The sequence below is a fragment of the Rhizobacter sp. genome (genome assembly GCF_046595475.1).
Classification (GTDB): Bacteria; Pseudomonadota; Gammaproteobacteria; order Burkholderiales; family Burkholderiaceae_C; genus Rhizobacter.
Window position 1 is genome coordinate 1 of record NZ_JBKJOQ010000097.1, and the last position, 55,949, is coordinate 55,949.

Genomic DNA, 55,949 nt, shown 5'->3' on the forward strand with positions numbered 1-55,949 from the left:
CTTGCAGCTGGATGTCGACCGGTGCCACAGACAGGATCAGGCCGGTGAAGCCCCCCATGGTGAACACGAAGATGAAGCCGACGGCAAACAGCATCGGCGTCTCGAATGTCATGGAGCCACGCCACATGGTGGCGATCCAGTTGAACACCTTCACGCCCGTAGGAATAGCGATCAGCATGGTCGCGTACATGAAAAACAGCTGGCCGGTGACGGGCATGCCGGTCGTGAACATGTGGTGCGCCCACACGATGAACGACAGGATGGCGATCGACGAGGTGGCATACACCATGGAGGTGTAGCCGAACAGGCGTTTGCGGGCGAAGGCCGGCACGATGTGGCTCACGATGCCGAAGGCCGGCAAGATCATGATGTACACCTCGGGGTGGCCGAAGAACCAGAAGATGTGCTGGTACATCACCGGGTCACCGCCGCCGGCGGGGTTGAAGAAGCTGGTGCCGAAGTGGCGGTCGGTCAGCGTCATGGTGATGGCACCGGCCAGCACAGGCATCACGGCGATCAGCAGGTAGGCAGTGATCAGCCAGGTCCAGCAGAACATAGGCATCTTCATCAGCGTCATGCCGGGTGCGCGCATGTTCAAGATGGTCACGATGATGTTGATCGAGCCCATGATCGAAGAGGCGCCGAGTATGTGCATCGCAAAGATGCCGGCGTCCATCGACGGGCCCATTTGCAGCGTGAGCGGTGCGTAGAGCGTCCAGCCTGCGGCGGGCGCGCCACCGGGCATGAAGAACGAACCCACGAGCATCAGGCCAGCCGGAATGAGCAGCCAGAAGCTCAGGTTGTTCATGCGGGCGAAGGCCATGTCTGCCGCGCCGATCTGCAGCGGCACCATCCAGTTCGCGAAGCCCACAAAGGCCGGCATGATGGCGCCGAACACCATGATCAGGCCGTGCATGGTGGTGAGCTGGTTGAACAACCCCGGGTTCACGATCTGCAGGCCGGGCTGAAACAGCTCGGCGCGGATCAGCAGTGCCAGCACGCCGCCGAACAGGAACATCGTGAACGAGAACAGCAGGTACAGCGTACCGATGTCCTTGTGGTTGGTGGCGTACACCCAGCGGCGCCATCCGTATGGGTGGTGGTCATCATGGGCATGGTCATCGTGACCATGGGGGGCCGCGTGGCCGTGGGGGTCAAGTACTGCACTCATGGGTCTTCCTTAGGGGCGCTTGTTCTGGACGCGGATTTGATTACTTGCGGGCAGCGGCAACTTCAGTGGGCTGCACCACCTGGCCGGTCTTGTTCGACCAGTTGTTCTTTGTGTACGTGATCACGGCGGCGATCTCGGTGTCAGAGAGCTGCTTCCACGAAGGCATGGCGCCGTTGTTCTGGCCGTTCAACAGCACATGGATCTGCTTGGTCTTGTCGGCGTCGAGCACCGTCGGCGAGCCGTCGAGCGGCTTGATCGGGCCGGCGCCCTTGCCGTTGGGCTGGTGGCAGGCGGCGCAGTTGGCGCTGTAGACCTTCTCGCCACGGGCCGCCAGATCGGCCAGCACCCAAACCTTGTTGGGGTCGTCAGTCTTTGCGGCGGCTTCCTTTTTCTTGCCATCCACCCACTTCGAATAGTCTTCAGCCGACACAACCTTCACATGGATGGGCATGTAGGCATGCTCTTTGCCGCACAGCTCGGCACACTGGCCATAGAAATTGCCGATCTTCTCGGCGCGGAACCAGGTGTCGCGCACGAAGCCGGGGATCGCGTCTTGCTTGATGCCGAACGAAGGCACCATGAATGCGTGAATCACGTCGTTGGCAGTGGTGATGATGCGGATCTTCTTGTTGACCGGCACCACCAGCGGGTTGTCCACCTTGAGCAGGTAGTCGTCGCCAGAAGGCTTGCCCGAGTCGGACATTTCGCGCTGGCTCACGTCGAGCGTGGACACGAAACCTATGCCTTCGCCCTCGCCCTTCAAGTAGTCGTAGCCCCACTTCCACTGGATGCCGGTGGCCTTGATGGTCAGGTCGGCGGCGCTGGTGTCTTTCATCGCGACCACGGCTTTTGTAGCAGGCAGCGCCATGAAGATCACGATGATGAAGGGCACCACCGTCCAGGCGATCTCGACCTTCACGCTTTCATGGAAATTCGAGGCCTTGTGGCCCTTGGATTTGCGGTGCTTGAAGATCGAATAAAACATCACGCCGAACACGGCGAAGAAGATGACCAGGCACAAAATCATCATGAAGTTGTGCAGGTACTGCTGCTCGGCGGCGATCTGCGTCACCGGCGGGTGAAGGTCGAGCTGATTGACTGCCGGGCCGCCCGGCAGGTCGTTGACGGCCATCGCGGCCGAAGTGGCCAGCAGGGCACCCATTGCCAGGCTGAACTGCCCCACTCTCGCGCAGAGAGACTGGCAAAGTGATTTCGTCATCTTCATCATGGTTGTTTCAGTTTTCAAAATTCACGAAGCCGGCGGGCAGCGCTGCTCGGCGACAGAACAAGCGGCACATCAGAGGGCCTGCTTCTGCCCTGAGTACATATGAGTGATTGCGCTGGAACGCTCTATTCACAGTTCGAACGCCAGACCTGCAAAGACAGGTCGGTACGCTAAAACTCCCTGGCGAACCTGCATTTTTCAAGCCCACGAGTTTAACGCAGGCTTTCACTCCCCTCCAACGGGCTCAGGCGGGTGGTGACTTCCTTCGCACCATGGCACGCATGTCGTCCAGGGAAACCGTGGCTTGTGCACTCAGTGGCACACGAGGCGTGGCCTTGAACGCATGGCCATACGCCACCTCGAATTGCAACTGTATGCGCCCATCGGCGGCAGCCATGGCGCGCAGCTCGGCCATCAGGCGCTCCCGCCAGCGCGGCGTGCGCAAGCCGGCAAACCGCTCCGGAGACGCATTGCCGCCCAAGCCGCGCAGCTCGCGCAGCAGGGCTTCAGGGCTGTCCCAGGTGAGGGTCAGCAGCTCCTGGTCCATTACGGGGTCTGCGAAGCCCGCGTGCACCAGCATGTCGCCCAGGTCGTGCATGTCGACGAAATCGGCCATGGCCGGGGGCCAGCCCATGCGCTGGTAGAGCTCGCTCAGGGCGCGCAAGCTGCCAGGGCCCAGGCAAGAAAACATCACGAAACCATCAACGGCCAGGGCGCGCTGCCAGCGTGCGAAGAGCGCTGCAGGGTCAACCGACGCGTGCAGCATCATGTTGGCCCAGACCAGCTGCACGCTGTTGGCCACCACCTCATCGGGCGACAGCACTTGCGGCGCCGAGCCGCGCCAGCGTTGAGCCGACCACCAAGGCGCCTTGGCTGCCTGCGCACTGCGCTCGCGCAGCGATGGTGTGGGCTCGACAATGAGGCGCAAAGCATGCGGGTAGGCCTTGGACAGCAGCGCCGTGCCGGCCCCGGCGAAGGCCCACCAGTCGAGCACGGCTTGCGGTTGGATGCGGATGATCTCCAGCCGCTCTGCCATGCGGCGCGCCACTTCAGCATGCAACCACGGGGCCTGGTCGGCGAAGGCCAAGCGCCTCAAACACGCACGCACGCGCATCACATCGAGATGGCGTGTGGTGGTGGGCGTGGTGGGCGCGGGGGGCTCGCTCATGGGAAGCGGCAGTATATTGACCCGATGCTTTTCACGCGTCTGCTTGCCGCCATTCCCAGCCTCTGCGCAGTGTGTCGCGGCTGGGGCGCGCAGACCATCTGCGGCGCCTGCACCGCGCGCTTCGCGCAACCGGTGCCGCGCTGCACGCATTGCGCGCTGCAAGTGCCGACTGGCGTGCGCGTGTGCGGGGCCTGCGTGGTCGCGCCCCCTTTCTTCGACGGCGCGCTCACCGGGGTGGAATACGCGCACCCCTGGTCGGCGCTGATCACGCAGTTCAAGTTTCACGAGGCAATTGATCTGGCGCCTGCGCTTGCGGCGCTGCTGCAGGTGGCGCAACAGCGGGTGGGCGCGCCTTTGCCCCACCTGTTGCTGCCCGTCCCGCTGAGCCCCCAGCGCCTGCGCGAGCGCGGCTTCAACCAGGCCTGGGAGCTGACGCGTCGGCTCGGCAGCGCCCTGAAAACAAAGGCAGATGCAGGCTTGCTGCTGCGGCTGAAAGACTCACCCCATCAGCTGGCGCTGCCTCCCGAGAAGCGCGCCGCCAATGTGCGTGGCGTGTTCGCGGTGGAGCCGCTGCGGCGCGCCGAGCTGGGCGGCCTCTCGGTGGCGGTGATCGACGACGTGATGACCACCGGTGCCACCTTCAACGAGATCGCCCGCGTGCTCAAGCAAGCCGGTGCCGCGCGCGTCGAGGCCTGGGCGCTGGCCCGTACGCCACGGCACTGAGGCACTCACAATCGCGCCCTCATGTTCAACATCGTCCTGGTTCACCCCGAGATACCGCCCAACACCGGCAACGTGATCCGCCTGGCGGCCAACACTGGCTGCGCGCTGCACCTGATCGAACCGCTGGGGTTTTCAATGGACGACCGGCTGCTGCGCCGCGCCGGGCTCGATTACCACGAGTACGCACCAGTGCAGCGCCACGCCTCGTGGGCAGCCTTCTTGAGCGCGGCCCAGCCCGACCCGGCGCGCCTGTTTGCCTTCACCACCCGTGGCAGCCGGCCGTTTGCTGACGTGGCGTGGCAAGCCGGTGACTGGCTGGTGTTCGGCTCTGAAACGGCCGGCCTGCCAGCCGAGCTGCGCGACAACATCGCCCAGCCGCAACGCGTGCGCCTGCCTATGCGGCCCGATCAACGCAGCCTGAACCTGAGCAATGCGGTGGCCGTGGCGGTCTTCGAAGCCTGGCGTCAAAACGCCTACGGTGGCGGGGGCTGATCAGCTCTCGCGCCGCGCGTCGCGCGACATCAGCGCCTGAATGGCGCACGCGGGGCTGATGCGCCCGTCAAGCACCTGCACCACCGCATCGGTGATCGGCACATCAACGCCGCACTGCTGCGCGCGCTGCAGCACCGTTGCAGCGCAGGCCACACCTTCGGCCACATGGCCGAGCTCTTGCAGGATTTGTGCGAGCGGCAGGCCTTGGGCCAGCAGCAACCCCACCTTGCGGTTGCGCGACAGATCGCCCGTGGCGGTGAGCACCAGATCGCCCAGCCCGCTCAGGCCCATGAAGGTTTCGGCACGAGCCCCGAGGGCGGTACCCAGGCGGGTCATTTCGGCCAAACCGCGGGTGATGAGCGCTGCACGCGCGTTGAGCCCGAGCTGCATGCCGTCAGAGATGCCGGTCGCAATGGCCATCACGTTCTTGACGGCGCCGCCCACCTCCACGCCCACCGGGTCGCTGGAGGCATAGATGCGCAGGCTGTCGCTGTGAAAGGCCTCGACAGCACGCTCGCACAAGGCTTCGTCGGCGCTCGCCACCACCAGCGCCGCGGGCTGGCCGCGCGCCACTTCGAGCGCGAAGCTCGGCCCCGACAGGACGCCCACGTTCGCCGCGTCGGGCCGCACGGCGCGCGCCACTTCGTGCCCCAGCAGGCCTGCGCGTTCTTGAAAGCCCTTGCACAGCCACAGCACGCCAGGCGCTGTGGCGGGCAGGCGCTGCAGCATCTCGTGCAGGCCGGCCATCGGGGTTGCGATCACGATCAGACCGCCGCGCGCATGGGCCACGGCCGCATCGAAATCGCCCGTGATCTGCAGAGCCGGTGGCAGCCCCACGCCAGGCAGGTAGCGCACGTTTTCACGTGCCGCCTGCATCTGATGCGCTTGCCGGGCGTCTCGCACCCACAGCTGCGTGCTGTGGCGCGCCGCCGTGCTCACCGCCAGCGCCGTGCCCCAGGCACCGGCCCCCAGCAGCGTGAGGTTCATCGCCAGATCAGTTGATCGTGGGGGGAGCGCCGTCGCCGGCAGCTTGTTGTTGCTGCTGCGCCTCGAACATGGCCTGGAAGTTGACCTCGGCCAGCACCACCGGCGGGAAGCCGGCGCGCGTGCAGACGTCGGAGACGATGGCGCGCAAGTACGGGTAGATGATCTGTGGGCAGGCAATGCCGATGATGGGCTGCAGCTGGTCTTCCGGAACGTTGCGTATCTCGAAAATGCCGGCCTGCTTGGCTTCCACCAAGAACAGCGTCTTGTCGGCCACCGTGGTGGTGACGGTGGCGGTCACGGTCACCTCATAGATGCCGTCGGCCACAGGGGCGGCAGCCAGGCCCAGGTTGATGTCGACCTGGGGTTGCGCCTGCTCCAACAAGATCTGCGGGGAGTTGGGCTGCTCGAGCGACAAGTCCTTCAGGTACACGCGTTGAATCTGGAACACGGGGGCGGTGTTGGGGGTCTCGTCGGCCATGGTGGTCTCGCTGAATTGCAAAGAGAAGTGAAAACAAAAAGCCCGCACAAGGTGCGGACCGGGGCTGGATTATGTCCGAGGGTATGTGACGGTTCAGCCTGCCTGCAAGAGGGGCATCAGCCCGCCGCGCTGGTCGAGCGCGATCAGGTCGTCGCAGCCGCCGACGTGGGTGCTGCCAATGAAGATCTGCGGCACGGTGCGCCGGCCGGTCTTCTCGATCATGGTGTTGCGTTGCGAGGGGTCGAGGTCGACCCTGATTTCATCGATCTGCACCACGCCCCGCTGCTTGAGCAGCATCTTGGCGCGCTGACAAAACGGGCACACCTGGGTGGTGTACATCTTGACGGTCTGCATCCCGAGTTCTCCGATTCAGGCCGATTTCTCTACCGGCAGATTGGCCTCGCGCCACGCCTTCAGGCCACCGGCCAAAGGGCGTGAGTTTGCAAAACCGAGTTTGGTCAGGATACCCACGGCCTTGGATGCGCGTGCGCCGTTGGCACACACCACCACCAGCGGCAAGGCCTTGTTCTTGGGCAGATGGGTGGTCGACTCGAGCGTGGCAAGAGGCACGTTCTTGGCGCCGCCGGCATGGCCAGCAGCGTACTCGGCGGGCTCGCTCACATCGATGAGAACGGCGCGCTCGCGGTTGATCATCAGCACCGCTTCAGCAGTGCTGACAGCCCCCACCTGCGCCCCGGCACGCAGGCGCGGCCAGACGAGCAAACCACCCGAGATCAGGGCCACAGCGATCAGATACCAGTTGTCGACGAAGAATTTCACAAGGAGGCCCAGGGTGTTGGAGGCAAAGGCGAATTATAGAATTCGGCCCTTCGTCGACTGTCTTCAAGCCCTCGCGCCCCTCTGCCATGTACAAACTTGTGCTCATTCGCCACGGCGAATCGACCTGGAACCTCGAAAACCGATTCACCGGCTGGGTCGATGTAGACCTCACCCCCACCGGCGTGGCACAGGCCCAGCAAGCCGGGCGGCTGCTGAAGGCGGGCGGCTATGACTTCGACGTGGCCTACACCTCTGTGCTCAAGCGCGCCATCTGGACGCTGTGGCACACCCTCGATCAGATGGACCGCACCTGGCTGCCAGTGGTACACCACTGGCGCTTGAACGAGCGCCACTATGGCGGCCTGCAAGGCCTGAACAAGGCCGAGACTGCCAAGCAATATGGCGACGAGCAGGTGCTGGTATGGCGCCGCAGCTACGACACCCCGCCGCCGCCGCTGGCCGCCGATGCACCGCTCAGCCAGCGCGGCGACATCCGCTACGCCAAGCTCAAGCCGGAAGACGTGCCGCTCACCGAATGCCTCAAAGACACCGTGGTTCGCGTGATGCCGGTGTGGAACGAGAGCATCGCCCCGGCCATCAAGGCAGGCAAGCGCATCGTGATTGCGGCGCACGGCAACAGCATTCGCGCGCTGGTGAAGTACCTGGACAACATCGCCGATGACGCCATCGTGGGCGTCAACATCCCCAACGGCATACCGCTCGTCTACGAGCTCGATGCGCAGCTGAAGCCCATCAAGAGCTACTACCTGGGCGATGCCGAAGCCGCCGCCAAGGCTGCCGCCACTGTGGCGAACCAGGGCAAGAACGCCTAGCTCGACAGCCCGTAAAGCCGCTCCGGCGGCACGCGCGTGACCAGCGATTTGTCGGCCACCAGCCCGGCAATGGCGTATTCCGGTCGCGCCGTTTCGCGGCGGGCCACATGCAAGATGGGCACGCCCGACTTGTCGGTGATGCTCATGGCGATGGGGGTATTGGCGCTGGCGGTGCGCCTAACCACCACCGCCAGCTCACCCGACTTGAGCTTCACGAATTCGCCCGGCGGGTAGATGCCGAACTCCTTGATGATGGCCATCGCCATCACTCCCCCGCTGTCGACCTTGAATAGCTGGCGCGCGGCATCTTGCGCCGACAACGGCTTGCGAATGGCACGCGGGCTGATCTTGGCCATGAAGACATCGGCGTACTTGAGCGCCATGGCCATCTCAGACAGCTGCGTGAGCTTGCGCGGGTAACCCGAGCCATCGGTCCATTCGTGGTGCTGCTCAACCGCGGTGAGCCACTCTTCATCGGCCACGCCAATCTCGCGCAGCATCTGCGCACTCTTGAGCGGGTGCTCATGCAAGATGACGCGCTGCTCTTCGAGCATGGGCACCCCCTGCGCCGCCAGGCGCCCTTGCAGCTCAAACGCCGACATGTTCATGGTGAGCGCGGCTTTCACCAGCGTGATGCAGCGCTCGCGCGGCCAGCCCATGCGGTTGGCCATGAGGAAGCAGATCAGCGCCGTGAACACCGCATGGCTCAACCCATAGACGGGAAAGCGATGCTGATCCTGCCGCACCGCGAGAAAGATGCCGATGTCGGCGTCGCGCTCCACCAGTTGCACCAGATGCCCCGCCAACTCTTCCAGGCGCGCCGGAAAACCGGCTTCGAGCTTGGCGTCTTTGGTCAGACGCTCCAGGCGCCACAGCAGCTTGTCCCACAAGCCGAAGAGGCTGACAGGGCGCAGGTCGGCGGCAGGGGGCTCGGCCACGCGCCCGCTGGCCGCGGCCTGCGCTGCCAGTGCCGCCTTCACTTCTTCGGGGTCGACCATGGCGCCGTGCGCCAGCAGCGCCGCGAGCTGCTCGTCGTCTTCGATCACGCCACCGCGGGCCAGCAGCAGGTGACCTTCAGCGTCACGCACCTCCCATAACGAGGGCACGCCAAAATGCACCAAGGTCCGAACCATCTTGACAAGCGCCATGGCAAACCTCCGCTATGGTCGAAATGTAGCGCCCGCGGGCCCTGGCGGCGCACGACTTGCGCCAAATCGTTCACTTGGGAGCGGATCTCAACCGAGCAAACGGTGGCGCGTCCAGTGTGGGCTGCGCAGGCGCTTTCTGAAGAGAATGCCGCGCACCACCCAGTCGCTGAACATGCCCATCCACACGCCGATCACGCCCAGGCCGAGCACGATGCCCATCACGTAGCCGGCCGCGATGCGCAAGCCCCACATCGTGCAAGTGGCCACAACCAGTGCATAGCGGGTGTCGCCCGCACCGCGCAAGCCTGCGGGCAGCACAAACGACGCCCCCCACACCGGCATGACCAAGCAGCTCAGCGCGATCAACCATGCTGCCTGGCGTACCACCTCAGGGTTGTTGCCAAACAGCTGGGCCAGCAGGTAGGAAAAGGGCAATACCACCGCCGCCATTGCGGTGAGCGACCAGTCGGCGCTGCGCACCAGACGGCGCAGCATGCGGCGCGCCGCCTCTACCTCGCCGGCGCCGAGGCGCATGCCCACCAGCGTGGTGGCCGCCACACCGAGCGCGGTGCCCGGCGCATACAGCAAAGCCGCCACCGAGAAGGCGACGAAATTGGCCGCCATGGCCGCGGTGCCTAAGCCCACGACCATGGTTTGCGTGATGAGCTTGCCGATGTGGAAGAACGAGGTTTCCAGCGCCGCCGGCCAGCCTATGCGCAAGATGGCTCGCATGAAGTCACCTCGCAGCGGCCAGCCGGCGGCATGCGCCTCGCCACGCTGCAGCGTGGGCCACAGCGAGAGCAAGGCCAGCGCCACACCGGTACAGCGCGCAATCAACAGCGCGGCACCCGCGCCCGCCACGCTGCCATTCGAGCGGTTCATGAAGAGCGCGGCCAGCACGATCTGCAGCACATTCATCGTCACCTGCACGCGCATGGCGGCATCGGTGCGCGCCATGCCGCGCAGCACGCCGCACGACACGATCACAAGCGAGGTGGGTAAGCCCGCCACGATGAGCCATCGAAAGTAAAGGTCGGCCTGCGTGACCACCGCCAGTTCGGCGCCAGGCAGGAGCGTCGCGATCCAGGCGCCACGGGTGAACCACAGCAGTGTGGCGATGGCCGCACCGGCGCAGACCGCGAGCAACAAGGCGCTGAAGGCCACCGAGCGCACATCTTCTCGCCGACCGGCGCCCAGGCAATGCGCCACCGTCACCGTGGTGCCTATCGCCAGCCCGCCAAACACCGCATTGAGCAGGAAGCCCAGCGCATCCATCATGCCGATGGCTGCGACCGACGACGCGCCCAGGTGGCTGGCCAGCCCCATCACCACCGTGCCGGTCAGCACCAGCGCGAGCTCTTGCACCAGCACCGGGCCCGCCAAGGCCCACACGCCCCGCGGTCGCGTGAAGCGGCGACGGCATTGATAGCGAATCCAACGCCAGCGAGAAGGAGGGGTGGGGCCGGGCATGGCGGGTGGCAAGGGACACCCAACATAACGCAGCGGCTGCGCCTGCGCTGTCACCTGCGGCAACCGGCTCACGATTCATACACCTGCAGTGCCCGGTTTCATGGCGCGGCTGCATGGGGGCCAATGAAGGGAGAACGGCGCACGCGGCTGCAGGCCGCACTGAAACCACACCACCGGCCGGCGCCCGAGTGAGAACTCAGCTGCTGAGGGCGATCTCGCCGTCCAGCGCCTGCGCCAGCTTGGCGAGCTCGTCCTGGTTCAGATCTGACACCACCCAGTAGCGCATGCCACCGTGCACCCAGTGCCTGGCGTTGAAGCCGCGCAGCGTTTGCGCCTGCACCGCCGAGTCGGATTCTTGCGTGGGCCACACGAAGGCGTCGACCACGTGCTCGCGCTGCTTGTAGACCAGAGCCGCGACCGGGTGGCCGCCGAGGTAGTCGACGCGCCCGCCGAGAAACACCACGCCCGGGAGCTTCAGGTCGTGGACCGGCGGCGAGAAATCGAGCCGCGCGGACAGCCACGGTTTCACGGTGTGCCGGTCTGACGAGGCCACGTCGACCAGCCGCTGGCCCAGTGTGGCCCGGACATGGCTGGCCACGGTCTCTTGCATCAGGCGATCGTCTTGCCTGAAGTGCGCGAGCGCCAGCACTGTGGCCCAGGGCAACAAGCCCGCGAGGCCGATGGCCAAAACGGCGGGCCGCCAGGCGAACCAGCGCTGCAGCGCTGATTCGCCAGTGGTTGCGGGGGCGGGGGCGCCCAGTGCGCGAATGCGCGTGGCCAAGGCCGCAGGCATCTCGTGGTAATCAGCCTGCTGCCGTACCGTGCGGCGCAACTGCTGAAGCCTGTCGACCTGCGCACGCAAGACGGCGTCTTGCGCCAGCTTCGTTTCGATGTCGAGCTGCTGCGTGAGGTCGAGCTCGCCGTCGATGAAGGCGTGGAGGTGGGTGGTATCGAAAGCGGTGCTCATGGGGTGTCTGTGCTGCGCGCAGAGCGCGCTACGGTGCGCAGCACCGGCCGCGCACCCGGCTGCAAGGCCTGCTGCATCAGCCCGCGGGCGCGGGCCAGGCGCGACATCACGGTGCCCAGCGGCACGTCGGCAATGCGAGCGATGTCTTTGTACGAGAGGTCTTCAAGTTCACGCAGCACCAGCACCTCGCGGTAGACGATGGGCAGGCCGGCAATCGCATGGTTGATCTGCGCGCGGTCGGCCTTGCGCTGCGCGACGGCGTGCGGCTCGTCGGCCGCGGGCGCAGCGCTTTCACGCCCGGGCTCATCGTTGTCATCGAAGGCCACGACCTCGGCCGGGCGGTTTTCTTTCAGCCACGAATAACAGGTGTGGCGCACGATCTGCAGCAGCCAGGGCCGCACCTGCTCGCCACGAAAGCCACCGAAGTGCCGCATCGCGCGCAGGCAGGCCTCTTGCACCACGTCTTCGGCGTCGTGGTCATTGCGGGTCAACCAGCGCGCGAGGTTGTAGGCCGCGCCCAGGTGCGGCAAGGCGATGGCCACAAAGCGCTGGCGGTTCTCTTCGTCGGCCAAGGAGCTTCCTTTCTCCTGGTGCATACCGATCTCGGCCAGGTTTTATTCCCACTGAGACGCGTACCCGAGTGAATCGTTGGGCCGGGAATTTTGCGCAGCCCGCGCGGGTATGGCATGTACGGCGCACGCAGTGTGCGCCAGGAGACATCCATGACGCAGCACATCGACCGCAGACAGTTCTTGCACCTCGCCGGCCTGGGCGGCGCGGTGTTCGCCTCGGGGCTGGCGGGCTGTGCCTCGCCGGCCGCGGGCGCGCCAGACGATTTCTATTTCGTGCAGCTGTCGGATACACACTGGGGCTTCGAGGGCGCGCCCAACCCCGATGCCAAAGGCACGCTGCCCAAGGCCGTGGCCGCCGTCAATGCGCTCGCGCAGCAGCCCGATTTCGTGGTCTTCACTGGCGACCTCACCCACACCACCGACGACCCGAAAGAGCGCCGCCGCCGCATGGCTGAGTTTCGCGACATCGTGGCCGAGCTCAGGGTCAAGACCGTGCGCTTCATGCCCGGCGAGCACGATGCCTCGCTCGACAACGGCGAGGCGTTCAAGGAATTCTTCGGTGCCACGCACTACGCCTTCGACCACAAGGGCGTGCACTTCATCGCGCTCGACAACGTGAGCGACCCGGGCGCGAAAATAGGCGACGAGCAGCTCGCCTGGCTGGCCGCCGACCTGGCCCGCCAGCCCAAGAGCGCCCACATCGTGGTGCTCACGCACCGGCCCTTGTTCGACCTCTACCCGCAATGGGACTGGGCCACGCGCGACGGCGCCCGCGCGGTCGAGCTGCTGATGCCGCACGACAAGGTCACCGTGTTCTACGGCCACATCCACCAAGAGCACCACTTCATGACCGGGCACATCGCGCACCATTCGGCCAAGTCGTTGATCTTCCCGCTGCCCGCACCCGGCTCGCAGCCGCGCCGCGCGCCGCTGCCCTGGGACCCGGCCCAACCTTATCGCGGCCTGGGCTTTCGCGAGATCGAGACCGAAGCCAAGAGCGGCGGCTACGAGATCAACGAGCTGCCGTTGCGCAAGGCCTGAGCCCATGCCATTCAACACGACACGCCGCACATTCGTCGCTGCGGCCAGCCTGCTGTCCTTTGTGGGCCTGGCCGCATCCCAAACACCCGAGAAAGCCATCCGCATCACGGTGCGCAAGTTCGAGTTCGAGCCCCGCCACATTGCGTTGAAGAAAGGCGAGGCGGTGGTGCTCGAGTTCAGCTCGCAAGACGTCATCATGGGCTTCAACCTCAGCGCCTTCGGCCTGCGCACCGACATCGTTCCGGGCCAGCCCCGCAGCCTGCACTTCACACCCGACAAGACCGGCGAGTTCGTCTTCTATTGCGACGTGTTTTGCGGCAATGGCCATGAAGAGATGGACGGCATGCTGACCGTGACGGCGTAAGCACTGATCCAAAGAGACCGCGCAAGACTGGCCTCGAACCAACCACCGCCCCTGGCGGCCTGCACTTTCTGACACACCTGGGCGATGCTTTGAACGAAGCGCTCGCCTGAATGCCGCAGAATGCACCGATGTCTCGCACACACACCCGCGGTTTCACGCTCACCGAGATGATGGTCGTGGTCGCCATCATCGCCATCCTCGCCATGATGGCGGTGCCCAGCATGCACAACAAGCTCATCCGTGCACAGCTCGTCGAAGCCATGCCGCTGGCTGATGTGGCCAAGCAACCGGTGGCGGCCGCCTGGTTGGCACTCAAGAGTGTGCCCGACGACAACGCTGCGGCCGGGTTGCCGGCGGCCGACAAGATCGTCAACAACTACGTGCAGTCGGTCACCGTGGAGATGGGCGCCGTGCACGTGGTGTTCGGCAACCGCGCCTACGGTGCGCTCAAGGGCAAGACCCTGACGCTGCGCCCCGGTGTGGTGGAAGACGCGCCCGTGGTGCCGGTTGCGTGGGTGTGCGGCCATGCCAAGGCGCCCGACAACATGAAAGCCCTGGGCACCGACAAGACCAACATTCCCAACATCTATCTGCCGGTGAATTGCCTCTGAGCGGGTCAGTGCTGCGGGCTTCCGGCCAGATCGAGTCCGAGTGCGCCGGCAATCTGCCCTCGCACCGCCTCGCACAGTTCCCTGCGATCACACGCCTGTGTCGGCAACGCCGGCAAGTGCGTGACGAAGACCTGTATGCCATCGGCCATGGCGACCTGCCAGAGCGAGGTCACGAGCGTGGTGTCGCCCACCCACACCACCGCGCGGCTGGGCTGGTCGTCGGCTTCGACGTAGCGCAGCGCAATCGGCTGCAGGGGCGTGGCGGTAGAGATGGCCGCCTGCATCAGGTTGGCGTGGAAAGGCAGGAGCGATGAGCCGTCCCCGGTGGTGCCTTCAGGGAACATGGCCACCGTGTCGCCGCGCTTCAGCGCCTCGGCAATCTGGTGCACCACGCGCAGCGCGTCACGCTTGCGCTCGCGCTCGATGAACAAGGTGCCACCGCACGCCACCAACCAGCCCAGCACGGGCCAGGCGCGCACATCGGACTTGGAGACAAAGCGCGCCGGATGCACCGCGTTGATGGCCATGATGTCGAGCCACGAGACGTGATTCGATGCAAGCAAGGTGGCGCCGCCGTTGGGCATGCCGCTGCCGTGGACGCGCAGGCCCAGCACGCGGGCCATCTTGGCGCACCAGCGGCCGGTTTGCACCAGCCGCTGCGGTGGCTCGATGAACGGATAGATGACCGCGCAGCGCGCCAAGCCGGCACCGATGTGCACCACGCATCGGGCCAGACGCCAAACCCCTCTCAGCGTGCGCAACACTCCGCTCACCCGGCTCACCCCGCCTCGTGGGCCACGTGGCCTGCCACGAGGGTGTACTTCACGCGGCCGGGCAACTCATAGCCCACAAACGGCGAGTGCTTGCCCTGGCTCTTGAGCGCAGCGGGCTGCACCGTCCAGCGCTCGGTGGCGTCAAACACGCACACATCGGCCATGCCGCCTTCGACCAGGCGGCCAGCGCTCGATGCGATAGAGCCCAGTGCATCGCCCAGCACACGCACCGGCTCGCAGGTCACGGCGGCCAGCGTCTTGCCCAGACCCACACCCTGCTCGTCACCCCACTTGAGCGCCAGGCTCAGCAGCAGCTCCAGGCCGGTGGCGCCAGGCTCGGCTTCGGCGAAGGGCAGGTTCTTCATGTCTTCATCGACCGGCGTGTGGTCGCTCACCAGCGCGTCGATGGTGCCGTCGGCCAGCGCGGCGCGTATGGCGTCGCGGTCGCGCTGCTGACGCAGCGGCGGCGTCATGCGCATGGCGGCGTTGAAGTAGCCGATGTCCATGTCGGTCAGGTGCAGGTGATTCACGCTCACGTCGCAAGTGACGGGCAGGCCCTCGGCCTTGGCCTGGCGCACGAGTGCAATGCCGGCAGCGCTGCTCAGACGGCACAGGTGCACACGCGCGCCAGTCACGCGCACCAGCTCGAAGATGGTGTGCAGCGCAATCGTCTCGGCAATCACCGGCACGCCGGTCAGGCCCAGTCGCGTGGCAAGCGCGCCGCTGGCCGCCACGCCCTTGCCAAGGTAGGAGTCTTGCGGGCGCAGCCACACCGTGTAGCCAAAGGTCGAGGCGTATTGCAGCGCGCGCTGCATCACCAGCGTGTCGGCCAGGGCCACATCGGCCTGAGAAAAGCCCACACAGCCCGCCTCGGTGAGCTCGGCCATCTCGGTCAACACCTCGCCGGCCAGGTTGCGCGTGAGCGCACCCAACGGGTAGAGGTGCGACTGGTTGAGGTTGCGCGCGCGGAACTTGAGCATCTCGACCAGGCCGGGCTCGTCCAGCGGCGGGTCGGTGTCGGGCGGGCAAACCAGGCTGGTCACGCCACCGGCCACGGCCGCCGCCATTTCAGATTCGAGCATGCCCTCGTGCTCGTGGCCGGGCTCGCGCAGGCGCACCGCCAAGTCGACGAGACCGGGCGCCACGATCAACCCCTTGGCGTCGAGGGTACGGGTGGCGCGGAACTCGGGGTTGACCTTACCCAGCGAGACGATGCGGCCGGCGGCAATCGCCACGTCGCCCAGTTCGTCGCGCCCACTCGCAGGGTCGATCAGGCGGCCGTTCTTGATCAGGAGTTTCATCTGGTTTTGTGTTTCCGATTGCCCTGAGCCTGTCGACGGGTTAGGCGTTGTTGCCGGCGATAGTCGACATCACCGCCATGCGCACCGCAATGCCGAAGGTGACCTGCGGCAAGATCACGCTCTGCTTGCCATCGGCCACCGACGAGTCGATTTCCACGCCACGATTGATGGGCCCCGGGTGCATGACGATGCAATCGGGCTTGGCGTGGGCGAGCTTTTCTTGCGTGAGCCCGTAGTTCTTGAAGAACTCGCCGGCACTGGGCAGCATGGCGCCGCTCATGCGCTCGTTTTGCAGGCGCAGCATGATGATCACGTCGGCACCCTTGATGCCTTCGACCATGTCGTGGCACACCCGCACGCCCATCTCTTTCAGGTCGCTGGGCACCAGGGTCTTGGGACCAACAGCGCGTATCTCAGGCACGCCCAGCGTGGTGAGGGCATTGATGTCGGAGCGCGCCACGCGCGAGTGAACGATGTCACCCACGATGGCCACCGTGAGCTTGGTGAAGTCTTGCTTGAAGTGGCGGATGGTGTACATGTCGAGCAGGCCCTGGGTCGGGTGCGCGTGGCGGCCGTCGCCGGCGTTCACCACATGCACGTGCGGCGCGCAGTGCTGGGCGATCAAGTACGGGGCACCGCTCTCGCTGTGGCGCACCACGAACATGTCGGCATGCATCGCGCTCAGGTTGGCGATGGTGTCGAGCAAGCTCTCGCCCTTGGCGGCGCTCGACTTGGCGATGTCGAGGTTGATCACGTCAGCGCTCAAACGCTTGGCGGCAATCTCGAAGGTGGTGCGGGTGCGGGTGCTGTTCTCGAAGAAGAGGTTGAACACGCTTTTCCCCCGCAGCAGCGGCACCTTCTTCACTTCGCGGTCGTTCACACTCAAAAAGGTGCCAGCGGTGTCGAGAATGCTGTGCAGCACGGCGCGCGGCAGGCCTTCGATGGACAGCAGATGAATCAACTCACCATGCTTGTTGAGTTGCGGGTTCCTGGTCATGCACCTTCCTTGATGTCGAAGCTGAAGCGGCCGGCATCGTCCCGCGCCAATCGCAACTTGTGTTCGTTTGACAATGTGATGCGTGCGGCCGAGTAAGCCGCGTGGATGGGCAACTCGCGCCCGCCGCGGTCGACCAGCACCGCCAGCGTGACGCTCGCAGGGCGGCCGAAATCGAACAGCTCGTTGATCACCGCACGGGTGGTGCGGCCGGTGTAGAGCACGTCGTCGACCAGCATGATCGGTCGGCCTTCGATCTCAAAGGGCAGCTTGGTGGGGTCTGCACTGGAGAGGCCCTTCGACGAGAAGTCGTCGCGGTGCAAGGCGCTGGAGATGACGCCGAAATCACCGCTGAGCTTCAGATCATGCTGCAGGCGCTCGGCCAGCCAGGCGCCACCCGACCAGATACCGACCAGCACGGCGTTGGGTTGCAGCAGGCTGCGCACACCCGACAGCAGGTCGGTGTACAGGGCTTCGGCGTTGAGATGAAGAGTGCTCATTAGAGGTCTCTCAAGAACTGCTCCAGGATGATCGCCGCCGACGCCGCATCGACATCAGCCGCCCCATGCGCATGTGCTTCGGTGGTGGTGTAGCGCTCATCCACCTCATGCACAAGCAGCTTGAAGCGGCCGTGCAGCTGGCGGGCGAAGCGCTGGGCGCGGGCAGTATTGTCGTGCGGCGCGCCGTCAGGGTGGTAGGGCACGCCTACCACCAGCGCTTCGGGCTGCCACTCAGCGATCAAGGCGCCCAGGGCAGCGAAGCGCGCATCGCCCTCGGCCGCCACGGTGCGCAGCGGCGTGGCCGTGCGCGTGAGGGTGTTGCCGCTGGCCACACCCACGCGCTTGGTACCGAAATCGAAAGCGAGAAATGAGCGGGGTGTATGGGGTGGCATGGCCGCGAGGCTCATGCGTGGCCTGCCTCTTGGCTGAGCATGCGCGGGTCTATGCCCAGCAGCGACAGCGCCTTGTCGTAGCGTTGCTCCACCGGCGTGTCGAAGATGATGCCGGGCTCGGCGCTCACGTTGATCCAGCCGTTGCGGCCGATCTCTTCTTCCAGCTGGCCGGCGCTCCAGCCGCTGTAGCCGAGCGTGACCAATATCTTCTTGGGGCCAGCGCCACTCGACAGTGCTTCGAGCACGTCTTTGCTGGTAGTCATCTCCAGCCCACCGGGGATCTGCAGCGAAGAGTTGTAGTGCCCGCCCTCGCCTTCGCTACCACCCAGGCGCTCATGCAGCACGAAGCCGCGCTCGGTCTGCACCGGCCCGCCGAAGTACACCGGCGTCTCGGCCAGGTCTTCGCGGTCAAGGGTGAGCGCAACCTTTTCGAACAGATTCTTCAGCTTGATGTCGATAGGCTTGTTGATCACCAGGCCTAGCGCACCCTTGTCGGTGTGCTCGCACATGTAGATGACCGCGCCCGCAAAGGTGTCATCGGCCATGCCTGGCATGGCGATGAGGAACTGGTTGGTGAGGTCGATGGCGATGCCGGGCATGCGGTGGATTTTATTCCTGCGGCACACTGCCCCGGATGGAAAAGGTTTTGGACTCAGCCCTGGTTTGGTTTCGGCGCGATTTGCGGGCCAGCGACAACGCTGCCCTCTTCCATGCGCTCAAGGCGGCGCGCAAGGTGTACTGCGCCTTCATTTTTGACACCCAGATCCTTGACCCCCTGCCCCGCGCCGACCGGCGGGTAGAGTTCATACGCGACAGCCTGCTCGCACTCAATGACCAACTGCACGCGCTCCAGCCCGAAGGCGGCGGGCTGTTGGTGCGCCATGGTGCTGCGCCAGATGAGCTGCCCCGCCTCGCACAACAGCTGCACGTGCAGGCGGTCTACGCCAGCCACGACGACGAGCCTGCCGCCGTGCATCGCGACAACCAGGTACGCGGTCGCCTGGCCGATGCCGGCATTGCGCTGCACACCGCAAAAGACCATGTGATCTTCGAGCGCGGCGAGGTACTCACCGCCAGCGGCACGCCCTACAGCGTGTTCACACCGTACAAGAACGCATGGCTCAAGAAGCTGGAGCCCTTTTATGTGAGTGCCTACCCCGTGGAGCGGTATGCCGACAGCCTCGCGCCGCTGCCCGAGGGCATGCAAGCCCGCGTGCCGCCGCTGGCCGAGATCGGCTTCGAAACCACCAACCTGCACGAGATGAAGATGGGCATGGGCGCCGGCGGCGCGCAAGAGATGCTGAGCGACTTTCTGCCGCGCATGGACCGTTATGACGAGACGCGCAACTTGCCCGCCGTGAAGGGGCCGAGCTACTTGTCAACGCACCTGCGCTTCGGCACGGTGTCGATACGGCAGCTGGCGCGTGAGGCCACCATTCGCATGCAACAAGGGTCGGTAGGCGCGACCACCTGGCTGTCAGAGCTGATTTGGCGCGACTTCTATCACCAGGTGCTGCACCACCACCCGCATGTGGTGGGCGCCAGCTTCAAGCCCGAGTACGACGCTATCAGGTGGGAGCATGGCAAGCATGCCCACGCCTTGTTTGCGGCGTGGTGCGAGGGGCGCACCGGCTACCCACTGGTCGACGCGGCCATGGCCCAGATCAACCAGACCGGCTACATGCACAACCGCCTGCGCATGGTGGTGGCGAGCTTTCTCGTGAAAGACCTCGGCATCGATTGGCGCTGGGGCGAGCGTTACTTCGCACAGATGCTCAACGACTTCGACCTCGCCGCCAACAACGGCGGCTGGCAATGGGCAGCCTCGACCGGCTGCGATGCGCAGCCGTATTTCCGCATCTTCAACCCAGTGACGCAGAGCGAGAAGTTCGACGCGGCGGGCAAGTTCATCCGGCGCTACGTGCCGCAATTGGCCGGGATGAACGACAAGGCCATCCACGCGCCATGGCTGGCGCGGCCGATAGAGCTGACGGAAGGAAATGTGGTGCTGGGGGAGAACTATCCGCTGCCCATCGTGATGCACAACGAAGCGCGCGCGAAGACGCTGGAGCGGTATGCGGTGGTGAAAGCTGCGAAGTAGCGCCGACTCAGAACAGCTCGACGTCGCCGACCTTGGATTCGTCTTCCAAGTCGCCACGCGCAATGAGCTCGGCATGGCTTTGCACTTGGTTGCGCCCATGTCTCTTGGCAAAGTACACCGCTTTGTCGGCCCGCTCGAAGGCGCCACTGGGCGTGTCGCCCGGCTGGATCTCGGTGAAACCAATGCTGATCGTGATCTGCCCCACCTGCGGAAAGGGGTAGCTGGCGGTGTTGCTGCGCATGCGCTCCAGCGCCAAAGCTGCATCCTGATCATTTGCGCAGCGCATCAGCACCACGAACTCTTCGCCGCCAAAGCGGTAGAGCCGGTCGTGGAAGCGAAAGCTGCTGCGCATCAGGCGCGAGAGCAACAGCAGCACTTCATCGCCGATCAGGTGGCCGTAGGTGTCGTTGACCGACTTGAAGTGATCGATGTCGATCAGCCCCAACCAGTGTCGGTGGTTGCTGGCCACGTGGCGGCGGCCGTCGGCCGCCAGCGGCGCCACGCCGGTGGGCTCGCTCGTGGCCTTGAGAAAGCTTTCGTCGAAGGTCTTGCGGTTGAGCAAACCCGTGAGCGTGTCGCGCTCGCTGTAGTCGAGCAGCGCCTGAAAGTTGCGGTAGATGCGCAGAATACTGCCCACCATGCGGCACGATTCGTCGCTCAGCGGCGCCAGGGTCTCGATCTCCATCACCCCCACGACTTCGCGGTCGGTGCTCACCGGGAACAGGCTCACGCTGTGCTGCCCGGGGATGGTGACCACGCGGGTCTGGCCTTTCATGGCCTCCATGCGCTCGGGGAACAGGTCAAGCGGGGGCAGGCTGTCAACATCGGCCCAAGCGGGGTCGGCCGTGGCCACGGCATCATGCTCGCCCAGGCGTGCGCGGGTGATCCAGTGCTCGTTGCCGGGCTCACCCACCAATCGGTAGATGGTGACGGTGCGCGGGTGCAGCATGTCGCGCAGCGCCCCGACCAATGTCACGTCGAGAATGTCGCGATCCCTAAAGCCGGTCAGCTCGGCAAGATGGTCGACTAGTTCAGACATGGCACAAAGGAGACCCCGGCCGAAAGCCCTAGGCCGTGGCGGCTGCCGCGGTGTAGCGCCCGATCAAGGCGAGCAAGTCTTCTTCGGCGTACGGCTTGCCCAGGTAGTGGTCAACACCCAGCTCCGCCGCGTAGTCGCGGTGCTTTTGCGCAATGCGTGAGGTGATCATGATCACCGGCAAGGAACGCAGGCGCGCATCGCCGCGGATGTTGCGCACCAGGTCGAAGCCGTCCATGCGCGGCATTTCGATGTCGCTGAGCACCACTTGCGGCAGGTCTTCGGCCAGACGCTCAAGCGCGTCGATGCCGTCTTTAGCCAATACGACGCGATAGCCTTCACGCACCAGCAGGCGCTGCGTGACACGGCGCACCGTGAGCGAATCGTCGACCACCAGCACCAGCGGCGCCAGTTGCACCACGGGCTCGTCGACCATCCGCATCATCGGCTGATGCATCGGTGCGCGAAGCGCAGCCACCGTGGCGGCACGGGCGCTTTCGCCATACAGCGTGGCCAGCGCGACCGGGTTGTAGATGAGAGCCACCGAGCCCGAAGCGAGTAGCGTCATGCCAGCCAGGCCGGGCAGGCGCGACAGTTGCGGCCCCAGGTTCTTGACCACCACTTCTTGCGTTCCCAGCACTTCGTCGACGTGCAACGCAATGCGCTGCTGCGCGCTTCTCACCACGATGATGGGGCGCGTGCGTGTCACGCCTTCCTGGCTGCGCGGCCCTTCTTGCAGGAGCGAGCCGAACCAGAAGAACAGCAGCGCGCGTTCGCCCAGTGGGTAGGTTCCGCTGGCGTAAGCCTCGTCCAGCTCTTTCATGCTGGCGCGGCGCACGATCTCGATCAGCGTGGCCGGCAAGGCCACGACCGTGGCGCCGCAACGAACCATCACCACCTGCGTTACCGCGGTGGTCAGTGGCAGCACCAGCTTGAAACTGGTGCCCTGGCCCGCCGCCGTGGCGGTTTCGATGCGACCACCCATGGCGTTCACTTCGGAGCGCACCACGTCCATGCCCACACCGCGGCCGGAGAGTTCGGTCACGGTGTCGGCGGTCGAGAAGCCGGGGGTGAAGATCAGGTTAGCCAGGTCGCCCGCGGCGTGCTCTTCGCCAGCCTTGATGAGGCCCATGGCCACACCCTTGTCGTGGATGCGCTGCAGGTTGAGGCCCGCGCCGTCGTCTCGAAATTCCACGCCAACTTCATTGCCTTCTTGGCGCAAGGCCACCACGATGCTGCCGGTGGCGTCTTTGCCGGCCGCGGTCCGCGTCTCTGGCGACTCGATGCCGTGCGTGACGCAATTGCGCAGCAAGTGCTCAAAGGCGGGAGTCATGCGGTCGAGCACGCCACGGTCGATTTCAATCGAGCCGCCGACGATGTCGAGTCGCACCTGTTTGCCAGTTTCCTTGGCGGCTTGGCGCACCACGCGATAAAGGCGATCGGCCTGGCCTTCAAATTCGACCATGCGGGTACGCAGCAGATCGTCCTGCAGGTCGCGAGTCAGGCGCGCCTGGGCGGCGAGCTCGTCTTCCGTCGTTTCCAGCGTACGGGTGAGCGTGCGCTGCACGGTGGCCACGTCGTTCACCGACTCGGCCATCATGCGCGTGAGTTCCTGGAAGCGCGTGAAGCGGTCGGACTCGAGTGGGTCGAACGCTTCGTGCGCCTGCTTGGCGGCCTCCTGGCGCGAGATCATCTGCGTCTCAGCCTGGAACTCGATGTCGCGCAGCTGACCACGCAGCCGCTCCAAGTTGTCCGTCAGGTCACCCAATGAACCACGGATGTTGCCCACTTCGGCTTCGATCCGCGAACGCGTGATGCTCACCTCGCCGGCCTGGTTGACCAGGCGCTCCAGCAAGGGGCCACGCACGCGCACGGCGGCATTGGCAGCGCCAACGCCGCTGCCCATCGCCGCCTGCAGCGGCGCATCGCCCTCGGTGGCGGCAAAGCGGGACCAGTCAACGTCACGCGTCTGGGGCGTTTGGGTTGCAGCCGGGGCTTGGGGCGCGGCTACAGCCGCAATCGGTGCCACGGGTGTTGCCACGGGAGCTGCAGCCACAGGCACGACCGGAAATTCGACCGGCACCAATACCGGCGCCAGCACGGCGACCGGCGGCAGCACCGGTGCCGCAACAGGGGCGGCAGGCGGCGCAGCTGCAACTGGCTCGTCGAGCGTGGCGTGCAGGGAATCTTCTGCTTCGGCATAAGCTTGCGCATCGCGCGAGCGCAAGGCATCGAAGGTGGCCGACAGAGCGTCCGAACGAGCTTGCAAGGCCTCGACATCGGCGACGCTCGCGGCGGGCTGTGCCAGCAAGTGCTCGATCAGCGTTTCCAGGCGGTGGGCCATTTCGCCCAATCGCATGGCACCTGCCAGACGGGCGCCGCCCTTGAGGGTGTGCAGCGTGCGCATGCAGGATGCAGCCGGACCGTTGTCGGTCGGGCGGCGGGCCCACTCACGCAGCTTGGCATCCAGCTGGGGCAACAGCTCTTCGGCTTCTTCTTCGAAGATGGGGAACAGCTCGGCGTCAACCGCGTCCACCGAGTCGATGTCGTCTTCGCCATCGAGCGCGTCAGCGCGCACCGGCGCGGCGCGCGCGGTTTCGACGGGCAAGGGCGCGAAAGCCTTGAATTCGGCGTGGCCGAGCGAGCCCACATTGGTGTCTAGCCCGCCGAACGAGCTGTCCACGTGAGCCGCAAGTGCATCGGAGTTGACCACCAGCGGCGCTGGCCGCGACGCGCGGGCCAAGGGCTCGACGGGCTCCATGAACTCGGGCTCTTCGAGCAGCACCGGCAGCGGTTCTTCAACTTCCGGGGCTTCAGCGGCGTTGGCGGCTTCGAGCCGGCGTGCTGAGCTCAACTCATGGTCGGCGAGGCGTTGCAGCAGCTCAGGCGCCACGGGCTTTAGGAAGCCGGCGGCGAATTGGTGCAACAAACGGCGGATCTCTTCGGCAGCGTCAACGAAGAGGCGCGCCTCTTCGGTGGTGCCGTGGCCGATGGTGTGAGAGCGCGTCAGCGCGTGTTCGACCAGGCGCGACAAGTGAGACAGGTCGGTAAAGCCCACCGTCGCCGAGCTGCCAGCCAAGGAATGGGCGAGCGCAATCGGCACTTCACCGATGGCGCGATGCAGCTCCATGCCCCATTCGGCCACGTCGGTGGTCAGGCGGCGCGACAGCTCGTCGGCTTCATTCAGGTAGATGTTGAAGAGCGGAATGCTGATGCGCAGGTCGCCCACGATCTTGACCTGATCGTCATCGGAAGGCGTGGTAGCCGATTCATCGGCTACAGGCGATGCTGGTTGCACCACTTCGGGCTGGGCCTGTGCATCGGTGGCAAAGAGCTGGTCGTCTAGGTCGAGCTCGATCATCTCCACCGACTCGGCGATGGGCAACAGATCGGGCGCCTCTTCGCGAGAATCGATCACCGCGGGTTCGTTGAAGTCGTGCCGCCGCCCGGCGGCGTGCAAATCAAGGGTGGGGGCCGCGGCCGGAATGGCCGCCACGGGTTTTGGGTCGTCGAACGAGCCCAGGTCGAGGTCGAAGGACAACTCGGGCAGCGGCTCAGGCGCCGCCGGTGCAGCCGCGGGGGGCAAGACCAGATCTTGCGCGCTAGGCATGTCGACCGGAAACGACAGCGACATCATGGGCAGGTCGGCCGCGGGCGACGGCACCACGGCGGTCACAGCCTCGCCCCGCGCCAGCGCGTCGGCGGCGGCTTTCACTGGGGCCGCGTTGAAGGCACCTGACCGCTGAGCGGCAATGGCTTCGACCCAATCGGCGAAGTAGCTGAGGGCGTTGTTCGAAAAGCCGAGCAGCGTCGGGTCAGCGGCTTTTTGCTCGGCCAACCAGCTGTTGTAGACCTGCTCACAGACCCAACCCGCGTCGCCGAATTCCTTCAGCCCGACCATGCGCGAGCTGCCCTTCAGGGTGTGGAAGGCACGGCGAACGGTGGTGAGCTGCTCGAGATTGGCGGGTGACCCGACCAGATGCTCCAGCGCGCCCTTGGCAGTTTCAATGACTTCGCGCGCTTCCTCGAGGAAGATTTCGCGCATCTCCGGGTCGTCACCGAGGTCGGTGGCCTGACTCGTGGGCGTGGGAGACAAAGGGGGGGGAGGCGGTGGCGCCTTGGCGGGCTCCGGCTCCAGCCCGACGGGCTCACTCGCGGTATGAACGAAATCGGCCAGCGCCTCGGAAAGCTGCTCGCGCGCCGCCGTGACCTGGCCAGGCCCGGCCGCGTGCTCGATGGCGCTTTGTGCCTGCGTGACAGCAGCCAGCAGCTCAGGCTGGGAGGCAATCTGCGCCTCGTGCGACAGGTGCTCCAGGTCGCGCGACACTTCGTCTAGTGGCACGCGGTCGCTTACCGCGGCAAAGGACAGCGACTGGGCTTGCTCGATCAGTCGCGCCTCGATAGCCGGCGCGACAGGGACGATGAGGTTGGTGGCGCTGCGTGCGGCAGCGCTGCGGCCCATCAGGGGGCTGAGCGTGCCAGCTTGCGCGTCGTACACAAACAGCGACTTGGCCACCTGAGGCTGCACGCTGAGCATGTCGATCAGGAAGCCGAGTGCGCCCAGGTTGCTGGCCAGGCGGTCGAAGGTGCCCGACTGGACGACCAGCTGAGGGTCGACCTCGGTGGCCAAAAGACCGTCAACGTCGTCGCGCATGCGCAGCACGGCATGCGCAGCCTGGTCCATGCCCAGCACCGACAACACGCCACGCATCGAGGCCAGCAAGCCAGGCACTGGCGACAGCGCCTCGCGCTGCGCGGGGTTGCGGAAGAATTGGTCGATGTGTTTTTCAGCCTCGGAAAGCGAAGCGCGCAACTCCTGCACCACGCTGCCCATGGTCTGGCGGTCGGAGACGCGGCGGTACAGCTCCTCCATCCACGCTTCGAGCGGGTCGGGGGTATTGCCCTCGCGCACCGAGGCGATGCGGTTGGCGAGGCGCCGTACGCGCTGGCCTTCTTCAGGGTTGTCGAAGTCACCGTCTTCCAGCGAGGCTTCGAGATACAAAACACTGGTGGCCACTTCCATGGCCAGCGGCGGCAGAGGCGCCGCGCCAGCGTGCTGTGTCTGGGCCACGGCCTGGGCCAACTCGTCGGCCAGCACGTCGCCGTTCGGGTACAAGCGCTTGAGCGAATCACCCACCAGTGAGAACTGCTCGGACAGGCCCGTCATGCGGTGCATTTCGCCACCGGCAATGGCCGACCAGGCATCCTTCGCGCTCGACACGCGCTTGCGGGCCTGGGCGATCGTCGCGGGGTCGAAACGGCCGAGGCGGTTGACCTCATAGTCGGCCGGCGCGTGTTGCGCAAGACCGTATGCCTGGCGCACAGCGGCCAGGCGCGGCGCCTTGCGGCCATCGCCAGGTGAAGCGCTTTGTGCGCAGAAGAACAGCAGGTCTTGCGCCAAGCGCTCGGACACATCCGATTCGCCGCGCTCAAACACGCGGAACTGGGCCAACAGGCGTGAGGCCACGCGCTTGCTGAAAAGGTCGGCCTTCAGAAAGCCATGGGCCTGGCTTTCGAAGAAGGCAGCGGCCAGCTTCCACAAGGTGCTGGCGGGCATGCTGGAGGCGCCAGCGCCCAGGCTGGCACAGATGTCGCTCATTGAGAGCGCAGCCTGCGAGTTTTGGCCACGCATCAGCAGCAGCAGCTGCTTCTCGAGTGCTGCGTGCGCGGCATCGTCGATGGCGTGCGGGCTGACGCCTTTTTCATTCGCCAGCTCAAGCCAGCGCCAATCCATCGCCCACAGGTCAGCCGGGTGGATGCGCTCGGCACCCGCCAGCGCCTGCACGGCCTTGTAGCGCGGGAACAGCGCCAGTGGCGACACCGGCTTGCCCGACAGCATGCGCTGCAGGAAGTCGAGCAGCGCAAACGACGCCATCTCGATGGTGTCGACATCGGCCGCGGTGAGCTTGTCGGGCTTGGCCACGAAGCGCTGAATCGCCGCTTCGCTGGCACGCAAAACCACTGCCACCGAGGGCAGGCCCACCAGCTCAAGAGCACCCACACCCTGGTGAATTTGCTGGCGCGCCCCGCGCAGCACGGCCGGGTCGACGGCATCGACGTCGGAGCCGCTGACCGATTCGGACTCCTTCACAAAGCGGCGCAAGGCCTTGTGGGCGTTGTCGAGAGAGCGGCGCAGCTCTTCGTGCACCCACGCCAACGCACTGAGGTCGTCGCTCATCTCGCTCATGGTGTCGCTCGTCGTCGCGTGGCTGTCCATTCGATACCTTGTGTCGAGTCAAGGGCTACGGCCTGAGCCGCAGGCACTGTGATCAGCCGATCTTGAACCGGGCCACCGACTGCTTCAGTTCTTCAGCAGTACGGGACAGTTCGCGCACCATCTGTGCAGTGGAGCGCGTACCTTCACCAGTTTGCTCCGTCACCGCAAAAATGTGCTGGATGTTGGCAGCCACCACGTTGGCCGACTCGGCTTCTCGAGACGCCTGGTTGGAAATCTGCGAAATGAGGTCGGCCAGTTGGCGTGAAACCCGGTCAATGTCGCCCAGTGCGTTACCGGCCGCGTCAGACAGCCGGGTACCCTCCACCACACCCTGCGTTGAGCGCTCCATGGCGCCCACCGCATCTTGCGTGTCGGTCTGAATGGTCTTCACCAGAGCCGCAATCTGGCGGGTTGCGTCGCCCGAGCGCTCTGCAAGCCGCTGCACTTCTTCCGCAACCACTGAGAAGCCCCGTCCGGCTTCACCGGCCGATGCGGCTTGAATGGCAGCGTTCAGCGCCAGCACGTTCGTCTGTTCCGTAATGTCCGAAATCAGCTCGGTGATTTCGCCAATCTCTTGCGAGGACTCGCCGAGTCGCTTGATCCGCTTGGAGGTTTCTTGAATCTGGTCACGAATCGAGTTCATACCGCCGATCGTGTTCTGCACGGCCGTGAGACCGGACTCTGCAGCCTTCAGCGATTGACGCGCCACCTGGGCGGTTTGCTGGGCTTGTGCCGACACTTCGTTGATTCGGCCTGCCATCTGCAGCACTGACTCGCCGGTTTCGCGAATCTCGCGCAGTTGTTCGTCGGAGGCTGCGAGCAGCTCAGTCGACGTGGCTTCCACCTGCTGCGTCGTTTCGGTCACTCGACCTACCGTGCCCTGCACCTGAGACACCAGGGTGCGCAACTCTTCCACCGTGTAGTTCACCGAGTCGGCAATGGCACCCGTGATGTCTTCGGTCACCGTGGCCTGTTGCGTCAAATCGCCTTCAGCCACCGTTTGCAGTTCGTTCATCAATCGCAAAATGGCGGCCTGGTTGGCGTCATTCACGCGCTTGGCTTCTTGCTCCTGGCGTTCGGCTTCCAGCTGCTGCGTTTTAGCCAGCGTGGCGCGCTGAGCCTGGTCATTCACGTACAACTTCAGCAGACCGGCGCCACCGGCAGCCAGCAGCACTGCAAACATCAGCAAGATCGCAAGCGCTACGCGGCTGAAGCCGGTTTCAGAACCAAGGCGCTCCTGCACGGTTTCAAGGCCCTTACGCAGCGGCTCGCTGTCAGCAATGATCGAGGCCTGCGCTTCACGCGCTGAGACCAGGCCTTGTAGGTTGCCCAGAATCGAGCCGGCTTCGGTGCGAGTCTCTTCGTATTGCTTGAGCAGGGCTTGCAAGCGTTCCTTGGTCTGTGCGTCTTTCGTGCCGGGCAAGCGCAGCTCCTGATTGCCGTTGAGCAAGCCGTCGGCAATTTCGCGGAATGAGTTCAAGTCTTTGCCAAGCAAGAACACGGCTTCAGGCGACACGCCTTCCATGGTCAGGAACTCGTTGGCCGACTTGCCGATGCGCTGAGTCAACATCACCAGCTGGCCCACCGCCGACAGCTCGGCCGGCGAGGCCTCTTGCTGCAGCTTGAGCGACGACACGGTTTCAGCGATTTCCAGCAGGTCAGATGACTGGCGATTGATGGTGCGAAGCGCCTTACCCACTTGGGTCAGAATCGCCTGTTGGCCCATCACGGTTTTGGCGTTCTTCTCGGCACGGTCCACCAGCGGAACCATCGGCGCGAGCGATTCCTGCACCGAGGCCGGCGCCGCATCGATGTTGCCTTCGCCCTTGGCCAGGCCACGCACGCTGCGGGCCAGCACTTCGGTACTTTCCTTCACTTCTGGGAACGCCTGGGCGCTACCGATCAGTGCCTGCGACACCGACTTTGCGAGCCGCTGCGACTGCATCAACGCCTGGCCGGAAGCCGCCACCTGGGCCGAGCCCTTGGCTGCTGAGTTCAACGAATAGATCGTCATGCCGATCAAACCAAACAGGCCCAGGCCGACCAGCGTCAGCAAGATGCGCTGCTGCGTGGCGACCGGTTGGTTGCCGATGAGCGGCAGCCCGGTGGCGCCCGGCGCGTCTTCGGCGCCCGCGGGCAGACGGGTCTCGGAGAAGTCGGCAATCTCTGAGGGCGCAGCCTCGGTGATGATCGACGAGTCCATGTGCACCGTGCGGGCCGTGCCGTCCATCGAAGGCGAGTGCGCGCCACGGTCGAGACCGGCGCGGTCGAGGGCGATGACGTCATCCAGTGGGATGACCGGGTTGTCCGGGTCCAGCACATTGGAATGGTCGCGACCCTTGCCCTTGCCTTTGATTTTGTCCAGGAAGCTCATATGTTCCTCGTTCCGTCGTATCTCAATGTGACTGTCAGAAAGCCTTGGCGCCTAACGCGCATCAGCCCGCGATCTTTAGAAATGCAGACTCGTTGGCGAGCGCAGCCAGATTCAGCTCGCGCCACAAGCGGTTGTTCTCGTCTCGATAGTGCGTGCCGACAAAAGGCGGCCTTGTCTCGCCGTCGTCGGCCTGCGCCTTCAACTGCTCAAGGCTGCGCAAGCCCGAGAGCCGGTCCACCATCACGGCGCAATTGATGTTCAGCGTGGTGTTGAAGGCAACGAACCAAGACTGGTCGCGCCCCTGCTCCTGCCCGCGAATACCAAGAAAGCCGGCCAGATCGACCACCCCGTGCAAGCGGCCGCGCAAGTTGGCCACTCCCATGAACCAGCGGCTGGTGTAGGGCACCGGCATGGCAGGCGCAAAGGGAAAGATTTCGCCCGCTTCCTGCAGGGGAAACAGGAACCCGTGGCCCCCACATTCCACTGCCAGCCAGGACTTGCCGCGTTCTTGCGTACGAGCCGCCTTGAGCTTTTCAGCCAAGCGGGTTTGCAATTCGCGCAATGCTTCCTTATTGGCCATTCACACCTGCCTGCGGGACGTGGAGGGTTTGCATTCGCTGTGCGGTCTTCGAGTGCGGCGGCTTAGTCGAAGGCCTTGATCTTGGCCACCAGCTCGTCGGCATCGACGGGCTTGACGATGTAGTCGCGTGCGCCTTGGCGCATGCCCCAGACCTTGTCGGTTTCCTGGTTCTTGCTGGTGCACATGATCACAGGCACATCAACGAAACGCGGGTCGCGGGTGATGGCGCGTGTGAGCTGGAAGCCATTCTGGCCCGGCATCACCACGTCCATCAGAATCAGGTCGGGCTTGTCTTCACCCAGGCGACGCATGGCGTCTTCGCCGTCTTCAGCGGTACGCACCGAGTAGCCACGCTTGGTCAGCAGCTCGGACAGGAAGTGCAATTCGGTTTTCGAATCGTCAACCAACAGGATTTTCTTGATAGCCATCGCTCGTTACTCCAACTCGACCGGCGCAAACTTGCACCCGGTCTTACATAGTCATGCAGATCGCCGGTGCTGCTCAACAACTTGCAGCAATTGGTCTTTGGTAAAAGGTTTGGTCAGGTAGGCCTCAGAGCCCACCATGCGCCCGCGAGCCTTGTCGAACAAGCCGTCTTTCGACGACAGCATGATCACCGGCACGCTCGAAAACTTGGGATTGCGCTTGATGATGGCGCAGGTCTGGTAGCCGTCAAGGCGCGGCATCAGGATGTCGCAAAAAATCAGGTCGGGCGCGTGGTCGTTGACCTTGGACAAAGCGTCGAAACCATCCTCAGCCAGCAAGACCTGATAACCGCCTTGCTTCAGAAAAATCTCTGCGCTGCGGCGAATCGTGTTGCTGTCGTCGATGACGAGCACCTTGATGGCTGCAGGGACTTCGTTGCTCACCGGGTTGTCTCCTCAACGACTGCGGATTGGTTCAGATCGATCATCCCAACGGGGTATGAAATCAGATCTGCACCATCTCAAAATCTTCCTTGCGGGCGCCGCACTCTGGACAAGTCCAGTTCATGGGCACCGATTCCCAAGGGGTTCCTGGCGCTATTCCGTGGTCAGTGTCACCGGCGGCTTCGTCATAGATCCAACCGCAAATCAGGCACATCCAAGTACGTACCGCGCTGGCGTCTTTGCTCACGTTTATTCTTTATCGCTTCACTACAATGAGAAAAGATTGTAGCCACGCAAAATACCAAAAAGGCGTTAGTTTGTGGGCACATACGCCACATTCCTCACATTTTTCTAGAAGTGCTGACAAACCCGGCACCTTCTGACGGACCCGCCCATGACCACCGACGTGCTCCCCACGCAAACCGCCGCTGACGCGCCCCAAGACGCCCCGGCCCCCGCCTGCGTGATGACTTTCAATGCCAGCGACCCCAGCGGGGCCGGTGGCCTAGCCGGTGACGTGGTGACCATTGCCGCCATGGGCGCCCATGCCCTGCCGGTGGTCACCGCCGTGGTGCTGCGCGACACCGCCGAGGTCTTCGACCACAGCGCCATCGACGCCGACGTGGTGGTCGAGCAGGCCCGCAGCATCCTCGAAGACGTGACCATCGCCGCCTGGAAGGTGGGCTTCCTGGGCTCAGCCGAGGGGGTAGTCGCCGTGGCCGAGGTGCTGTCCGACTACCCCGACGTGCCGCTGGTCGCCTACATGCCCAACTTGTCGTGGGTGGAAGAAGACGACCAACAGGCCTACCTCGACTCGTTCCGTGAGCTGGTATTGCCCCAAACCGAGGTGCTGGTGGGCAATCACCAGACGCTCACCAACTTCTTGCTGCCGGACTGGAGCAGCGACCGACCGGCCTCGCCGCGCGAGCTGGCGGTGGCCGCTTCGCAGCACGGTACGCGCTTCGTGCTGGTGACCAGCGTGCCGCTGCCCGACCAGTTCTTAGACAACGTACTGGCCTCGCCCCAGGGCGCCATCACTGGTGAGAAGTTCGAGCGTTTCGAGGTGAGCTTCGTCGGCGCCGGCGACACGCTCTCGGCCGCGCTCGCCGCCTTGCTCGCCGCCGGCAGCGAGCTGCACACGGCGGTCGGTGAGTCACTCGCCTTCCTCGACCAGGCGCTCGACGCGGGCTTTCGCCCAGGCATGGGCAACGTGATCCCAGACCGCTTCTTCTGGGCCCTGCCGCCCGGAGAGGAAGGCGAAGAAGGATCGGAAGCCGAGGGCGACGAAGCCCCGAAAGACCCGCGCCATGTCCACTGAGCGCGCAACCAACGCCCAGCTGTTCGAACGTGCCCAGCGCGTCATCCCTGGCGGGGTGAACTCGCCGGTGCGCGCCTTCAAGGCCGTAGGCGGCACGCCGCGCTTCATCTCTCGCGCTGAAGGGGCCTACATCTTCGACGCTGAAGGCAAGCGCTACATCGACTACATCGGCTCCTGGGGCCCGATGATCCTCGGCCATGGCCACCCCGCCGTGCTGGAAGCCGTGCAAAAGGCAGCCATGGACGGCTTCTCGTTTGGCGCCCCCACAGAGCGCGAGATCGAGCTGGCCGAAGAGATCCTGAAGCTTGTTCCCAGCATGGAGCAGGTGCGCCTGGTCAGCTCGGGTACTGAAGCGGCCATGAGCGCCATCCGTCTGGCACGCGGGGCCACCGGGCGCAACAAGCTCATCAAATTCGAAGGCTGTTACCACGGCCATGCAGACGCCCTGCTGGTGAAGGCCGGCTCCGGCCTGGCCACCTTCGGCCACCCCACCAGCGCCGGCGTGCCGGCCGAAGTGGTGCAGCACACCGTGGTGCTGGAATACAACCACGTCGCCCAGCTCGAAGAGGCTTTTAAGCTGCACGGCGCCGACCTGGCCTGCGTGATCATCGAGCCCATCGCCGGCAACATGAATTTCGTGCGCGCCAGCCTGCCTTTCATGAAGCGGCTGCGCGAGCTGTGCAGCCAGCACGGCGCGCTGCTGGTGTTCGACGAAGTCATGACGGGCTTTCGCGTCGCGCTAGCCAGCGCCCAGGGCGTCTACGCCCGCGCCCTGCCCGGCTTCGCGCCCGACATGAGCGTCTTCGGCAAGGTCATCGGCGGCGGCATGCCGCTGGCGGCCTTTGGCGGCAAGCGCGAAGTCATGCAGAAGCTGGCGCCCCAGGGTCCCGTCTACCAGGCCGGCACCCTGTCGGGCAACCCGGTGGCCACGGCTTGCGGGCTGGCCACACTGAAACAGATCCAGAAGCCCGGCTTCTTCGAGGCCTTGTCGGCCAGCACACAGAAGCTCCTGCAAGGGCTCACCGCCGCAGCAAAAGAGGCCAGCGTGCCTTTCGTGGGCGACAGCGAAGGCGGCATGTTCGGCTTCTTCTTCCCCCACGGCGCGGGCGAAGGCCTGCCGCAGAACTACGCCACCGTCATGGCCACCGACAAAGAGCGCTTCAACCGCTTCTTCCACGCGATGCTCGACGGCGGCGTGTACCTGGCGCCCGCCCTCTATGAAGCCGGCTTCGTGAGCAGCGCGCACAGCGCACAAGACATTGCCGACACGGTGGCGGTGGCACGAAAAGCGCTTCGCTGAGTCTCACTGACCCGGGCACTTGCCCAAGCGCCCTCGCACCCTTCTTCTCCATGCACATTCACATCCTCGGCATCTGCGGCACTTTCATGGGAGGCCTGGCCGCCCTCGCACGCGAGGCCGGCCACAAGGTCACCGGCTGTGACGCCGGCGTGTACCCGCCCATGAGCGACCAGCTGCGCGCGCTCGACATCGAACTCATCGAGGGCTGGGGCGCCGACCAGCTGGCGCTGAAACCCGACCTCTTCGTGATCGGCAATGTGGTCTCGCGCGGCAACCCGCTGGTCGAGGCCATCCTCGACGCCGGCGTGCCCTACACCAGTGGTCCGCTATGGCTGGCTGAAAACGTGCTGCAAGACCGGCATGTGCTGGCCGTGGCTGGCACGCACGGCAAAACCACCACCACCTCCATGCTCGCGTGGATGCTCGACAAGGCCGGCCTGGAGCCGGGCTTTCTGGTGGGCGGGGTGCCGCAAAACTTTGGCGTCTCCGCGCGTCTCGGCAAGGGCAAGACCTTCGTCATCGAAGCCGACGAGTACGACACCGCCTTCTTCGACAAGCGCAGCAAGTTTGTGCACTACCGGCCGCGCACCGCCGTGCTCAACAACCTCGAGTACGACCACGCTGACATCTTTCCCGACCTGGCCGCCATCGAGACGCAGTTTCACCACCTCGTGCGCACCGTGCCAGCTGCCGGCCGCTTGGTGGTCAATGCCCGCGAAGAGTCACTGCAACGCGTGCTGGAGCGTGGTTGCTGGAGCGAAGTAGTGCGCTTCGGCACCCGCAAGGAAACCCCCGGGGCCCTGCGCGCCCGCGGCGAGCCGCATGCCTTTGACGTGCTGCGCGGCAGCCTGAAGATCGCCCGGGTCGACTGGCCGCTGCTGGGTGAGCACAACCAGCTCAACGCGCTGGCCGCCATCGCCGCGGCCGAGCACGTGGGTGTGGCCGCCGAAGCCGCAGGCCAGGCACTGTCGAGCTTCGAGAACGTGCGCCGCCGCCTGGAGCTGCGCGGCGAAGTGAGCGGTGTGAAGGTCTACGACGACTTCGCCCACCACCCTACGGCCATCCACACCACAGTGAACGGTTTGCGCCGAAGGGTCGGCATGGAGCGCATTCTGGCGGTGTTCGAGCCGCGCTCGAACACCATGAAGCTCGGCGCCATGAAGGCGCAGCTGCCGTGGGCGCTTGAAGAAGCCGATCTGTCGTTCTGTCACCAGGGCAACCTGGGCTGGGACGCCAAGGAAGCGCTCGCCCCCATGGGCGACAAGGCCATCGTCACCGACAGCATTGAGGCCCTCGTGGCTGCCGTCCGGCGCGCCGCGAAGCCCGGGGACCATGTGCTGTGCATGAGCAACGGCGGCTTCGGAGGCGTGCACGACAAGCTGCTCTCCGCATTGGCAGCTTAGGGCAAGGCCTTAGCTCCTCAGCATAGAGGCCCGCAGCGCTTCGGTCAGCTGCGCCAAGCTGTCTTGCAGGTGCGCGCGGCTTTCCACCGAAAGCTTGCTGTTCGATGATGCGCGCTTGAGTTTCGCCTGCAGCTCCACCGCGTTCATGCGCATCAGGCTCAGTGCGTCGGGCGGCAGAGCCGAACCGCGCGTCAGCATCACCTGCATACGCTTGAGGTGCTCGCGCTGCAGGTTTCGACGCAGACGGTCGACTTCCTTGCCACTCTTGAGTTCGCTCCAGATCGCGCTTTGCAGGGTTTCATAGACCTCGGCCAACGAGATGATGTTGTGGCCCTTGGCCTCGCTTACGTAGGAAGGCAGGTCAATCAGGCGCGAAGCAGTGCCCGGGCTCAGCAAGCGGTCCATGGCCACAGTTTGCAGCTGCAGCACAGCTGCCGGAATGCTCACGGGCCCGCCACGATCCCACTCGTTGTAGTCGGGCGAGAGGCTGGCGATGAACTCGGGCTTGAAGCGAAAACTGTCGGCGTTGAACACGCCCTGGGCCAGGAACTGCAGCGCCTCGCGCTGCTTGGCCGGCGCCACCGGCATGTAAGCCGCGCGTTGGGTGCTGCCGGGCAGGTCACGCACCGTGTTCATGCCGCCCACGTACTTGCCCACCAGCTCAGTGGCACGGCCCAGTTGCCTGAAACCGCTGAGCAGCACCCGGCGCTGGCGGGTAGCCTCGTCACTCGGCTGCGGCGGGCGCTCTTGCACACGCTGCCACAGCTCGCGCGAAAGCTGCAGTCGCTTCACGTAATAGGCCAGCGGGTCGTCGCCCAGATCGAATCGATTGACCAGCGGATCGATACCGTCGTTGCCCACGCCACCCGCTTCGGCATCGTCGGCATAGGCCAGCAAGGGATCGGTGCTGCGGGATGCAATGCGCGCCAGCTCGGCGGTTTCGTCTTCGGCCGAGATGGGCTTGTAGGCGTACTCGATGGCCCAGTAGTCGTAGGGGCCGAGCGTGGTGTTGTTCAGGGTGCCTTGCTTCTCGCCATGCACGGCAAGGTTGTAGGCGTTGTAGTCCATCACAGAGCCCGAAATGCCGTTCTTCTCGGTGAAATCTTTGTCCTGCAGCTTGGCACGGGCGACGACGGTCGAGCCTTTGAAGTTGTGCTTGAGCCCCAGGGTGTGGCCCACCTCATGGGTGACGGTGTCCTTGATCACGGCTTGCACGAAAGCCTCGGCCTCGGCGCTGTCGGGCGCCAGGTCGCCTCGCGCTTCGAGCAGGTCGAGGGCAAACCCCATTTCGGCCGCGGCCTCCTGGGCATAGCTGCAATAGGCCGCATGGTCGGCACCACCGGCCCGTGGCGAGGCCGCCGCCAGGCTCGGCCGCGTGCCGCTGCCCACGTCTTCCGCAATGAAGCGCCGTGAGGTGCGGCCAAACACGTCGCTGATGCCGATGTCGGCATCGATGATCTCGCCGGTGCGCGGGTCGGAGTGGTTGGGCCCGATGGCAAAGCCCACGTCGGCGCCCACGAACCAGCGGATAGAGGCGTGGCGGCCGTCCATGTTGTCCCAGTCGGCATCGTCGGGCTGCTGACGGGCGACCACGGCGTTCTTGAAGCCTATTTTCTCGAAGGCCTTGTTCCATTCGAGGACGCCGGCCTCGACCGATTTGCGGTACTGCGGCGGAATGTTCTTGTCTAGCCAGTAGACGATGGGCACTTTGGGTTCGGAAAGTGCGGCTTGCGGGTCCTTCTTCTCCAGCCGCCAGCGATTCACATAGTGCAACCGCGGGTTGGCCTTGAGGTCAGTGCCCAGGTCGGTGACTACATCGAAGAAATGCCCTAGCCGCGGGTCGGTCTTGCGCGGCGCCATGGCTGCTTCTGGCAAGCGGGTGAAGCTGTAGACGAAGCCGACGAACATGCTGCGCGCGTCAGGCGTGGTCGACGGCGGTGGTGGCACGGCGACCGGGCTCGGCACCAGGGGTGGCGCGGGCAGGCGCGAGGTGGCGAAGTGCACCCGCGCACTGACCGTGGTGATCTCGTCGCTCACGCGCGTCTTCTCGAAGAACGAGTTACCGCGGTCCAGCCCGTAAGGCATGCGGAAGGCCTGCTCGATGCGGGTCGAGTAGCCCGGGATGTCGGTCAGCAAAAAGCCGGCGTCGATCAACACCGATTTGCGCTGCGGGTGGGGCTCGCTCGCAATGGCGGCCGAGCCGAGCAGGCTGTGCGAGAAGCCTTGCTCCACCGCAGCCTTCATGCCGGCGGTGCCGCTCACATAGTTGGTGTTGAGCGCAATCAGCTGCATCTGGTTGGTGCCGATCTTGCGGAAGCTCGCCAGCCACGACGGCCCCATCTGGCTGGCATACAGGCCTCGCTCACCAATCGAGCTGGATACGTTCACCGACAGCATGAAAGGCTGGTCGAGGCGCTCAGCGGGTATCTCAAGCCAGATCTTGTCGTCCTTGCGCCAGATCGGCACGAAGCCAGCTTGCTGGGTGGCGCCCATGACCACTTCATCGAAAGGTTTGGGGGCGCCTGGATTGGGCCTGGCCGCAGCGGCCACACCCGATGCCGCGGACGCAGCCGCCGCGGGCGCAGCCGCCCCGGCCACCGGTGCGGGCACGCTCACGGTGTTGGCGGCGGCAGACGAGGTGAGCTTGGCCTTGGCAGAGTCTGGGGCGAGCGGAGTGGCGCAGGCCTGCAGCAGCAGCACAGCGGCAATGCCCAGGCCGAGCGGGCGGGTGGCGAATGAATCTTTCACGAGAGAGTCCTTGTAGGCTGCGGGTGCGATGAACTCCGTTTGGGTTTATCGCATGCCTGGCGGCCTCGGGGTGTATCGGGGAGTGCGGCAAACTTCACGCCCCGCTTCGAGCCGACTTGCATCGATCCAGTTCCCATGACACCCACGCACTTGTTGTATCTGCACGGTTTTCGCTCGTCGCCGCAGTCCGCCAAATCGCGGCACATGGCTGCATGGGTGAAGGCCCATGCCCCGCGCGTGAACTGGTGGTGCCCGCAGCTCCCACCCTCGCCGGCTGCGGCAATCAGCTTGCTCAGCAAAGGCACGGCGGACTGGCCAGTCGAGCGCACGGCCATCATCGGCAGCTCGCTTGGCGGCTTCTATGCCACTGTGCTGGCTGAGCGCCTGGGCTGCGAGGCGGCCCTGCTCAACCCCGCTGTAGCTCCCGCCCGCGACCTGGCCCGCCACATCGGCGAAACCACCGCCTGGCACAGCGAGGAACGGTTTTTCTTCTTGCCCGAGTACGTGGGCGAGCTGCACGACATGACGCCAGGCGAGCTCGCACACCCCTCGCGCTACTTTGCGGTCATTGCCACCGGCGACGAAGTGCTCGACTGGCGCGAGATGAGCGCGCGCTATCGTGGCGCCCACCTGCGCATCGTCGAAGGCAGCGACCATGCGCTGACGGATTTCGACACGCATTTGCCGCATCTGTTGCACTTCCTCGGCCTCGCGCCCTTGCCCTGAACCTTCGTTGCTTCAAGCGACAATCGCCCCCATGTACGCATTGTTTGATGACACCGGAAAATTCCTGGCCGGCCGTGTGATGTCCGAAGCCGACAGCTCGATGCAGATCGAGCTCGATTCGGGCAAGCGGGTAAAGGTGAAGGCAGCCAACGTGCTGCTCAAATTCGACAAACCCATGCCCGCCGAGCTGCTGGCCGAAGGGTTGCGCCTGGCGCAAGACATCGATCTCGATTTGGCCTGGGAATTTGCGCCCGACAACGACTTCGGCTTTGCCGACCTGGCGCGCGATTACTTCAGCGCCACGGCTGGCCCCACCGAGCAAGCAGCCGCGCTGTTTCGCTTGTTCGAAGCGCCGCACTACTTTCGCCGCCTGGGCAAAGGTGTGTTCAAGAAGGCGCCTGAAGAAATCGTCAAGGCGGCCCTGCTGGGCATAGAGCGCAAGAAGCTGGTCGCCGCGCAGATCGACACCTGGGCCGGCGAGCTCGCTGCGGGCCGCTGCCCAGCACCGGTGCGCGAGCAGCTCTACAAGCTGCTCTTCAAGCCCGACAAGAACGCCCCCGAATACAAGGCTGTGGTCGAAGCGTCAAAGCTCGCGCAAAAGGCGCCGCTCGACCTGCTGAAGGCTGCGGGCGCCATCGACTCGCCCTACCAGTTCCACTGGCGGCGTTTCCTGTTCGAGAATTTCCCCAAGGGCACAGCCTTCCCGGCACTGCAAGCGCCTGCGATCAAAGATGCGCTGCCGCTGGCCGCGGTGCAGGCCTTCTCCATCGACGACTCGGCCACCACCGAGATCGACGATGCCTTGTCGGTGCAAGGCCTGGGCAGCGGCACCGTGGTGTTCGGTGTGCACATCGCCGCGCCAGGCTTGGCGATCACGCCCGATGGCCCGATCGACAAGGTGGCGCGTGACCGCTTGTCTACGGTCTACATGCCGGGCTACAAGCTGACCATGCTGCCCGACGAGGTGGTGCAGGCCTACACCTTGCTCGCCGGGCGTGACTGCCCGGCGGTGTCGCTCTATGTCAGCTTCGATGAAGCCACGTTGGCGGTGAAGGCGAGCGAGACGCGCCTCGAGCGCGTGCCGATTGCCGCCAACCTGCGCCACGATCAGCTCGACAGCGTGATCACCGAAGCCTCGCTCACCGGTGCCGCACCGGCCGACTACGGCTTTGCGCCCGAGCTGGCCTTTGCCTTTCGCCTGGCCCGCCACCTGAAGGCCGGGCGCGAAGTGGTGCGCGGCAAGCCCGAGCTCTTCAACCGGCCCGAGTACAACTTCCGCCTTGAAGGCAATGCGGGCGCCGAGCCGCAAGGCGACGAGCAGGTGCTGATCGGCACCCGCACCCGCGGCGCGCCGCTAGACCTGATCGTGGCCGAAGCCATGATCCTCGCCAACAGCACCTGGGGCGGTTGGATCAACGAGCTGGGCGTGCCCGGCATCTACCGCAGCCAGGCCAGCATGGCGCCGGGCGTGAAGGTGCGCATGGGCACCAAGGCCGCGCCACACGCCGGCATGGGCGTGGCGCAGTACACCTGGGCCACCTCGCCGCTGCGCCGCTATGTGGATCTGGTGAACCAGTGGCAGATCATTGCCTGTGCCAAGCATGGCCGCACGGCCGCGCTGGCCGCGCCGTTCAAGCCGAAAGACGCGGCGCTCTTCTCCGTCATCTCCAGCTTCGACGCGGCCTACGCCGCCTACAACGACTTCCAATCGGGCATAGAGCGCTACTGGACGCTGCAGTACCTGGCGCAGCACGAGATGCACGAGCTCGACGCCGCGGTCATGAAAGAAGGCTTGGTCAGGGCCGACGAGTTGCCGCTGGTCTTCCGTGCCGTGGGGGCCGAGCGCCTGCCGCGTGGCGCGCGCGTGCGGGTGCGCATCACCGGCACCGACCTGCTCACGCTGGACATCCATGCGAGCGTATTGCAACGCCTGGATGACCCGGGCACCCCAGCCGACGACGCCGTGGTGGACGAGACCGAAGCCGAAGAGGTGTCAACTGGTGCACTCACACTGGCCATCGACGTGACCGATGCCCCTGCAGAAGAGCCCGCGGTAGCATCGGCGCCCGCCGCCTGAACCCCTGCTTCGCCCATGCTGAAGAAGTTCTCCGCCCTGCAAATTGCGCTGACCACATCCGTCGTCGCCCACGCGGTACTGCTGTTCGCCTGGCAGGCGGTCGACGCGGAAAGCTTCAACCGCGCCTTTGAAGACACGCCGCTCGAAGTCATCCTCGTCAACTCGCGCTCCAACGAGAAGCCGACCAAGGCCCAGGCCATCGCTCAGCGCAACCTGGCCGGCGGTGGCGATGTAGACCGAGGGCGCGCCACCTCGCCCTTGCCCAGCGCCGCCCTCACCGAGCTGGGCGAATCGGCCGAAGACGCGCGCAAGCAGATCGATCAGCTTCAAGAAACGCAACAACAGCTGCTGGCCCAGGTGCGCCGCGAGCTGGCCACCCTGCCGCAGCCCGACCCCAAGCGTGACCGCGGCAACCCGCAAGACCGTTCGCAGGAAGAGCGCCGCCGCCAACTGCTGCAGCTGCTGGCGGAGATCGAGAAACGCATCAACGAAGAAAACTCACGGCCGAAGAAGCGCTACATCAGCCCGGCCACGCGCGAAGAGGTCTACGCCATCTATTACGACCAGCTGCGCCGCAAGATCGAAGAGCGCGGCACACGCAACTTCCCCGAGTACCAGGGCAAGAAGCTGTACGGCGAGCTGGTGATGATCATCACCGTCGATACGGCCGGCCGCATCGTCGAGACCGAGGTGGTGCAGGCTTCGCAGTCAAAGTTGCTCGACAAGCGCGCTGTCTCCATCGTGCAGGCGGCAGCGCCCTTTGGCCCTTTCTCGGCGGCGATGAAGAAGCAGGCCGACCAGTTGGTGATCCCCACGCGCTTTCGTTTCTCGCGCGAAGAAGGGTTTGCAACGTCGGTGGCTGCGCCCGTGAAGAACTGAGCATGGACCGCTACGTCGTCGCCGGCCATCCCGTCGAGCACAGCCAGTCGCCTTTCATCCACGCGCAGTTTGCCCAAGCCACCGGGCATGCCATCGAGTACGGCCGCTTGCTGTGCCCTACGGACGGCTTTGCCGCCGCCATGAAGGAATTTGCCGCTGGCGGCGGGTGCGGCTGCAACATCACGGTGCCCTTCAAGTTCGAGGCTCTCGCACTGGCCACCCGCTTGAGCCCGCGGGCTACCCTGGCCCAGGCAGCCAACGTGCTGAGCTTCAACGCCGACGGCTGGGCCGCTGACAACACCGATGGCATCGGCTTGGTGCGCGACATCGAAGGCAACGCAGGTGTGGCGCTGCGCGGCCGGCGCGTGCTGCTCGTCGGCGCCGGTGGTGCGGCGGCCGGCGCACTTGGCCCGCTGATCGACGCCCACCCCGCCGAAGTGGTGGTGGCGAACCGCAGCCTCGACAAAGCCGACGTGCTGGTGCTGCGCCATGCTGCGCTGGCCGAAGAGCGCGGTGTCGCCCTGTGGGCGAGACCGCTGGCCCGGTGCGGCCTCGGGTTCGACGTGGTGGTCAATGCCACGGCTACCAGTTTGCAAGGTGCCGCCATCCCGGTGGCCGCCACGGCGCTTCGCCCGGGGGGCCTGGCACTTGACATGATGTACGGCCCGGCTGCGAGCGGCTTCATGTCGTGGGCCGAACAGCATGGCGCTCGGTCGCGCGATGGCCTGGGCATGCTGGTGGAGCAGGCAGCCGAGGCATTCTTCATTTGGCGCGGCGTCAGGCCGCAAACCGCACCGGTGCTGTCTGCCTTGCGCGCGAAGCTGGCCGCCAAATGAAAGGCCTGTGGCGGCACGGCGTGCGCGTGCTGGTGCTGATCGTGCTCAGCACACTCGCGCTGCAGCTGTACTTCCTGGGTCGGGTGGCGCTCATGGCGGTGGTCGACCCACAGTCCACCACGTTCCAGCGTTCCGAGATCCGCCGCCTCGTGGGCGGCACCGAGCCCTTGCTCTGGAGCCAGCAGTGGGTGGACCAGGACCGCATCTCCGACAACCTGAAGCGCGCCGTGATCGCCTCAGAAGACGCCAGCTTCTTCGAGCACAGCGGCGTGGAGTGGGACGCGCTGGAGAAAGCCTGGGAGAAGAACCAACGCGCCGAAGCCCAGACCGAGAAGAACAATGAGCGGCAGGCGCGGCAGGCCGAGCGCAGCAAGCGAGCACCGGCGGTCAAGCCGCCCGCGACACCCAAGATCGTCGGTGGCTCGACCATCACCCAGCAGCTCGCGAAGAATCTCTTCCTGGCGGGCGAGCGCAGCCTGCCGCGCAAGGCGCAAGAGTTCGTCATCACCTTCATGCTCGAAGCCTTGCTGAGCAAGCAGCGCATCCTGGAGATCTATTTGAACAACGTGGAATGGGGCGAAGGGCTGTTTGGCGCTGAGGCAGCCGCGCGCCACTACTTTCATGTGAGCGCACAACAGCTCAACAGCTTTTCCGCAGCCCGCCTGGCGGTGATGCTGCCCGCGCCCAAACGTTTCGAGAAGCGGCCAGCATCTGCTTATGTGATGGGCAGAGCGGCGACTGTCGCTGCCCGCATGGGCGCGGTGGAATTGCCCTGAGCGGCATTTCGCCGCTCCCTAGAATCGATGTCATGAATTCCCACCTGAGCGCAGAGCTCGCCAGCGCCGCCGCGCGCCTGATCGTCGAAGAAGGCATGGAGTACGGCCCGGCCAAGCGCCGCGCCGCCAAGCTCTTGGGCAAGCACAGCGTGCGGGCGGTCGACCTGCCGGGCAACGATGAGGTGGAAGACGAAGTGCGCAGCTACCTGGAGCTTTTCTGCGCCGACACTCAACCCGGCGAGCTGCTCGCCATGCGCCAAGTCGCTCTGCTCTGGATGGAGCGCTTGCAGGCGTTTCGCCCCTACCTCACTGGCGCCGTGTGGCGCGGTACGGCCACACGGCTGAACAGCGTGCATCTGCAGCTCTTTTGCGACGACTCCAAGGAAGCCGAGCTGGCCCTGATCGACAAAGGCGTCGACTACGACGTCGGCAGCCTGCACGGGCCGAGTGGCGAACCCATCGACGTGCTCACGGTGAGCAGCATGAGCGCAGAGCTGGGCGAAAGCGTGACGGTGCACCTGACCATCCTCGATCACGACGACCTGCGCGGCGCCCTCAAGCCTGATGCCCGCGGCAAGTCCGAACGCGGCGACCTGGCCGGCCTGCGCCGACTGATGGCGTCCGAATGAACCGCCGCCATCTGCTGGCCACGGGCGGCGTGGCTGTTGCAGCTGCGGCCGGCGGCGCCGGCTGGGCGTGGTGGCGAAACCGGACCGAAAGCGGCCCCGAGCAGGCCCTTTGGCAGCAGCGCTTCGACCAACCCGGCGGTGGCGAGCTGCTCATGGCACCCTTGCGTGGTCAGCCCTTGGTGCTCAACTTTTGGGCAACTTGGTGCGCACCCTGCGTCAAGGAAATGCCGCTGTTGGACGCATTTCACCGCCAGCATCAACCTCAAGGCTGGCAGGTGGTCGGGTTGGCGATTGATGGGCCTACCCCGGTACGCGAGTTTCTGGCCAAGGTGCATGTCGGTTTCCCCATCGGCCTTGCCGGCTTCAACGGGGTAGATTTGGCGAAGGCCCTAGGCAACGAGCGCGGTGGCCTCCCCTTCAGCGTGATCTTCGATCGGCGTGGCGAGGCGGTATTTCGCAAGCTCGGCACCCTTGAAGAGGAAGATCTGGCGCTATGGGCGGCCAAATTGACCTGACCCTCAATAATTTGGCTTTTTGCTCTGAACGGTGCTCAAAACGCGTAAAGTTCAGCCTTCGCTTTTGAAACCGCTACCGTTTCATGCAGATTCTTGTCCTTCACGGCCCCAACCTCAACCTGCTCGGCACCCGCGAGCCCGAGGTCTATGGTTCGGTTACTTTGGATCAGATCAACGCTGAACTGACAAAGATCGCCGCCGATGCAGGCTCAAGCGTAGCCACGTTCCAGAGCAATCACGAAGGCGATTTGATCGACCGCGTCCAGGCCGGCAGGCTCGATGGCACGGCCTTCATCATCATCAACCCGGCAGCACTCACTCACACCAGCGTGGGCCTGCGCGATGCGCTGGCCGGCGTGGCCATACCCTTCATTGAAGTACACCTCTCGAACGTTCACCGCCGAGAAGCGTTTCGCCACCATTCCTACTTTTCCGATCTCGCCGAAGGCGTGATCGTCGGTTTGGGCACCGATGGCTACCGCCTCGCCCTGGGTCATGCGCTAAAGCGTAGCCCGCAAAGCCAGCCCCCAAGGCCGGCGTGAGTCAAGCCGGCAGCCCTCGCTGGCGGCCGCGCTGCACATTACAACGACAGGAGTTGGAGAACACATGGACCTGCGCAAACTCAAGACACTGATTGACCTGGTGTCTGAATCAAACATTTCCGAGCTTGAGATCACCGAAGCCGATGGCAAGGTGCGCATCGTCAAGGCCGATCCCCATGCCGTGACCGCAGCGCCGATGGCTTACCAAGCCATGCCGATGTCGGCACCTGCCGTTGCCGCTGCAGCGCCTGCCGAAGCAGCACCGGCCGTTGCCGTGGGCCACACCGTCAAGTCACCCATGGTCGGCACCTTCTATGGTGCGGCGAGCCCGGGGGCCAAGGCCTTCGTGACAGTCGGCTCCACCGTCAAGGAAGGCGAGCCGATCTGCATCATCGAGGCGATGAAGATCATGAACGAGATCGAGGCCGACAAATCGGGCACCGTCACCAAGGTCTTCTGCGAAAACGGCCAGGCCGTCGAGTTCGGGCAGCCCTTGTTCATCATCGAATAAGGCGGGGCATGTTCAAGAAAATTCTTATCGCCAATCGAGGCGAGATCGCCTTGCGTATCCAACGCGCCTGTCGAGAGATGGGCGTGAAATCAGTCGTTGTCTATTCTGAAGCTGACCGCGACGCCAAGTATGTGAAGCTCGCCGACGAAGCCGTGTGCATAGGCCCTGCGGCCTCGGCTCAGAGCTACCTCAACATGCCGGCCATTATTTCAACGGCCGAGGTCACTGATGCCGAAGCCATACACCCCGGCTACGGCTTCCTGTCTGAGAACGCCGACTTCGCCGAGCGCGTGGAGCAGAGCGGCTTCACCTTCATCGGGCCAACGCCGGAGTCGATCCGCATCATGGGCGACAAGGTCTCTGCCAAGCAGACCATGATCAAGTCGGGCGTGCCCTGCGTGCCAGGCTCTGAAGGCGCGCTGCCTGACGACCCAAAGGAGATCATCAAGCAAGGCCGAGCCGTGGGTTACCCGGTGATCATCAAGGCGTCTGGCGGCGGCGGTGGGCGCGGCATGCGTGTGGTGCACACCGAAGCCGCGCTGATCCATGCCGTGCAGACCACGCGTGCTGAGGCCGGCGCCGCCTTCGGTAACTCGGCCGTTTACATGGAAAAGTTCTTGGAGAACCCGCGCCACATCGAGATCCAGGTGCTGGCCGACGAGCACAAGAACGCTGTCTGGCTGGGCGAGCGCGACTGCTCTATGCAGCGCCGCCATCAGAAGATCATTGAAGAAGCGCCAGCGCCGGGCATCCCGCGCCGCGTGATCGAGCGCATCGGCGATCGCTGCGCGGCGGCCTGCCGCAAGATCGGTTACCGCGGTGCCGGCACCTTCGAGTTTCTCTATGACAACGGCGAGTTCTATTTCATCGAGATGAACACCCGCGTTCAGGTAGAGCACCCGGTGACGGAGCTGGTGACCGGCATCGACATCGTGCAGATGCAGATTCGCGTGGCCGCCGGCGAAAAGCTGCCGTTCACGCAACGGCAAATTCAGATGCGCGGTCACGCCGTCGAGTGCCGGATCAACGCCGAAGACCCATACAAGTTCACGCCGTCTCCCGGCCGCATCACCACCTGGCATGCGCCCGGCGGCCCGGGTGTGCGTGTGGATTCGCATGCGTACACCAACTACTTCGTGCCGCCGAACTACGACTCGATGATCGGCAAGATCATCACCCACGGCGACACGCGCGACCAGGCTTTGGCCCGCATGCGCATCGCTCTGTCGGAAACGGTGGTCGAAGGCATCTTGACCAACATACCGCTGCACCGCGAGCTGATGGCTGATGCCAAATTCATCGAAGGTGGTACCAGCATTCACTATCTGGAAGGCTGGATGAGCGAGCACAAGAGGTGAGCCCCCAGTCACTTCGCTCCTGCCCTCAAGGGGCGCCGCCTGGCGGACCGGCAAAACAGGTTCCGCGAGCGTTGCTTGATGAGTGCGTCGCTACGCTTGCACTGGATGTTTTTTGATGGTCGAGCTTTTGTTGCTGGTGCCGGAAGACCTGGTCGAACCGGTCTCCGACGCTCTGATGGACGAGTTGGACGCGCTGTCGGTGTCGGTCGAAGACGCCGATGCGGACACCGCGTGCGAGCGCGCACTGTTCGGTGAACCGGGCATGCCCGCCCCTCGCGGTGGGTGGCAGCGCTCCATCCTCAAGGCTCTTTTCAGCAACGAGAAAGTGGCCACCGAAGCCGCCACCTTGTTGATGGCGCAAGACTGGGCCGAAGGCGTGCACCTGCAATCGCTGCAGGCTGTGCCCGACGAAGACTGGGTGCGTGTCACGCAATCGCAGTTCGCACCGGTCGCCATCACACCGAGCTTCTGGATTGTGCCGAGCTGGCACCAGCCACCCGCCGAAGCTCAGCAGGTGATACGCCTCGACCCGGGCCTGGCGTTTGGCACCGGCACGCACCCGACCACGCGCATGTGTCTGCGCTGGACAGCGCTGCACGCCAAACCCCGGCTGCGCGTACTCGACTACGGTTGCGGCTCCGGCATCCTCGCCATCGGCGCCGCGCTTCACGGCGCGCGGCACATCGACGCGGTCGACATCGACCCCGCGGCCGTCGAGTCGACGTTGGCCAACGCGCAAGCCAATGGCGTGCAACTGAAGGCCGGTCTTCCCGACGCGGCCCAGGGCCAGTACGAGCTGGTGCTCGCCAACATCTTGGCCACACCGCTCAAGCTGCTGGCACCACTGCTGTGCGGTCACGTGCAAGCCGGCGGCGAGCTGGTGTTGGCCGGCATTCTTGAGCGGCAGGCTGACGAGCTGAAGCAGGCTTATGCACCCTGGTGCGCATTGACGGTAAGCGACAGCGAAGATGGATGGATTCTGATGACCGCGCACCTTCCCGCATGAAACGGCATGGCATGATTTCCCCATGAGCCTGGCCACTCGTTGCACTTCTTGCGGAACTGTCTTTCGCGTCGTTCAAGACCAGCTCAAGGTATCTGAAGGCTGGGTGCGCTGCGGCCGCTGCAACGAGGTCTTCAACGCCATCGAAGGCCTGTTCGACCTGGAGCGCGACGCACCTCCCAACTGGAAGCCCCCGGTGGCACCCACAGCGCCGCTCGCCGCCACCGTCACAGCAGCGTTCGAAGCCCAGCCCGAGCCGCCGGACGATGACGACGATGTGTTCCAGCTCAGCGATGGCGATCGCATCCATTCCCGATTTTTTCAGCCTGAGCAAGCCGACGTAGAGCAGACGCCGGCGCAAGCCGTCAAGCAACGCGACCGGGTCGATTTTGCCGACGCCCAGTTCAACACCGCCTTGCTTGCCGATGGCGCACCGCGCAAGCACGCCAGCAAAGGCACAGGCACAGGCAAAGGCCCGAGCAAAGGCACCGGCATTGCGCGCTCCTCGGTCAAAGAAGCGCGCGCCAAACAAGAAGCAGTACGGCGCGGGCCGGGTTTCGTGCAGCAGGCCAAGCAACGCGAGCGCTGGCGCAGCCCGACCATGAGGGTGATGCTGTCACTTCTGTCGCTGCTGTTGATAGCCGGGCTGGTCGGCCAAGCCGGCTTTCACTTCCGTGACCTGTGGGCGGCGCAGTGGCCGGTGACTCGGCCCTGGCTCGCCCAAGGCTGCGAGTGGCTGCATTGCCAGATCAACGCGCCGCGCCGCATCGACGACGTGGTGGTCGACAGCAGCACGCTGTCACCAGCACCCGGCGGCACTGGCTACCGGCTGGCGGTGGTGCTGCGCAACCGCAGCAGCTTGTCGTTGGCCATGCCCTGGGTCGACGTGAGCTTGACCGACCCGAGCGGCCAGCTGGTGGCGCGCCGCGCACTGGCGCCCGCAGACTTTCGCGTCAACCCCGCCGTACTGGCGCCTGGCAGTGAATCGAATCTGCAGGCGGTACTCGCCTCAACGGAAGGCCGGCGCATCAGCGGCTACACCGTCGAGATTTTCTATCCTTGATTTCAGCCGGCTGCTTGCAAATACAGGCCGCCCGCCATTGCTTTTCATACTGGAGATTTCATGTCGGCCTTGATCTGCGGCTCGCTCGCGTTTGACACCATCACCAACTTCCCAGGGCGCTTTGCCGAGCAGATCCTGCCGGAGCAAGTGCACATCCTCAACGTGTCGTTTCTGGTGCCCACCTTGCGGCGCGAGTTCGGCGGTTGCGCCGGCAACATCGCGTATACCTTGCGTCAACTGGGCGGCGAGCCGCTGGTCATGGCTGCGGTCGGCTCAGACGGGCAAGACTATCTGGCGCGGCTGAAGTCGTGGGGCGCGAGCACAGAGTTCGTGCGTGTCGAATCCGACACCTACACCGCGCAAGCCATCATCATCACCGACACCGACAACAACCAGATCACCGCCTTCCACCCCGGGGCGATGCAGTCGGCTCATTTCACGGCAGTGCCAGCTGGGCGTGGCGACATTCGCGTGGGCATCGTCGCTCCGGACGGCCGCGACGCGATGCTGCAGCACGCCGAACAATTCGCTGCAGCTCGCATCCCCTTCGTCTTCGACCCTGGTCAGGGCCTGCCCATGTTCAACGGGGACGAGCTCAACAAGTTCGTGAGCCAAGCCACCTGGGTGGCCGTGAACGACTACGAGGGCCGCATGCTGTGCGACCGAACTGGCAAGACGCTGGAGGCTCTTTCAAGGTCGCACTTGCGCGGCATCATCGTCACGCTGGGCGCTGAAGGCTGTGACCTCTGGCAGCAAGGCCAGCGCACCCACGTGCCGGGTGTCGCTGCGGCGCAAGTGCTGGACCCCACCGGTTGCGGTGATGCCTTCCGAGGTGCACTGCTGTTCGGGCTGGAGCGCGACTGGCCGCTGGAGCGATGCGTGGATCTGGGAAACCGCATCGGTGCATTGAAAATCGCATGCCGTGGCGGGCAAAACCACACCATCGACCGCGCGGCTCTGGGCGTCTGAGCCAGCTCTTAATCCACACAAGAAGAGTTCAAAAAAAACCCGGCCGAAGCCGGGTTTAGCTCTCAGAGCCTTGTCACTCAGGGCTTGGCGCCCGTCGGGAAAGGCCACGCTGCAGCAGGGCTCAGCGCAGTTTTTGCAGCCGGAGCTGCCGCGGGCTTCGCAGCAGGTGCAGCAGGTGCAGCAGGTGCCTTCTTGGCAGCAGGCTTCTTCGCGGCTTTCTTGGCAGCGGGCTTCTTGGCCGCCGCCTTTTTCGCCGCAGGCTTCTTCTTCGCAGCAGCCTTCTTCGCCGGCGCCTTCTTGGCAGCGGCCTTCTTCGCCGGCGCCTTCTTGGCAGCAGCCTTCTTTGCCGGAGCCTTCTTGGCCGCAGCCTTCTTGGCTGCCGGCTTCTTCTTCGCAGCAGCCTTCTTCGCCGGCGCCTTCTTCGCTGCGGCCTTCTTGGCCGGAGCCTTCTTGGCCGCAGCCTTCTTAGCTGCCGGCCTCTTCTTCGCCGCGACCTTCTTGGCCGGAGCCTTCTTTGCCGCAGCCTTCTTGGCCGGAGCCTTCTTTGCCGCGGATTTCTTTGCAGTTGCCATTACATTTCTCCTTGATCAAGTTAAAAAAGCACTGCGTTGCAACGACGACTTGTCGCTACTTCGCAGCAATTCACCACCCGAAAGTCTGCCCAGGAGGGGCGCCCCGGTGCGGTGAATGGGGTTGCAAGACGCTCGTCACCGCTTCTGTGTCGGTGAGTGCGAACGGCTCGCGAATCTTGATCTGCCACATACGACCTGTTTTGCTGTACTGCAAAAGCGTCAATCCCAAGAGAGCGCGCCACCGGATTGGTACTCGATGACACGCGTCTCAAAGAAGTTGCGCTCCTTTTTCAGGTCAATCATTTCGCTCATCCACGGGAACGGGTTTTCTTCGTTCGGGAAGAGCTCTTCCAAACCAATTTGCGTTGCACGCCGGTTGGCGATGTAGCGCAAATAGCCTTTGAACATCGACGCGTTGAGGCCCAACACGCCGCGAGGCATGGTGTCTTCAGCGTAGCGATATTCCAGTTCGACTGCTTTCATGAAAAGCACCCTGATTTCAGCCTTGAACTCAGCTGTCCACAGGTGCGGGTTCTCAAGCTTGATCTGGTTGATGAGGTCGATGCCGAAATTGCAGTGCATCGACTCGTCGCGAAGAATGTATTGGTACTGCTCAGCCGCGCCCGTCATCTTGTTCTGGCGACCCAGCGCCAGAATTTGCGTGAAGCCGACGTAGAAGAACAGGCCTTCCATCAGGCAGGCAAACACGATCAGCGACTTGAGCAACGTTTGGTCGTTCTCGGGCGTGCCGGTGTGGAAGTGCGGGTCCATGATCGCGTTGATGAACGGGATCAGGAATTCGTCTTTGTCGCGGATCGACTTGACTTCGTTGTAGGCGTTGAAGATCTCGCTCTCGTCCAGACCCAGCGACTCCACGATGTACTGATACGCGTGCGTGTGGATCGCTTCTTCAAACGCCTGGCGCAGCAAGAACTGGCGGCACTCGGGCGCCGTGATGTGGCGGTAGGTACCGAGCACGATGTTGTTGGCGGCCAGCGAGTCAGCGGTGACGAAGAAGCCGAGGTTGCGCTTGATGACGCGTCGTTCGTCTTCGGTCAGGCCGTTGGGGTCTTTCCACAGCGCAATGTCGCGCGACATGTTGACCTCTTGCGGCATCCAATGGTTGGCGCAGGTCGCGAGGTACTTTTCCCAAGCCCACTTGTACTTGAACGGCACCAACTGATTGACGTCGGTCCTGCCGTTGATGATGCGCTTGTCGGAGGCCTTGACGCGGTGTGTGCCGACGGCTGCTGCAACGGATTGCTCCACGTGTGCAACAGCGGTTTCGAAGACAGGAGTCGGAGCGACTGCGCGCGCTTGAGAGGGCAGGCTCTGCGCGGGGTTCGCTTGATGAGACGTCGAGGGTTTCAGGTCTTCTTCCCAAACCAACATAGTGGATTTCCTGTGCGTTTGAATTATGAGAGTGTTGCGTCTAAACGCCAAGCACTTATTGACTTTGCGGCCGCTTCGCTGTTGCTGTGTCGCATCGAATTTCAATGCTGCACAGCACCTTGAATCACATCGAATGCGGGATGCGAATCACTGACAAGCCTCGCACGTTGGGTCATCGATTGCGCAGAACTTGATGTCGGTGGCGGGCTCTGCGCTGACTGACAAAACGCTCGCTGCAGCGACCGGTGCTGCGGCCTTCGCAGAGGCCGTGCCGCCGCTCGACACCGAGTTCATCTGACCTGCTTTCACCGTCGACTTCTCGGTCTGCGAAGCGCTGATCGTGCGCAGGTAGTACGTGGTCTTGAGACCGCGCAGCCACGCGAGCTTGTAGGTCTCGTCGAGCTTCTTGCCTGAGGCGCCGGCCATGTAGATGTTGAGCGATTGCGCCTGGTCGATCCACTTTTGGCGGCGCGCTGCGGCTTCCACCAACCACTGGGTTTCGACTTCGAAAGCGGTGGCGTACAAGTCCTTCAGGTCTTCAGGCACGCGGTCGATGCGGCGCAGCGAGCCGTCGAAGTGCTTGAGGTCCATGACCATCACGTCGTCCCACAGGCCGAGCTTCTTCAGATCGCGCACCAGGTACTCGTTGACGATGGTGAACTCGCCCGACAAGTTGGACTTGACCGACAGGTTGCCGAAAGAAGGCTCGATGGATGCGCTCACGCCGATGATGTTGGAGATGGTCGCCGTGGGGGCGATGGCCACGCAGTTGGAGTTGCGCATGCCGTGCTCGCTGATGCGGCCGCGCAGCAGGCTCCAGTCAAGCGTGGTGCTGCGGTCGACTTCCACATAGCCACCACGTTGTTCAGCCAGCAACTCGAGAGAATCGATAGGCAAGATGCCGCGGTCCCACAGCGAGCCACGGTAGCTGGAGTAGCGGCCTCGCTCTTGCGCCAGCTCGGTCGATGCCCAGTAGGCGTAGTAGCAGACGGCTTCCATCGACTGGTCGGCAAACTCGACCGCCGGTTGCGACGCGTAAGGCGTGCGCAACTCGTACAGCGCGTCTTGAAACCCCATGATGCCCAGGCCAACCGGACGGTGGCGCAGGTTGGAGTCACGCGCCTTCTTGACAGCGTAGTAGTTGATGTCGATCACGTTGTCGAGCATGCGCATCGCCGTGGCAATGGTCTTCTTGAGCTTGGCGTGGTCGATCACCTTGGCGCCGTCGGCGGTCTCCGTCAGGTGGTGCACCAGATTGACCGAGCCCAGGTTGCAGACCGCGATCTCGCTTTCGTTGGTGTTGAGCGTGATCTCGGTGCACAGGTTGCTCGAATGCACCACGCCCACGTGCTGCTGCGGCGAGCGCACGTTGCAGGCGTCCTTGAAAGTGATCCAGGGGTGGCCGGTTTCGAACAGCATCGAGAGCATCTTGCGCCACAGGTCAGCGGCGCGCATGGTCTTGAAGAGCTTGATCTCGCCGCTGGCGGCGCGGGCCTCGTAGCCGTTGTAGGCCACTTCGAAGGCCTTGCCGAACTTGTCGTGCAGGTCGGGGCAGGTGGACGGCGAGAACAAAGTCCAGTCGCCGCCTTCCATCACGCGGCGCATGAAGAGGTCAGGGATCCAGTTGGCCGTGTTCATGTCGTGGGTACGGCGGCGGTCATCGCCGGTGTTCTTGCGCAGCTCCAGGAATTCTTCGATGTCGAGGTGCCAGCTTTCCAGGTAGGCGCAGACAGCGCCCTTGCGCTTGCCGCCTTGGTTGACGGCCACTGCCGTGTCGTTCACCACCTTGAGGAAGGGCACGACACCTTGGCTCTTGCCGTTGGTGCCCTTGATGTGCGAGCCGAGCGCGCGCACATTGGTCCAGTCGTTGCCCAGGCCGCCGGCGAACTTGGACAGCAGCGCGTTTTCTTTCAGCGCCTCGTAGATGCCATCGAGATCGTCGGCCACGGTGGTCAGGTAGCAGCTCGACAGCTGCGAGCGCCGTGTGCCGGCGTTGAACAGCGTGGGCGTGGAGCTCATGAAGTCGAAGGTCGACAGCACTTCATAGAACTCGATGGCGCGGGCTTCGCGGTTGATCTCGTTCAGCGCGAGGCCCATGGCCACGCGCATATAGAAGGCCTGCGGCAGCTCGATGCGCACTTCATCGATGTGCAGGAAGTAGCGGTCGTACAGGGTTTGCAGACCCAGGTAGTCGAACTGCAGGTCGCGGTCGGCCTTGAGCGCAGCGCCCAGCTTGACCATGTCGTACTGCATCAGTTTCTCGTCGAGCAACTCGGCCTGCACGCCTTTCTTGATGTAGCCCGGGAAATACTCGGCGTAGCGGGTGGCCATGTCGGCGTGCAGCAGCTCCTCGCCGAGGATCTCTTTGCGGATGGTGTGCAGCAACAGGCGGGCAGTGGCGCGGGTGTATCCAGGGTCTTTCTCGATCAGGGTGCGGGCGGCCAGGATCGCGGCCTTGTGCACTTCGTCGATGGGCACGCCGTCGTACAGATTGCGCTTGGTCTCAGCCAGGATGGGGTCGGGCTTCACATCGGCGCCCAGATCGGCGCAAGCCGATTCGATGAGCGTCTGCAGGCGCTGCATGTCGAGCGGCACGCGCTGGCCACGATCGGTCACCATCAGCGAAGGCTCGACCGACACCGCCGGCACGCCTTGCTTGGCGCGCTCTTGAGAGCGGCGCTCGCGGTAGAGCACATAAGCCCGCGCCACTTCATGGTGTCCACCGCGCATCAGGCCCAGCTCGACATGGTCTTGCACGTCTTCGATGTGGAAAGTGCCACCGCCCGGCCGCGAGCGCAGCAGGGCCCGCACCACCGACTCGGTCAGCCCGTCAACCGTTTCGCGCACGCTGGCCGACGCCGCACCCTGGGTGCCGTGCACCGCGAGGAAGGCCTTCATCAAGGCCACGGCAATCTTGTTGGGCTCAAAGGACACCACAGCGCCATTGCGGCGAATGATCTGGTAGCCCTGGTAGGCCGACACAGCAGCCCCGGCAGGGGCCTGGCCCGAACGGGGAGCGTTCAACGGAGTGGAAGTGGGAGAGGAGGCGGTTTGCTGCATGGTGTTCCCTGTCGTCATGTCGGGTCTGTGGGGGTCAAGCTCACGGGTTCGTCGAGGGCTTTGTGGGGGCCTATGTGCGCAGGCTTTTGGGCCTCAGCAGCAAAAGCTGCAGCCAACCTTGGCGAACCAAGGCGGGAAGAACGTGAAGTGAGTACGGTGTTGCGCCGGTGCGGGCGCCTTGTATCTCTTGCCCGCACGCTGATCCGAACCATGAGCACCGCCGCTTTGTGCGGCAGGCCCAGATAACGGGGCGCTGATTTTGGGCATGGAGGGTGTGTTTCTGGAACAGAAGGATAACACGAAGGGACACTATATCTGGGGTGTCGGGGGGTATCAAGCACTACGTATAGCGTCTTACCCTAGTGTGTGGACAAACCTGTTGATGGCTTGTGCACGAGCGGTGGACGCTTCAGCGCGCGCCCTCGCAGCCTTCGAAGCGATGATTCGGCACGGGTTGCGACATAGCAGCGGATTTGCGCCGCAGGCGCCCGCGAATGCTGGCGTTGCGCCAAGCGGCGCTGCCCCTCGCCTCAGCAAGCGCCTGCCGCGCCCTCGGGAAAATACCGACCAGGCCAGCCCGTCAGCGCGGCGAGATGCGGCCAGTCGAAGCCTGGCCCCGGGTCGAGCTTGCGCCCGGGCGCGATGTGCTCATGGCCAACCACCGCTTGCAGTGGATAACGCTGCGACAGGTGGCGCAGCACCGCTGCCAGCGCGTCGTATTGCGCCGCCTCGAAGCGCTCGCCCTCCAGCCCTTCTAGCTCGATGCCGATGGAGTAGTCGTTGCAGTTTGCACGCCCCCGCCACGACGACTGACCGGCGTGCCACGCACGCTGGTCGCACGAGACGAACTGCAGCAACTCGCCGTTTCGCCGGATGACGAAATGGGAGGACACCTGCAAGCCGCGTATCTCGCCGAAATACGGGTGGGCCTCCCAGTCGAGCCTATTGGTGAAGAGACGCTCGATCTCGTCGCCACCGTAAACGCCAGGCGGCAGGCTGATGGAATGGACGACAGCAAGGTTGATTTCGACACCGTCAGAGCGCGGGCCGAAATTGGGCGACAGGCAATGCCGTGCCTCGGGCAACCAGCCGGCGTCAGCGCCGT

Annotated in this window: 52 protein-coding genes (1 of these 52 running past the window's edge); 23 read left to right on the forward strand and 29 right to left on the reverse strand. The window is 64.5% G+C overall.

Translation table 11 applies throughout. The features are described 5' to 3' along the window. From AC30QB_RS17825 to AC30QB_RS17835, 3 genes are all read right to left on the reverse strand, one after another. A partial coding sequence (locus AC30QB_RS17825) for a cbb3-type cytochrome c oxidase subunit I (protein WP_489547601.1) occupies positions 1–1,171 on the reverse strand: 1,171 nt, incomplete at its 3' end. A 40-nt stretch (positions 1,172–1,211) separates the two neighbouring features. Continuing rightward, on the reverse strand, positions 1,212–2,333 hold the full coding sequence (gene coxB, locus AC30QB_RS17830) for a cytochrome c oxidase subunit II (protein ID WP_489547602.1): 1,122 nt from the start codon (positions 2,331–2,333) through the stop codon (positions 1,212–1,214). Positions 2,334–2,640: 307 nt separating this feature from the next. After that, positions 2,641–3,564 (reverse strand): class I SAM-dependent methyltransferase, encoded by a 924-nt coding sequence (locus AC30QB_RS17835; protein ID WP_489547603.1) that lies wholly within the window; start codon positions 3,562–3,564, stop codon positions 2,641–2,643. Between the two features lie 24 nt (positions 3,565–3,588). On the opposite strand from AC30QB_RS17835, the gene AC30QB_RS17840 reads away from it, so the two are divergent. Beyond that, positions 3,589–4,287 carry a ComF family protein gene (locus AC30QB_RS17840; RefSeq protein WP_489547604.1) on the forward strand — a complete coding sequence of 233 codons (699 nt, stop codon included), beginning with the start codon at positions 3,589–3,591 and terminating at the stop codon, positions 4,285–4,287. A 21-nt stretch (positions 4,288–4,308) separates the two neighbouring features. Then, the gene (gene trmL, locus AC30QB_RS17845; protein ID WP_489547605.1) at positions 4,309–4,779 is read left to right on the forward strand and encodes a tRNA (uridine(34)/cytosine(34)/5-carboxymethylaminomethyluridine(34)-2'-O)-methyltransferase TrmL; all 471 of its coding nucleotides are present in this window, start codon (positions 4,309–4,311) and stop codon (positions 4,777–4,779) included. Here trmL and AC30QB_RS17850 read toward each other — a convergent pair whose 3' ends face one another. The 4 genes from AC30QB_RS17850 to AC30QB_RS17865 form a co-directional block, all read right to left on the reverse strand. Next, on the reverse strand, positions 4,780–5,766 hold the full coding sequence (locus AC30QB_RS17850; protein ID WP_489547606.1) for an NAD(P)H-dependent glycerol-3-phosphate dehydrogenase: 987 nt from the start codon (positions 5,764–5,766) through the stop codon (positions 4,780–4,782). 7 nt (positions 5,767–5,773) lie between these two features. Then, entirely contained in the window at positions 5,774–6,244 is a 471-nt protein-coding gene (gene secB, locus AC30QB_RS17855) for a protein-export chaperone SecB (protein ID WP_489547607.1), read from the reverse strand. A gap of 93 nt (positions 6,245–6,337) precedes the next feature. Beyond that, positions 6,338–6,598 (reverse strand): glutaredoxin 3, encoded by a 261-nt coding sequence (gene grxC, locus AC30QB_RS17860; RefSeq protein ID WP_489547608.1) that lies wholly within the window; start codon positions 6,596–6,598, stop codon positions 6,338–6,340. Between the two features lie 15 nt (positions 6,599–6,613). After that, entirely contained in the window at positions 6,614–7,024 is a 411-nt protein-coding gene (locus tag AC30QB_RS17865) for a rhodanese-like domain-containing protein (RefSeq protein ID WP_489547609.1), read from the reverse strand. Positions 7,025–7,110: 86 nt separating this feature from the next. Here AC30QB_RS17865 and gpmA point away from each other — a divergent pair, with 86 nt between their 5' ends. Beyond that, positions 7,111–7,857, forward strand: coding sequence for a 2,3-diphosphoglycerate-dependent phosphoglycerate mutase (gene gpmA, locus AC30QB_RS17870; RefSeq protein ID WP_489547610.1), 747 nt, complete (start codon positions 7,111–7,113; stop codon positions 7,855–7,857). Here gpmA and AC30QB_RS17875 read toward each other — a convergent pair. From AC30QB_RS17875 to AC30QB_RS17890, 4 genes are all read right to left on the reverse strand, one after another. Then, on the reverse strand, positions 7,854–9,005 hold the full coding sequence (locus AC30QB_RS17875; RefSeq protein ID WP_489547611.1) for an HD-GYP domain-containing protein: 1,152 nt from the start codon (positions 9,003–9,005) through the stop codon (positions 7,854–7,856). The genes gpmA and AC30QB_RS17875 overlap by 4 nt on opposite strands. A gap of 87 nt (positions 9,006–9,092) precedes the next feature. Further along, a complete protein-coding gene (locus AC30QB_RS17880; protein WP_489547612.1) occupies positions 9,093–10,397 on the reverse strand; it encodes an MATE family efflux transporter in 1,305 nt (434 codons plus the stop codon). 274 nt (positions 10,398–10,671) lie between these two features. Further along, a complete protein-coding gene (locus AC30QB_RS17885) occupies positions 10,672–11,442 on the reverse strand; it encodes an anti-sigma factor family protein (protein WP_489547613.1) in 771 nt (256 codons plus the stop codon). Further along, positions 11,439–12,038 carry a sigma-70 family RNA polymerase sigma factor gene (locus tag AC30QB_RS17890; RefSeq protein ID WP_489547614.1) on the reverse strand — a complete coding sequence of 200 codons (600 nt, stop codon included), beginning with the start codon at positions 12,036–12,038 and terminating at the stop codon, positions 11,439–11,441. Before AC30QB_RS17890 ends, AC30QB_RS17885 begins: the two co-directional genes overlap by 4 nt. Before the next feature lie 126 nt (positions 12,039–12,164). Between AC30QB_RS17890 and AC30QB_RS17895 the strand changes: the two genes are divergently transcribed. The 3 genes from AC30QB_RS17895 (at position 12,165) to AC30QB_RS17905 (ending at position 14,030) form a co-directional block, all read left to right on the forward strand. Beyond that, positions 12,165–13,055, forward strand: coding sequence for a metallophosphoesterase family protein (locus AC30QB_RS17895; RefSeq protein WP_489547615.1), 891 nt, complete (start codon positions 12,165–12,167; stop codon positions 13,053–13,055). A 4-nt stretch (positions 13,056–13,059) separates the two neighbouring features. After that, positions 13,060–13,419 carry a cupredoxin domain-containing protein gene (locus AC30QB_RS17900; protein WP_489547616.1) on the forward strand — a complete coding sequence of 120 codons (360 nt, stop codon included), beginning with the start codon at positions 13,060–13,062 and terminating at the stop codon, positions 13,417–13,419. A 128-nt stretch (positions 13,420–13,547) separates the two neighbouring features. Further along, entirely contained in the window at positions 13,548–14,030 is a 483-nt protein-coding gene (locus AC30QB_RS17905; RefSeq protein WP_489547617.1) for a pilin, read from the forward strand. A 5-nt stretch (positions 14,031–14,035) separates the two neighbouring features. On the opposite strand, the gene AC30QB_RS17910 is transcribed toward AC30QB_RS17905, so the two are convergent. Genes AC30QB_RS17910 through AC30QB_RS17935 form a run of 6 tightly spaced genes read right to left on the reverse strand, consistent with a single transcriptional unit; the run spans position 14,036 to position 18,589 of the window. Continuing rightward, positions 14,036–14,749: a lysophospholipid acyltransferase family protein gene (locus AC30QB_RS17910; protein ID WP_489547618.1), complete on the reverse strand. Its 714-nt coding sequence runs from the start codon at positions 14,747–14,749 to the stop codon at positions 14,036–14,038. A gap of 59 nt (positions 14,750–14,808) precedes the next feature. Next, entirely contained in the window at positions 14,809–16,104 is a 1,296-nt protein-coding gene (locus AC30QB_RS17915) for a dihydroorotase (RefSeq protein ID WP_489547619.1), read from the reverse strand. 40 nt (positions 16,105–16,144) lie between these two features. Next, positions 16,145–17,101 carry an aspartate carbamoyltransferase catalytic subunit gene (locus AC30QB_RS17920; protein WP_489547620.1) on the reverse strand — a complete coding sequence of 319 codons (957 nt, stop codon included), beginning with the start codon at positions 17,099–17,101 and terminating at the stop codon, positions 16,145–16,147. Further along, positions 17,098–17,598, reverse strand: a complete 501-nt coding sequence (pyrR, locus tag AC30QB_RS17925; RefSeq protein ID WP_489547621.1) for a bifunctional pyr operon transcriptional regulator/uracil phosphoribosyltransferase PyrR — start codon at positions 17,596–17,598, stop codon at positions 17,098–17,100. The genes AC30QB_RS17920 and pyrR overlap by 4 nt, the downstream gene beginning before the upstream one ends. Then, entirely contained in the window at positions 17,598–18,005 is a 408-nt protein-coding gene (gene ruvX, locus AC30QB_RS17930; protein WP_489547622.1) for a Holliday junction resolvase RuvX, read from the reverse strand. The genes pyrR and ruvX overlap by 1 nt, the downstream gene beginning before the upstream one ends. Further along, positions 18,002–18,589: a YqgE/AlgH family protein gene (locus AC30QB_RS17935; protein WP_489547623.1), complete on the reverse strand. Its 588-nt coding sequence runs from the start codon at positions 18,587–18,589 to the stop codon at positions 18,002–18,004. The genes ruvX and AC30QB_RS17935 overlap by 4 nt, the downstream gene beginning before the upstream one ends. 35 nt (positions 18,590–18,624) lie before the next feature. Between AC30QB_RS17935 and AC30QB_RS17940 the strand changes: the two genes are divergently transcribed. Further along, positions 18,625–20,091, forward strand: coding sequence for a cryptochrome/photolyase family protein (locus AC30QB_RS17940; RefSeq protein ID WP_489547624.1), 1,467 nt, complete (start codon positions 18,625–18,627; stop codon positions 20,089–20,091). Between the two features lie 7 nt (positions 20,092–20,098). Here the strand turns inward: AC30QB_RS17940 and AC30QB_RS17945 are convergent, their stop codons facing one another. The 7 genes from AC30QB_RS17945 to AC30QB_RS17975 all read right to left on the reverse strand — a co-directional run bounded on the left by AC30QB_RS17945 (position 20,099) and on the right by AC30QB_RS17975 (position 31,381). Beyond that, complete coding sequence (locus AC30QB_RS17945) at positions 20,099–21,130, reverse strand: GGDEF domain-containing protein (RefSeq protein WP_489547625.1); 1,032 nt, start codon at positions 21,128–21,130, stop codon at positions 20,099–20,101. 28 nt (positions 21,131–21,158) lie between these two features. Next, positions 21,159–27,344, reverse strand: a complete 6,186-nt coding sequence (locus tag AC30QB_RS17950) for a hybrid sensor histidine kinase/response regulator (RefSeq protein WP_489547626.1) — start codon at positions 27,342–27,344, stop codon at positions 21,159–21,161. A gap of 52 nt (positions 27,345–27,396) precedes the next feature. Then, positions 27,397–29,718 carry a methyl-accepting chemotaxis protein gene (locus AC30QB_RS17955; protein ID WP_489547627.1) on the reverse strand — a complete coding sequence of 774 codons (2,322 nt, stop codon included), beginning with the start codon at positions 29,716–29,718 and terminating at the stop codon, positions 27,397–27,399. Positions 29,719–29,779: 61 nt separating this feature from the next. Further along, entirely contained in the window at positions 29,780–30,298 is a 519-nt protein-coding gene (locus AC30QB_RS17960) for a chemotaxis protein CheW (RefSeq protein ID WP_489547628.1), read from the reverse strand. A 62-nt stretch (positions 30,299–30,360) separates the two neighbouring features. Continuing rightward, a complete protein-coding gene (locus AC30QB_RS17965) occupies positions 30,361–30,726 on the reverse strand; it encodes a response regulator transcription factor (protein WP_047493606.1) in 366 nt (121 codons plus the stop codon). Positions 30,727–30,777: 51 nt separating this feature from the next. Beyond that, on the reverse strand, positions 30,778–31,167 hold the full coding sequence (locus AC30QB_RS17970; RefSeq protein WP_489547629.1) for a response regulator: 390 nt from the start codon (positions 31,165–31,167) through the stop codon (positions 30,778–30,780). Positions 31,168–31,228: 61 nt separating this feature from the next. Beyond that, positions 31,229–31,381, reverse strand: coding sequence for a rubredoxin (locus AC30QB_RS17975; RefSeq protein WP_489547656.1), 153 nt, complete (start codon positions 31,379–31,381; stop codon positions 31,229–31,231). 180 nt (positions 31,382–31,561) lie between these two features. Between AC30QB_RS17975 and thiD the strand changes: the two genes are divergently transcribed. From thiD to mpl, 3 genes are read left to right on the forward strand one after another with little or no spacing between them, the layout of a single operon-like run. Beyond that, positions 31,562–32,485, forward strand: coding sequence for a bifunctional hydroxymethylpyrimidine kinase/phosphomethylpyrimidine kinase (gene thiD / locus AC30QB_RS17980; RefSeq protein WP_489547630.1), 924 nt, complete (start codon positions 31,562–31,564; stop codon positions 32,483–32,485). After that, on the forward strand, positions 32,475–33,785 hold the full coding sequence (hemL, locus tag AC30QB_RS17985) for a glutamate-1-semialdehyde 2,1-aminomutase (protein WP_489547631.1): 1,311 nt from the start codon (positions 32,475–32,477) through the stop codon (positions 33,783–33,785). Before thiD ends, hemL begins: the two co-directional genes overlap by 11 nt. Before the next feature lie 50 nt (positions 33,786–33,835). After that, on the forward strand, positions 33,836–35,188 hold the full coding sequence (mpl, locus tag AC30QB_RS17990; RefSeq protein ID WP_489547632.1) for a UDP-N-acetylmuramate:L-alanyl-gamma-D-glutamyl-meso-diaminopimelate ligase: 1,353 nt from the start codon (positions 33,836–33,838) through the stop codon (positions 35,186–35,188). Between the two features lie 9 nt (positions 35,189–35,197). Here the strand turns inward: mpl and AC30QB_RS17995 are convergent, their stop codons facing one another. Next, positions 35,198–37,936: a zinc-dependent metalloprotease gene (locus AC30QB_RS17995; RefSeq protein WP_489547633.1), complete on the reverse strand. Its 2,739-nt coding sequence runs from the start codon at positions 37,934–37,936 to the stop codon at positions 35,198–35,200. A gap of 135 nt (positions 37,937–38,071) precedes the next feature. Here AC30QB_RS17995 and AC30QB_RS18000 point away from each other — a divergent pair, with 135 nt between their 5' ends. The 13 genes from AC30QB_RS18000 (at position 38,072) to AC30QB_RS18060 (ending at position 49,820) form a co-directional block, all read left to right on the forward strand. Beyond that, the gene (locus tag AC30QB_RS18000; RefSeq protein WP_489547634.1) at positions 38,072–38,662 is read left to right on the forward strand and encodes a YqiA/YcfP family alpha/beta fold hydrolase; all 591 of its coding nucleotides are present in this window, start codon (positions 38,072–38,074) and stop codon (positions 38,660–38,662) included. A 31-nt stretch (positions 38,663–38,693) separates the two neighbouring features. Next, positions 38,694–40,739: a ribonuclease catalytic domain-containing protein gene (locus tag AC30QB_RS18005; protein ID WP_489547635.1), complete on the forward strand. Its 2,046-nt coding sequence runs from the start codon at positions 38,694–38,696 to the stop codon at positions 40,737–40,739. A 15-nt stretch (positions 40,740–40,754) separates the two neighbouring features. Beyond that, a complete protein-coding gene (locus tag AC30QB_RS18010) occupies positions 40,755–41,618 on the forward strand; it encodes an energy transducer TonB (protein WP_489547636.1) in 864 nt (287 codons plus the stop codon). Positions 41,619–41,620: 2 nt separating this feature from the next. Further along, complete coding sequence (aroE, locus tag AC30QB_RS18015; protein ID WP_489547637.1) at positions 41,621–42,454, forward strand: shikimate dehydrogenase; 834 nt, start codon at positions 41,621–41,623, stop codon at positions 42,452–42,454. After that, positions 42,451–43,230 carry a transglycosylase domain-containing protein gene (locus AC30QB_RS18020; RefSeq protein ID WP_489547638.1) on the forward strand — a complete coding sequence of 260 codons (780 nt, stop codon included), beginning with the start codon at positions 42,451–42,453 and terminating at the stop codon, positions 43,228–43,230. The genes aroE and AC30QB_RS18020 overlap by 4 nt, the downstream gene beginning before the upstream one ends. A gap of 32 nt (positions 43,231–43,262) precedes the next feature. Further along, complete coding sequence (locus AC30QB_RS18025; protein ID WP_489547639.1) at positions 43,263–43,859, forward strand: hypothetical protein; 597 nt, start codon at positions 43,263–43,265, stop codon at positions 43,857–43,859. 152 nt (positions 43,860–44,011) lie between these two features. Then, complete coding sequence (locus tag AC30QB_RS18030; RefSeq protein ID WP_489547640.1) at positions 44,012–44,374, forward strand: TlpA disulfide reductase family protein; 363 nt, start codon at positions 44,012–44,014, stop codon at positions 44,372–44,374. Between the two features lie 83 nt (positions 44,375–44,457). Further along, entirely contained in the window at positions 44,458–44,916 is a 459-nt protein-coding gene (aroQ, locus tag AC30QB_RS18035) for a type II 3-dehydroquinate dehydratase (protein ID WP_489547641.1), read from the forward strand. A gap of 64 nt (positions 44,917–44,980) precedes the next feature. Further along, positions 44,981–45,427 (forward strand): acetyl-CoA carboxylase biotin carboxyl carrier protein, encoded by a 447-nt coding sequence (gene accB / locus AC30QB_RS18040; protein ID WP_489547642.1) that lies wholly within the window; start codon positions 44,981–44,983, stop codon positions 45,425–45,427. A gap of 8 nt (positions 45,428–45,435) precedes the next feature. Next, the gene (gene accC / locus AC30QB_RS18045) at positions 45,436–46,785 is read left to right on the forward strand and encodes an acetyl-CoA carboxylase biotin carboxylase subunit (protein ID WP_489547643.1); all 1,350 of its coding nucleotides are present in this window, start codon (positions 45,436–45,438) and stop codon (positions 46,783–46,785) included. A gap of 115 nt (positions 46,786–46,900) precedes the next feature. Then, a complete protein-coding gene (gene prmA / locus AC30QB_RS18050; RefSeq protein WP_489547644.1) occupies positions 46,901–47,791 on the forward strand; it encodes a 50S ribosomal protein L11 methyltransferase in 891 nt (296 codons plus the stop codon). 22 nt (positions 47,792–47,813) lie between these two features. Further along, complete coding sequence (locus AC30QB_RS18055; protein ID WP_489547645.1) at positions 47,814–48,851, forward strand: zinc-ribbon and DUF3426 domain-containing protein; 1,038 nt, start codon at positions 47,814–47,816, stop codon at positions 48,849–48,851. Positions 48,852–48,911: 60 nt separating this feature from the next. Further along, entirely contained in the window at positions 48,912–49,820 is a 909-nt protein-coding gene (locus tag AC30QB_RS18060; RefSeq protein ID WP_489547646.1) for a carbohydrate kinase family protein, read from the forward strand. Between the two features lie 77 nt (positions 49,821–49,897). Here the strand turns inward: AC30QB_RS18060 and AC30QB_RS18065 are convergent, their stop codons facing one another. From AC30QB_RS18065 to ampD, 4 genes are all read right to left on the reverse strand, one after another. Continuing rightward, on the reverse strand, positions 49,898–50,392 hold the full coding sequence (locus AC30QB_RS18065) for a histone H1-like DNA-binding protein (RefSeq protein WP_489547647.1): 495 nt from the start codon (positions 50,390–50,392) through the stop codon (positions 49,898–49,900). Positions 50,393–50,611: 219 nt separating this feature from the next. Continuing rightward, on the reverse strand, positions 50,612–51,784 hold the full coding sequence (locus AC30QB_RS18070) for a ribonucleotide-diphosphate reductase subunit beta (protein ID WP_489547648.1): 1,173 nt from the start codon (positions 51,782–51,784) through the stop codon (positions 50,612–50,614). Positions 51,785–51,931: 147 nt separating this feature from the next. Continuing rightward, positions 51,932–54,844 (reverse strand): ribonucleoside-diphosphate reductase subunit alpha, encoded by a 2,913-nt coding sequence (locus AC30QB_RS18075; protein ID WP_489547649.1) that lies wholly within the window; start codon positions 54,842–54,844, stop codon positions 51,932–51,934. Between the two features lie 530 nt (positions 54,845–55,374). Next, positions 55,375–55,949, reverse strand: the 3' portion of a protein-coding gene (ampD, locus tag AC30QB_RS18080) for a 1,6-anhydro-N-acetylmuramyl-L-alanine amidase AmpD (protein ID WP_489547650.1). It continues 10 nt past the right edge of the window; only the last 575 of its 585 coding nucleotides appear in the window; the start codon falls outside the window, past its right edge; the stop codon is at positions 55,375–55,377.

What these genes read in the sequence shown, in the direction of transcription:
- coxB (WP_489547602.1), bottom strand. Translation starts at nt 2,333, where the DNA reads ATGGGTGCCCTGCTGGCCACTTCGGCCGCGATGGCCGTCAACGACCTG.
- AC30QB_RS17835 (WP_489547603.1), bottom strand. Translation starts at nt 3,564, where the DNA reads ATGAGCGAGCCCCCCGCGCCCACCACGCCCACCACCACACGCCATCTC.
- AC30QB_RS17840 (WP_489547604.1), top strand. Translation starts at nt 3,589, where the DNA reads ATGCTTTTCACGCGTCTGCTTGCCGCCATTCCCAGCCTCTGCGCAGTG.
- trmL (WP_489547605.1), top strand. Translation starts at nt 4,309, where the DNA reads ATGTTCAACATCGTCCTGGTTCACCCCGAGATACCGCCCAACACCGGC.
- AC30QB_RS17850 (WP_489547606.1), bottom strand. Translation starts at nt 5,766, where the DNA reads ATGAACCTCACGCTGCTGGGGGCCGGTGCCTGGGGCACGGCGCTGGCG.
- secB (WP_489547607.1), bottom strand. Translation starts at nt 6,244, where the DNA reads ATGGCCGACGAGACCCCCAACACCGCCCCCGTGTTCCAGATTCAACGC.
- grxC (WP_489547608.1), bottom strand. Translation starts at nt 6,598, where the DNA reads ATGCAGACCGTCAAGATGTACACCACCCAGGTGTGCCCGTTTTGTCAG.
- gpmA (WP_489547610.1), top strand. Translation starts at nt 7,111, where the DNA reads ATGTACAAACTTGTGCTCATTCGCCACGGCGAATCGACCTGGAACCTC.
- AC30QB_RS17875 (WP_489547611.1), bottom strand. Translation starts at nt 9,005, where the DNA reads ATGGCGCTTGTCAAGATGGTTCGGACCTTGGTGCATTTTGGCGTGCCC.
- AC30QB_RS17885 (WP_489547613.1), bottom strand. Translation starts at nt 11,442, where the DNA reads ATGAGCACCGCTTTCGATACCACCCACCTCCACGCCTTCATCGACGGC.
- AC30QB_RS17890 (WP_489547614.1), bottom strand. Translation starts at nt 12,038, where the DNA reads ATGCACCAGGAGAAAGGAAGCTCCTTGGCCGACGAAGAGAACCGCCAG.
- AC30QB_RS17895 (WP_489547615.1), top strand. Translation starts at nt 12,165, where the DNA reads ATGACGCAGCACATCGACCGCAGACAGTTCTTGCACCTCGCCGGCCTG.
- AC30QB_RS17900 (WP_489547616.1), top strand. Translation starts at nt 13,060, where the DNA reads ATGCCATTCAACACGACACGCCGCACATTCGTCGCTGCGGCCAGCCTG.
- AC30QB_RS17905 (WP_489547617.1), top strand. Translation starts at nt 13,548, where the DNA reads ATGTCTCGCACACACACCCGCGGTTTCACGCTCACCGAGATGATGGTC.
- AC30QB_RS17915 (WP_489547619.1), bottom strand. Translation starts at nt 16,104, where the DNA reads ATGAAACTCCTGATCAAGAACGGCCGCCTGATCGACCCTGCGAGTGGG.
- AC30QB_RS17920 (WP_489547620.1), bottom strand. Translation starts at nt 17,101, where the DNA reads ATGACCAGGAACCCGCAACTCAACAAGCATGGTGAGTTGATTCATCTG.
- pyrR (WP_489547621.1), bottom strand. Translation starts at nt 17,598, where the DNA reads ATGAGCACTCTTCATCTCAACGCCGAAGCCCTGTACACCGACCTGCTG.
- ruvX (WP_489547622.1), bottom strand. Translation starts at nt 18,005, where the DNA reads ATGAGCCTCGCGGCCATGCCACCCCATACACCCCGCTCATTTCTCGCT.
- AC30QB_RS17935 (WP_489547623.1), bottom strand. Translation starts at nt 18,589, where the DNA reads ATGCCCGGCATCGCCATCGACCTCACCAACCAGTTCCTCATCGCCATG.
- AC30QB_RS17940 (WP_489547624.1), top strand. Translation starts at nt 18,625, where the DNA reads ATGGAAAAGGTTTTGGACTCAGCCCTGGTTTGGTTTCGGCGCGATTTG.
- AC30QB_RS17945 (WP_489547625.1), bottom strand. Translation starts at nt 21,130, where the DNA reads ATGTCTGAACTAGTCGACCATCTTGCCGAGCTGACCGGCTTTAGGGAT.
- AC30QB_RS17950 (WP_489547626.1), bottom strand. Translation starts at nt 27,344, where the DNA reads ATGGACAGCCACGCGACGACGAGCGACACCATGAGCGAGATGAGCGAC.
- AC30QB_RS17955 (WP_489547627.1), bottom strand. Translation starts at nt 29,718, where the DNA reads ATGAGCTTCCTGGACAAAATCAAAGGCAAGGGCAAGGGTCGCGACCAT.
- AC30QB_RS17960 (WP_489547628.1), bottom strand. Translation starts at nt 30,298, where the DNA reads ATGGCCAATAAGGAAGCATTGCGCGAATTGCAAACCCGCTTGGCTGAA.
- AC30QB_RS17965 (WP_047493606.1), bottom strand. Translation starts at nt 30,726, where the DNA reads ATGGCTATCAAGAAAATCCTGTTGGTTGACGATTCGAAAACCGAATTG.
- AC30QB_RS17975 (WP_489547656.1), bottom strand. Translation starts at nt 31,381, where the DNA reads ATGTGCCTGATTTGCGGTTGGATCTATGACGAAGCCGCCGGTGACACT.
- thiD (WP_489547630.1), top strand. Translation starts at nt 31,562, where the DNA reads ATGACCACCGACGTGCTCCCCACGCAAACCGCCGCTGACGCGCCCCAA.
- hemL (WP_489547631.1), top strand. Translation starts at nt 32,475, where the DNA reads ATGTCCACTGAGCGCGCAACCAACGCCCAGCTGTTCGAACGTGCCCAG.
- mpl (WP_489547632.1), top strand. Translation starts at nt 33,836, where the DNA reads ATGCACATTCACATCCTCGGCATCTGCGGCACTTTCATGGGAGGCCTG.
- AC30QB_RS18000 (WP_489547634.1), top strand. Translation starts at nt 38,072, where the DNA reads ATGACACCCACGCACTTGTTGTATCTGCACGGTTTTCGCTCGTCGCCG.
- AC30QB_RS18005 (WP_489547635.1), top strand. Translation starts at nt 38,694, where the DNA reads ATGTACGCATTGTTTGATGACACCGGAAAATTCCTGGCCGGCCGTGTG.
- AC30QB_RS18010 (WP_489547636.1), top strand. Translation starts at nt 40,755, where the DNA reads ATGCTGAAGAAGTTCTCCGCCCTGCAAATTGCGCTGACCACATCCGTC.
- aroE (WP_489547637.1), top strand. Translation starts at nt 41,621, where the DNA reads ATGGACCGCTACGTCGTCGCCGGCCATCCCGTCGAGCACAGCCAGTCG.
- AC30QB_RS18020 (WP_489547638.1), top strand. Translation starts at nt 42,451, where the DNA reads ATGAAAGGCCTGTGGCGGCACGGCGTGCGCGTGCTGGTGCTGATCGTG.
- AC30QB_RS18025 (WP_489547639.1), top strand. Translation starts at nt 43,263, where the DNA reads ATGAATTCCCACCTGAGCGCAGAGCTCGCCAGCGCCGCCGCGCGCCTG.
- AC30QB_RS18030 (WP_489547640.1), top strand. Translation starts at nt 44,012, where the DNA reads ATGGCACCCTTGCGTGGTCAGCCCTTGGTGCTCAACTTTTGGGCAACT.
- aroQ (WP_489547641.1), top strand. Translation starts at nt 44,458, where the DNA reads ATGCAGATTCTTGTCCTTCACGGCCCCAACCTCAACCTGCTCGGCACC.
- accB (WP_489547642.1), top strand. Translation starts at nt 44,981, where the DNA reads ATGGACCTGCGCAAACTCAAGACACTGATTGACCTGGTGTCTGAATCA.
- accC (WP_489547643.1), top strand. Translation starts at nt 45,436, where the DNA reads ATGTTCAAGAAAATTCTTATCGCCAATCGAGGCGAGATCGCCTTGCGT.
- prmA (WP_489547644.1), top strand. Translation starts at nt 46,901, where the DNA reads ATGGTCGAGCTTTTGTTGCTGGTGCCGGAAGACCTGGTCGAACCGGTC.
- AC30QB_RS18055 (WP_489547645.1), top strand. Translation starts at nt 47,814, where the DNA reads ATGAGCCTGGCCACTCGTTGCACTTCTTGCGGAACTGTCTTTCGCGTC.
- AC30QB_RS18060 (WP_489547646.1), top strand. Translation starts at nt 48,912, where the DNA reads ATGTCGGCCTTGATCTGCGGCTCGCTCGCGTTTGACACCATCACCAAC.
- AC30QB_RS18065 (WP_489547647.1), bottom strand. Translation starts at nt 50,392, where the DNA reads ATGGCAACTGCAAAGAAATCCGCGGCAAAGAAGGCTCCGGCCAAGAAG.
- AC30QB_RS18070 (WP_489547648.1), bottom strand. Translation starts at nt 51,784, where the DNA reads ATGTTGGTTTGGGAAGAAGACCTGAAACCCTCGACGTCTCATCAAGCG.
- AC30QB_RS18075 (WP_489547649.1), bottom strand. Translation starts at nt 54,844, where the DNA reads ATGCAGCAAACCGCCTCCTCTCCCACTTCCACTCCGTTGAACGCTCCC.